Annotated in this window: 55 protein-coding genes (2 of these 55 running past the window's edge); 22 read left to right on the top strand and 33 right to left on the bottom strand. The window is 42.6% G+C overall.

The window, feature by feature from the left end; genetic code table 11:
- The 3 genes from F0361_RS05830 to F0361_RS05840 form a co-directional block, all read left to right on the top strand.
- Positions 1 to 935, top strand: partial view of a T9SS type A sorting domain-containing protein gene (locus F0361_RS05830; protein WP_161598210.1) — the 3' end only. The gene continues 4471 nt to the left of window position 1, outside the view; the window shows 935 of its 5406 coding nt (coding positions 4472-5406); its start codon lies beyond the left edge, outside the window; it ends in the stop codon at positions 933 to 935.
- Positions 932 to 1618, top strand: a complete 687-nt coding sequence (locus F0361_RS05835; RefSeq protein WP_154917606.1) for a hypothetical protein — start codon at positions 932 to 934, stop codon at positions 1616 to 1618. Before F0361_RS05830 ends, F0361_RS05835 begins: the two co-directional genes overlap by 4 nt.
- Positions 1619 to 1996: 378 nt before the next feature.
- On the top strand, positions 1997 to 2758 hold the full coding sequence (locus tag F0361_RS05840; protein WP_154917607.1) for a hypothetical protein: 762 nt from the start codon (positions 1997 to 1999) through the stop codon (positions 2756 to 2758).
- A 7-nt stretch (positions 2759 to 2765) separates the two neighbouring features.
- Here F0361_RS05840 and F0361_RS05845 read toward each other — a convergent pair whose 3' ends face one another.
- The 8 genes from F0361_RS05845 to hemH all read right to left on the bottom strand — a co-directional run bounded on the left by F0361_RS05845 (position 2766) and on the right by hemH (position 11335).
- Positions 2766 to 3962 (bottom strand): CHASE2 domain-containing protein, encoded by a 1197-nt coding sequence (locus F0361_RS05845; protein ID WP_154917608.1) that lies wholly within the window; start codon positions 3960 to 3962, stop codon positions 2766 to 2768.
- Positions 3963 to 3974: 12 nt separating this feature from the next.
- The gene (locus tag F0361_RS05850) at positions 3975 to 4766 is read right to left on the bottom strand and encodes a hypothetical protein (RefSeq protein WP_154917609.1); all 792 of its coding nucleotides are present in this window, start codon (positions 4764 to 4766) and stop codon (positions 3975 to 3977) included.
- Positions 4739 to 5914, bottom strand: coding sequence for a CHASE2 domain-containing protein (locus tag F0361_RS05855; RefSeq protein ID WP_161598211.1), 1176 nt, complete (start codon positions 5912 to 5914; stop codon positions 4739 to 4741). Before F0361_RS05855 ends, F0361_RS05850 begins: the two co-directional genes overlap by 28 nt.
- Positions 5915 to 5997: 83 nt before the next feature.
- Positions 5998 to 6492, bottom strand: a complete 495-nt coding sequence (locus F0361_RS05860; RefSeq protein ID WP_154917611.1) for a hypothetical protein — start codon at positions 6490 to 6492, stop codon at positions 5998 to 6000.
- A 1-nt stretch (position 6493) separates the two neighbouring features.
- Positions 6494 to 7939 (bottom strand): C1 family peptidase, encoded by a 1446-nt coding sequence (locus F0361_RS05865; protein ID WP_154917612.1) that lies wholly within the window; start codon positions 7937 to 7939, stop codon positions 6494 to 6496.
- A gap of 143 nt (positions 7940 to 8082) precedes the next feature.
- Positions 8083 to 9459 carry an MATE family efflux transporter gene (locus F0361_RS05870; protein WP_154917613.1) on the bottom strand — a complete coding sequence of 459 codons (1377 nt, stop codon included), beginning with the start codon at positions 9457 to 9459 and terminating at the stop codon, positions 8083 to 8085.
- A 30-nt stretch (positions 9460 to 9489) separates the two neighbouring features.
- Positions 9490 to 10284: a DUF3050 domain-containing protein gene (locus F0361_RS05875; RefSeq protein ID WP_154917614.1), complete on the bottom strand. Its 795-nt coding sequence runs from the start codon at positions 10282 to 10284 to the stop codon at positions 9490 to 9492.
- A 16-nt stretch (positions 10285 to 10300) separates the two neighbouring features.
- The gene (hemH, locus tag F0361_RS05880; RefSeq protein WP_154917615.1) at positions 10301 to 11335 is read right to left on the bottom strand and encodes a ferrochelatase; all 1035 of its coding nucleotides are present in this window, start codon (positions 11333 to 11335) and stop codon (positions 10301 to 10303) included.
- Between the two features lie 161 nt (positions 11336 to 11496).
- Between hemH and F0361_RS05885 the strand changes: the two genes are divergently transcribed.
- Together F0361_RS05885 and F0361_RS05890 are read left to right on the top strand one after the other, a co-directional pair.
- Positions 11497 to 12564, top strand: a complete 1068-nt coding sequence (locus F0361_RS05885; protein WP_154917616.1) for a mechanosensitive ion channel family protein — start codon at positions 11497 to 11499, stop codon at positions 12562 to 12564.
- Positions 12565 to 12575: 11 nt separating this feature from the next.
- On the top strand, positions 12576 to 13415 hold the full coding sequence (locus F0361_RS05890; RefSeq protein ID WP_154917617.1) for an N-acetylmuramoyl-L-alanine amidase-like domain-containing protein: 840 nt from the start codon (positions 12576 to 12578) through the stop codon (positions 13413 to 13415).
- Between the two features lie 183 nt (positions 13416 to 13598).
- On the opposite strand, the gene F0361_RS05895 is transcribed toward F0361_RS05890, so the two are convergent.
- A complete protein-coding gene (locus F0361_RS05895; RefSeq protein ID WP_154917618.1) occupies positions 13599 to 14492 on the bottom strand; it encodes a helix-turn-helix transcriptional regulator in 894 nt (297 codons plus the stop codon).
- A 195-nt stretch (positions 14493 to 14687) separates the two neighbouring features.
- Here F0361_RS05895 and hemA point away from each other — a divergent pair, with 195 nt between their 5' ends.
- The 11 genes from hemA to F0361_RS05950 all read left to right on the top strand — a co-directional run bounded on the left by hemA (position 14688) and on the right by F0361_RS05950 (position 26092).
- Positions 14688 to 15944: a glutamyl-tRNA reductase gene (hemA, locus tag F0361_RS05900; RefSeq protein WP_154917619.1), complete on the top strand. Its 1257-nt coding sequence runs from the start codon at positions 14688 to 14690 to the stop codon at positions 15942 to 15944.
- Positions 15941 to 17521, top strand: coding sequence for a hydroxymethylbilane synthase (gene hemC, locus F0361_RS05905; protein WP_154917620.1), 1581 nt, complete (start codon positions 15941 to 15943; stop codon positions 17519 to 17521). Before hemA ends, hemC begins: the two co-directional genes overlap by 4 nt.
- A gap of 164 nt (positions 17522 to 17685) precedes the next feature.
- Positions 17686 to 18717, top strand: a complete 1032-nt coding sequence (gene hemE, locus F0361_RS05910; protein ID WP_154917621.1) for a uroporphyrinogen decarboxylase — start codon at positions 17686 to 17688, stop codon at positions 18715 to 18717.
- A gap of 68 nt (positions 18718 to 18785) precedes the next feature.
- Positions 18786 to 19328: a GNAT family N-acetyltransferase gene (locus tag F0361_RS05915; RefSeq protein WP_154917622.1), complete on the top strand. Its 543-nt coding sequence runs from the start codon at positions 18786 to 18788 to the stop codon at positions 19326 to 19328.
- Positions 19318 to 20223, top strand: a complete 906-nt coding sequence (hemF, locus tag F0361_RS05920) for an oxygen-dependent coproporphyrinogen oxidase (protein WP_154917623.1) — start codon at positions 19318 to 19320, stop codon at positions 20221 to 20223. Before F0361_RS05915 ends, hemF begins: the two co-directional genes overlap by 11 nt.
- Before the next feature lie 13 nt (positions 20224 to 20236).
- Positions 20237 to 21025, top strand: coding sequence for a PhzF family phenazine biosynthesis protein (locus F0361_RS05925; RefSeq protein WP_154917624.1), 789 nt, complete (start codon positions 20237 to 20239; stop codon positions 21023 to 21025).
- A gap of 29 nt (positions 21026 to 21054) precedes the next feature.
- Positions 21055 to 22047: a porphobilinogen synthase gene (gene hemB / locus F0361_RS05930; RefSeq protein WP_154917625.1), complete on the top strand. Its 993-nt coding sequence runs from the start codon at positions 21055 to 21057 to the stop codon at positions 22045 to 22047.
- An 87-nt stretch (positions 22048 to 22134) separates the two neighbouring features.
- Positions 22135 to 23430 carry a serine hydrolase domain-containing protein gene (locus F0361_RS05935; RefSeq protein ID WP_154917626.1) on the top strand — a complete coding sequence of 432 codons (1296 nt, stop codon included), beginning with the start codon at positions 22135 to 22137 and terminating at the stop codon, positions 23428 to 23430.
- An 87-nt stretch (positions 23431 to 23517) separates the two neighbouring features.
- On the top strand, positions 23518 to 24663 hold the full coding sequence (locus F0361_RS05940) for a CNNM domain-containing protein (RefSeq protein WP_154917627.1): 1146 nt from the start codon (positions 23518 to 23520) through the stop codon (positions 24661 to 24663).
- A 6-nt stretch (positions 24664 to 24669) separates the two neighbouring features.
- Positions 24670 to 25143: a methylated-DNA--[protein]-cysteine S-methyltransferase gene (locus F0361_RS05945; RefSeq protein ID WP_154917628.1), complete on the top strand. Its 474-nt coding sequence runs from the start codon at positions 24670 to 24672 to the stop codon at positions 25141 to 25143.
- A 235-nt stretch (positions 25144 to 25378) separates the two neighbouring features.
- Positions 25379 to 26092, top strand: a complete 714-nt coding sequence (locus F0361_RS05950; protein ID WP_154917629.1) for a 3'-5' exonuclease — start codon at positions 25379 to 25381, stop codon at positions 26090 to 26092.
- Positions 26093 to 26329: 237 nt separating this feature from the next.
- Here F0361_RS05950 and katG read toward each other — a convergent pair whose 3' ends face one another.
- The 3 genes from katG to F0361_RS05965 form a co-directional block, all read right to left on the bottom strand.
- Positions 26330 to 28579, bottom strand: coding sequence for a catalase/peroxidase HPI (gene katG, locus F0361_RS05955; protein WP_154917630.1), 2250 nt, complete (start codon positions 28577 to 28579; stop codon positions 26330 to 26332).
- 219 nt (positions 28580 to 28798) lie between these two features.
- A complete protein-coding gene (locus tag F0361_RS05960) occupies positions 28799 to 31009 on the bottom strand; it encodes a S8 family serine peptidase (protein ID WP_154917631.1) in 2211 nt (736 codons plus the stop codon).
- Between the two features lie 158 nt (positions 31010 to 31167).
- On the bottom strand, positions 31168 to 32145 hold the full coding sequence (locus F0361_RS05965; RefSeq protein ID WP_138256538.1) for an endonuclease/exonuclease/phosphatase family protein: 978 nt from the start codon (positions 32143 to 32145) through the stop codon (positions 31168 to 31170).
- A 75-nt stretch (positions 32146 to 32220) separates the two neighbouring features.
- On the opposite strand from F0361_RS05965, the gene hflX reads away from it, so the two are divergent.
- Positions 32221 to 33435 carry a GTPase HflX gene (gene hflX, locus F0361_RS05970; protein WP_138256539.1) on the top strand — a complete coding sequence of 405 codons (1215 nt, stop codon included), beginning with the start codon at positions 32221 to 32223 and terminating at the stop codon, positions 33433 to 33435.
- Positions 33436 to 33700: 265 nt separating this feature from the next.
- Here hflX and F0361_RS05975 read toward each other — a convergent pair whose 3' ends face one another.
- From F0361_RS05975 to F0361_RS06035, 13 genes are all read right to left on the bottom strand, one after another.
- Positions 33701 to 34627 carry a DUF3078 domain-containing protein gene (locus F0361_RS05975; RefSeq protein WP_138256540.1) on the bottom strand — a complete coding sequence of 309 codons (927 nt, stop codon included), beginning with the start codon at positions 34625 to 34627 and terminating at the stop codon, positions 33701 to 33703.
- 70 nt (positions 34628 to 34697) lie between these two features.
- Positions 34698 to 35204 carry a DUF2480 family protein gene (locus F0361_RS05980; protein WP_154917632.1) on the bottom strand — a complete coding sequence of 169 codons (507 nt, stop codon included), beginning with the start codon at positions 35202 to 35204 and terminating at the stop codon, positions 34698 to 34700.
- 23 nt (positions 35205 to 35227) lie between these two features.
- Positions 35228 to 35560: an SUF system Fe-S cluster assembly protein gene (locus F0361_RS05985; protein ID WP_154917633.1), complete on the bottom strand. Its 333-nt coding sequence runs from the start codon at positions 35558 to 35560 to the stop codon at positions 35228 to 35230.
- Positions 35561 to 35565: 5 nt separating this feature from the next.
- A complete protein-coding gene (locus F0361_RS05990; RefSeq protein WP_154917634.1) occupies positions 35566 to 35988 on the bottom strand; it encodes a SufE family protein in 423 nt (140 codons plus the stop codon).
- A gap of 72 nt (positions 35989 to 36060) precedes the next feature.
- The gene (locus F0361_RS05995) at positions 36061 to 37275 is read right to left on the bottom strand and encodes an aminotransferase class V-fold PLP-dependent enzyme (RefSeq protein WP_154918507.1); all 1215 of its coding nucleotides are present in this window, start codon (positions 37273 to 37275) and stop codon (positions 36061 to 36063) included.
- A 212-nt stretch (positions 37276 to 37487) separates the two neighbouring features.
- Positions 37488 to 38144, bottom strand: coding sequence for a porin family protein (locus tag F0361_RS06000; RefSeq protein ID WP_154917635.1), 657 nt, complete (start codon positions 38142 to 38144; stop codon positions 37488 to 37490).
- A 7-nt stretch (positions 38145 to 38151) separates the two neighbouring features.
- A complete protein-coding gene (gene sufD / locus F0361_RS06005) occupies positions 38152 to 39468 on the bottom strand; it encodes a Fe-S cluster assembly protein SufD (RefSeq protein WP_138256545.1) in 1317 nt (438 codons plus the stop codon).
- Between the two features lie 83 nt (positions 39469 to 39551).
- The gene (gene sufC, locus F0361_RS06010; RefSeq protein WP_154917636.1) at positions 39552 to 40304 is read right to left on the bottom strand and encodes a Fe-S cluster assembly ATPase SufC; all 753 of its coding nucleotides are present in this window, start codon (positions 40302 to 40304) and stop codon (positions 39552 to 39554) included.
- 6 nt (positions 40305 to 40310) lie between these two features.
- Complete coding sequence (locus F0361_RS06015; RefSeq protein WP_138256547.1) at positions 40311 to 41177, bottom strand: N-acyl homoserine lactonase family protein; 867 nt, start codon at positions 41175 to 41177, stop codon at positions 40311 to 40313.
- A 121-nt stretch (positions 41178 to 41298) separates the two neighbouring features.
- The gene (sufB, locus tag F0361_RS06020) at positions 41299 to 42744 is read right to left on the bottom strand and encodes a Fe-S cluster assembly protein SufB (RefSeq protein WP_138256548.1); all 1446 of its coding nucleotides are present in this window, start codon (positions 42742 to 42744) and stop codon (positions 41299 to 41301) included.
- 59 nt (positions 42745 to 42803) lie between these two features.
- On the bottom strand, positions 42804 to 43133 hold the full coding sequence (locus tag F0361_RS06025; RefSeq protein WP_138256549.1) for a HesB/IscA family protein: 330 nt from the start codon (positions 43131 to 43133) through the stop codon (positions 42804 to 42806).
- A gap of 125 nt (positions 43134 to 43258) precedes the next feature.
- Positions 43259 to 44602 (bottom strand): hypothetical protein, encoded by a 1344-nt coding sequence (locus F0361_RS06030; RefSeq protein WP_154917637.1) that lies wholly within the window; start codon positions 44600 to 44602, stop codon positions 43259 to 43261.
- A gap of 3 nt (positions 44603 to 44605) precedes the next feature.
- Complete coding sequence (locus tag F0361_RS06035) at positions 44606 to 45835, bottom strand: choice-of-anchor B family protein (RefSeq protein WP_154917638.1); 1230 nt, start codon at positions 45833 to 45835, stop codon at positions 44606 to 44608.
- A gap of 61 nt (positions 45836 to 45896) precedes the next feature.
- On the opposite strand from F0361_RS06035, the gene thiL reads away from it, so the two are divergent.
- The gene (gene thiL / locus F0361_RS06040) at positions 45897 to 46946 is read left to right on the top strand and encodes a thiamine-phosphate kinase (protein WP_154917639.1); all 1050 of its coding nucleotides are present in this window, start codon (positions 45897 to 45899) and stop codon (positions 46944 to 46946) included.
- Between the two features lie 147 nt (positions 46947 to 47093).
- On the opposite strand, the gene F0361_RS06045 is transcribed toward thiL, so the two are convergent.
- A complete protein-coding gene (locus F0361_RS06045; RefSeq protein WP_154917640.1) occupies positions 47094 to 47309 on the bottom strand; it encodes a hypothetical protein in 216 nt (71 codons plus the stop codon).
- A 248-nt stretch (positions 47310 to 47557) separates the two neighbouring features.
- Between F0361_RS06045 and brnQ the strand changes: the two genes are divergently transcribed.
- The gene (brnQ, locus tag F0361_RS06050) at positions 47558 to 48862 is read left to right on the top strand and encodes a branched-chain amino acid transport system II carrier protein (protein WP_154917641.1); all 1305 of its coding nucleotides are present in this window, start codon (positions 47558 to 47560) and stop codon (positions 48860 to 48862) included.
- Between the two features lie 80 nt (positions 48863 to 48942).
- Complete coding sequence (locus tag F0361_RS06055; protein ID WP_154917642.1) at positions 48943 to 49596, top strand: hypothetical protein; 654 nt, start codon at positions 48943 to 48945, stop codon at positions 49594 to 49596.
- A 99-nt stretch (positions 49597 to 49695) separates the two neighbouring features.
- Here the strand turns inward: F0361_RS06055 and F0361_RS06060 are convergent, their stop codons facing one another.
- Positions 49696 to 50211 (bottom strand): acyl-CoA thioesterase, encoded by a 516-nt coding sequence (locus F0361_RS06060; RefSeq protein ID WP_154917643.1) that lies wholly within the window; start codon positions 50209 to 50211, stop codon positions 49696 to 49698.
- Between the two features lie 58 nt (positions 50212 to 50269).
- The gene (locus F0361_RS06065) at positions 50270 to 51232 is read right to left on the bottom strand and encodes an HU domain-containing protein (protein ID WP_154917644.1); all 963 of its coding nucleotides are present in this window, start codon (positions 51230 to 51232) and stop codon (positions 50270 to 50272) included.
- Between the two features lie 91 nt (positions 51233 to 51323).
- On the opposite strand from F0361_RS06065, the gene dprA reads away from it, so the two are divergent.
- Positions 51324 to 52442, top strand: coding sequence for a DNA-processing protein DprA (gene dprA, locus F0361_RS06070; protein ID WP_154917645.1), 1119 nt, complete (start codon positions 51324 to 51326; stop codon positions 52440 to 52442).
- A 271-nt stretch (positions 52443 to 52713) separates the two neighbouring features.
- On the opposite strand, the gene trpS is transcribed toward dprA, so the two are convergent.
- Positions 52714 to 53682, bottom strand: coding sequence for a tryptophan--tRNA ligase (gene trpS / locus F0361_RS06075; RefSeq protein ID WP_154917646.1), 969 nt, complete (start codon positions 53680 to 53682; stop codon positions 52714 to 52716).
- Between the two features lie 73 nt (positions 53683 to 53755).
- Here trpS and F0361_RS06080 point away from each other — a divergent pair, with 73 nt between their 5' ends.
- The gene (locus F0361_RS06080) at positions 53756 to 54496 is read left to right on the top strand and encodes a lysophospholipid acyltransferase family protein (protein WP_154917647.1); all 741 of its coding nucleotides are present in this window, start codon (positions 53756 to 53758) and stop codon (positions 54494 to 54496) included.
- Positions 54497 to 54507: 11 nt separating this feature from the next.
- Here F0361_RS06080 and F0361_RS06085 read toward each other — a convergent pair whose 3' ends face one another.
- The 4 genes from F0361_RS06085 to recA form a co-directional block, all read right to left on the bottom strand.
- Positions 54508 to 56013 carry an outer membrane beta-barrel protein gene (locus F0361_RS06085; RefSeq protein WP_154917648.1) on the bottom strand — a complete coding sequence of 502 codons (1506 nt, stop codon included), beginning with the start codon at positions 56011 to 56013 and terminating at the stop codon, positions 54508 to 54510.
- Between the two features lie 36 nt (positions 56014 to 56049).
- The gene (locus tag F0361_RS06090; RefSeq protein WP_154917649.1) at positions 56050 to 56613 is read right to left on the bottom strand and encodes an RNA polymerase sigma factor; all 564 of its coding nucleotides are present in this window, start codon (positions 56611 to 56613) and stop codon (positions 56050 to 56052) included.
- Between the two features lie 70 nt (positions 56614 to 56683).
- Positions 56684 to 57100 (bottom strand): hypothetical protein, encoded by a 417-nt coding sequence (locus tag F0361_RS06095; RefSeq protein WP_138256563.1) that lies wholly within the window; start codon positions 57098 to 57100, stop codon positions 56684 to 56686.
- 204 nt (positions 57101 to 57304) lie between these two features.
- A protein-coding gene (gene recA / locus F0361_RS06100) for a recombinase RecA (RefSeq protein WP_138256564.1) crosses the window boundary here: on the bottom strand, positions 57305 to 57671 show its final stretch. It continues 641 nt past the right edge of the window; only the last 367 of its 1008 coding nucleotides appear in the window; its start codon lies off the right edge, out of view; its stop codon occupies positions 57305 to 57307.

Raw genomic sequence — 57671 nt, forward strand, 5'->3', positions numbered from 1 at the left:
CAAACGGCGAAAACCGCAAAAGTATTTTTGTAAAGGCATTATTGGACGACCTTGAAGAAGATAATGAATCCTTATTTTTAGAATTGGATGACGGTGTTAATTATAGGGCGGGAATACCTAATGAGGCACAAGTAATACTCCAAAGTGCTACTACGGACCTAACTTCATTTAAACCCGCAAGTATATCCGTTGTTTCCAAAAAGCCTAGATGTCCCGGTGATAACCAAGAGGGATTTATTGAAATCTCCAATGCATCCGGATTTGAATTCGATATTGTTATTTATAACGATACGGAAAATGAAGTTGATCGATTCTTATTGGGAACAAATAGCTCTGATGACAGGCTCAAGAATAGCAAACCGCTTACGATAGGCAGGTATGAAGTTATACTTGAATTTAAAGGCGAGAAACCGGAGAATGCCATAGCTCCAAGATACGTTGTACAAATTGAAAAATTGGAAGATATGTCAGTTGAGGAACAAGGTGTTGACCTCAAAAGTAAGACCGGGAGTTTTCTTGTGTCAGGAAGTCAAAGCTATACCCTAAGTACCGAAATTGGAGTGTACAATTTTGACTTTGAGGACACCGGTGAACATTTGATAACCTTGCCTTTAGAACAAGGATTAAATTCAATAAAAATAAAAGGGGATGCAATTTGTCAAGGGACTATAAAGAAAGAGATTTTAATGGAAGATATTTATATTTTCCCAAATCCATCTTATGAAATTGTTTCCATAATGGGGGAATCATTAAAGGATTTTAAGAGTTTGGTTCTTTTCGATATGCAGGGGAAATTGGTCTTTGAGAAAACTACTTCTGATAGGAAAATTAGCAAAATGGAAATTAATATTTCTAGCTTACAGAGAGGTATGTATTTAGGTAAAATACTTAAAGGCAACAATCAAACCGTAGAATTTAAACTTATCAAGAGATGAAAAAAAAATATAGCATCATTCTTACACTCATACTCATTGTAATACAGTTAAGTTGTCAAAAAGGTGAATTTGATCCTGCGGAATTTGCCATAAATCTGGTTTATCCTGAACCAAACTCAAAATGCGAAAAAGGCGAAGAAGTGGCAAACTCCATTATTATTCCGTTTGAATGGAGCCCTCAAGGTAATATTCAAACATATACTTTGATATTGGATGAGGTAGAAGTTTCGATTGATCCGGAAAACATCGAAGAAAAAGAAGGTGGGAATCTTGTGTTTAAATATCCAGTGGAATATAACAAGGATTATACATGGCAAATTAAAAGTAATGTTGCAGAAAGTGACGAAGACAAGTTTACAACTCCGTTACCCGATCAGGAAGAAAACCAAGTACCCTTGGCTGTCAATTTTGAACAACCAGAAATCGACGGGAATACAATTAATTTTAAATGGACAGGAGGCGATAGTGACAATAATGATAGTTTTTTACGCTATGATGCCTATATAGGGGACTCATCAGATGTTGGGATCTCAAATAATATTGATTTTGATACCAACTTAACCATTGGGGAAGTATCCTTCACTATTCCAAATTTTGACCCCAACAGGGACTATTTTCTTTTGGTTGTTGCAAAAGACGGTGTAAATGAAGCCTATAGTATCTTAAAATTTAGTCAGTTTTAACTTGTAAATTCTATCGCCATTTTCAAGAATCAAAGGAAAATTCTGTTCATATTTCTAATTCATTTTGTTATTCTAAATGCTCAAAATGAACCAAATAGAAATGATTTATTCCAAACAAAATCAATTCTCCCCCTCCAACTCTCCTATACCAACAAACAAATTAAAAAGGAGACGAATAAGGAAAAGGGCATTCATACCAATTTACTATACAAGCAAGTAGAAAACTGGGATACCGTTCCAATTTCTTTAAGGGCACGGGGAAACTTTAGAAAGAACACCTGCTATTTTACGCCTTTAAAAGTCTACTTTAAACGGGGCGGCACCCAAAACACGCCTTTTGAAGACCACAAAAACGTTAAAATAGTACTGCCCTGCCTTTTGGAAGACCGTAGTAACGATGACGTACTCAAGGAGTATCTGGCCTATAAAATGTATGAATTGCTATCGCCTATCCACTTTAAAACCCGCCTGGCAACCTTGGAATATACGGATACACGTGGTGAAAAAGATGAGTTACACCCCTTAGCTATTTTTTTAAATGACTCAAAAAACAGTCTTTACAACGATGAGGGAGCGTGGGCCGCTCGAAAACCAAAAAACCATACCTTGCTAACCATTCTTATCGAGGATGATAAGGTGGTGGCCAGGCGCCATGATGCCAAAGTGCTTAAACGTTTTGTGCACCCCTTAAACCAAGAGGAAACTGTCTCTATCACCAATGCCTTCTTTCAGTTTATGATTGGGAATACAGATTTCTCCACAGCCTACAGTCACAACCAAAAACTGATTTTTAAAGAGGGAAAAAGTTATCCCATTCCCTATGATTTTGATATGAGCGGTCTGGTAAATGCTTCCTATTCCGTTGTATCCAACATAAACAACACTTCTTTGGACATTGATAAAGTAACGGAACGCCAGTACAGAGGTTTTAAACGAAATCCTGCACTTTTTGAAGATACCCGCAGGCATTTTCTTTCGAAAGAGTCGGAAATCCTAAAAATACTGGAAGCACATAAATCCCTATTCAAAGAAGCCAGGAGCTATGAAATGGCACACAATTACGTATCCGACTTCTTTGCGATTTTGAAAAATGACCTTCGGTTTCAAAAAGAGATTTTGAAAGTAGCAAGGGAGAAATAATCCAACTTTACCTGTAATAAGAGTTGAATACCGTCTTAGTATTGATATACTTTACCAAATGCTTATAAAACTTTACAAATCCGGCACTAAAAAGGGTCACGGCAATAATGGGAGCGGACTTGATGACAATCCCATTTTTAAACAGGGCGATGGTGAGCCAAACAAAGAGTACGGTAAACACGAATAAAATGGCTTTACGTACGGTCCTATAACTAATCTTTAATTTCGTGTCCAGCCAAATGAAGTAGGCACTTGCCAGAAAGCTGAGGAAAAAGGTCAGTATAACCATCCAAAACAAAGGAACTTCATATAAAAAAGTATTGTATAGGATCATGGAAATAATATTGGCGTGTATGACCATACCATACATATCCGGAATGCTTTTACCGGCCGTTACCTTGTTCAAAGGGGTAAAGTGTTTGTCTTCCACATCAAAGGGATTTCCGGTAGGGCTGCCCAAATAACCGAACAAAACAATTTTGTCCTTCACCATTTTTTTATCGGGAAACGATAGAAAATCCTTTAGCGGAAAATGGACAAATCCCAAGTAATCACTCTTATAGTTTATCAATATGGGTTTCGACAATTTTTTGGGATATCCTCTGGCATACCATTCGTCGGTACTCATATACGACTTGGCTACGGCCACGGGAAATGCCTCAAAAGTATTTTCCTGAAATACATAGGTGGGGGTAAATTCACGAACTACGGCATCCTGGTAGCCAAAATTGTAGTTGACATAGCCCTGTTTTCCATCACGCACGAAAAACGGATGATTTAAAAAGAACTGACTTTTCTTTAAAATATAGCTCGATATTACTTTTTTATCATTGAGTACTCGGGCCAAAAGGGTATCGGTCTTTGATTTATCTAAATGTTGCAACATTACATCAAAACCAATGACTGCTGGATTTTCTTCGAGCACATTTTGCAACCCTTCCAAAATAGTCTCCCGGTTTTCGTGCTCGATATTGATTAAAACAATATTAGAATCCATCTCCAAATAGGGATGCATTTGCTCACTATAGTAAATATCCAAAAAACTAAAATCCTCCAAGGCCTTTTTAAGGGGATTAAAAAAGTTTAGGTTTACAAAGAGTAGTGATAACAAAATACAGGTTATCAAGGAAAGAAGGGTGCTTAAAAAGGCATCCCTCCATAATAATTTTCTTTTAGAACGTTTCGGTACAAGTTCGGAATCCATGTAGGCCTTTGTTTAATAGGGGCAAAATTTATAATCCGCACAGATAGCTTCCTTAATCTTGGCCTCTGGATATCCCAATAAAGTAAACGTTTTAATCAAGACATCCATTTCCTTTTTCAATTCCTGAAAAGTCTCATCATCCAACAAAGTAAGTGTGTTGTATTTTATGTCCTTCAAACTGGGAAATGGCTCCAGACTAATGGCCCATTCATATTGTCTTCCCTTTTTCAAAAGATTATTGTCCACATAAAGTAGCATAGAATCTGAAGCGGTTCCTATTTTGGTAATATGGTCGCCATCACGCTGTTTTAGAAAAAGATAAACCAAATCGGCTTCTGAATTGTTCTCCCACCGGAAAAATATACTGGGCTGATATAATTTGGCACTATCCACTGGAAAATGTTTGATGATCGTTCTATCTTCCCTATACACTACCCCGGCTTCCTGCTTACTTTTTCGGCGGTTTGTGAACTGCGTCCACACATACGTAAAATACTTTCTTGTAAACGAAGTTTGGTTTAATTGCACCTTGTTTTTCGAAATATCCTGAAAAACATACGCATTTGGGCCTGACAAAGCAAAAATCTCCCCTGTTTGGTTTACAAGGGTAACCTTTTCATCATCCGAAAGTCTCAAGGTATCCAAAGTCTCAAAATATACGCCCCTAATGGCCTTTTTATCCGAAGAAAACAAAGGTTCTCCCGTTTTTTGATATATATAATAGCTTTCCTGCCCAAAGCCTTCGGCAGTATATACTACGCAAAAAATGATGAAAATCAATCGTGAAAAAAGAATCCTTGCCATTTAAATCGTTTATATAAATAATGTGCCAACTTTTTGTAAAATCCTATCAGACCAATACTAAAAACAATGACCGCGGTTATGGAAGCTGTTTTAAATAGTAGTTTTTGCCTGAAAAGCAACAAGGCCACCCAGACAAAAAATACGATAAAAAATAGTTGAACTATATTCAACCTAAGTATATAACTGGCCAACTGTCTTTTATTCAGCCAAATAAAGTAACAAAGGGCCATGTACGTCAATAGGACCGTTAACAGGATACGTATCCAATTGGGAACTACTTTTATAAAATTACCTTCAATAATCATTTGGACAATATTCGCGTGAATGACCAGCCCAAAGGTATCTGGAGGACTTTTCCCCACAAATCTGGGATTCATCGGGGTAAAATGTTTGTCCTCCAAATCAAATCGATGTTGAATGGGATTACCCAAGTATCCTACCATAACTATTTTGTCCTTCATCAAATGAGAAAACTCATCGTTCATTATTTCATCATATTCCAATACGAGAAAGAAATCCCTGTTTCCGGTATAATTGATGGGCCTGTCGATTGAGAGAAAGTTATCCATCCCCATGTCCCAATCAGACGCCCTAAATTTCTTCGATACCGCCGTTCCAAAAGCTTCCAAGATGGTATCGTTTTTTTTATAGACACCCCTAAAATTTCTTATTACTGCGGATTCATCATCAAAATTGAAATTCGAGTATCCTGATGCAACTCCTTCTTCAAGTATGTTTTTATTTGAGACTATTCTTTTATCATCATTTAGAACATAGGCTGCGACTATGTTTTCACTTTTAAGAAATTCCGAAAGAAAACGATCCCATACGGGATCTTCCAAATCTTTGAATATGACGTCGACACCGATTACTTTTGGTTGGGATTCCTGTATCTTTTGTAGCATCCCTGCCAGCTCCTTTCTATTGCGCCTATCAACATTGACCAAAATGATGTTCTCATTTATATTTGGATCATTCGTTTCTAGCTTTTCAGCATAGTACATATCCAAATAACTAAAATCCTTAAACGCATTTTTAAATGGACTAAAAAAATTAAGGCTAACACCTATCCAAGAGACTATGCCCAACACGGTAAAGGCGAAAATCATACACAAAAATGCCTCTTTGAACAAACTCTTGTTCCTCATAAAAAAGTTATAGAAATACCTTTTTTTATTTGAATCCTGCATGTAGAAAACAATTAAGAGGTTTGTTTATGGACTCCTTTGATCTATTTTTTATCCGATAAATTTTTACGAAAAAAAGGAAAACCCGAGGTAACGCTGATTACCTTTCTTCCAAAAAGGTCCATAAAGGCGATTTTATTTTCATTTTCATCAAGCAGTATGGTCAACTGTTCATCATTGTTTTTTAATATGAACTGCTGCTGAGGATCAAAAGATGAATTTGAATTCTGTAGGTCCCAAACATAGTTGGTATCGTCAATGAGCACTTGTTTTAATTCCTGAGCACTGTTGACATTCAAAGTGTCCAGTACTTTTAGCTGATTGTAATATTCATTTTCAGTTCCTTCGATAAGCGTTTTGACCAAATCAATTCTAATGACTGTATTGGCATTTTCAATTTTACCGAATCTTTCCGGGTTGATCAAGCCCTTTATTTTTGTACTTTCTATCGTACCGGAGCCCTTGCTTTTCTCCGACTTCTGCGAAGACATACAAGAGTACATCAATAGAACGACCATCAAAAGAGCTAGTTTTTGCATTCTAGGACCTTTTAATATCCAATATCATCATCGCCAATGAACCTTTATCGAATTCCGCTTTAAAACTCATTTTATCCTTACTCAACTTCATCGCTTCTTTTTTGATTAGCTTGTCATCAAAAATCACGTACAATCGATCTAATAACGTACCATCCAATTCTTGAAGTTTGGATTGCACCTCCTTCATGTCTATTTTTTCCAAAGAAAAAACAACTATGGTAAATTCCTTTTCCACATCCTTGCTTAATCTCGCATAGGCCTTAGCTCCTTTTGGCGCCGCAGGCAATATAACTTCGGACTTATCGGAATTTATAAAGGGGCTTATTGAATCCTTATGGGGAAATAAAGGGGAAAACTCATTATCTGAATCCATCCCAAAAACATATACATAAGCGGGTTGATTTACTTTAGTTACCATACGATACCTAGTTCCGGTACTATAAACATCTTCCGTAATATAATCTCCAATACTTTCATCCTCTTTTTCAATGACCACATCCTGAGCACCAAATACGGATCCTGTATATTCGCCCTTTTCATTGCGTACGTTCATAGGTTCGTTACTTCTAAGGATAAAGTCGACCTCTCCCGCCAAAATCTGTTTTTCCTCTTTTTTGACCTTTAAGGGTATCATTTCAAAGGCATATCTTGTATACTCGGCAAAATCTGAATACCTGATCCACATGAATCCATCATTTCCCCATGTAGGCCCCCAACTATTCACGATTTCAAAAGAACCGCCGTACTTATCATCGTCATATCCAATTACACACATGGCATGCCCCCCGGTTGTCCCCAAATTATCAGGGACATAAACATTCTTGGCACTTTGAAATGCATTATCTACCATAAACCCGATAACCACGGGATTTCCATTTAGAAGTGAACGTTTTACACCATCTACTTTAAACTCCTCCGACTCATCGGAACCAAATATTCTTGCAAAATCCTTTATCTTGAATCGCTCGGCAGAGCCATACAGATTTTCCGGTATCTCCGTATCACACATAACACTATAATCCTCGTAGTACGGCACACCCTTTTCCACCATGGCTTCCATGGCTTTACCTATATAGGCACCTCCCTGACAGTTATAATCATTTTCCACATTTGAATGTAGGTAGGTGAATACTGGTGCAAAAGTACCTTTGGCAATTGTAAGCGAATCTTGTACATCATACAATCGAGATTCCAAGATTGTCCGTCCATAGTATGCTGTCGCCCACCCTACACAAGTACTATATCCCCCCTGGTTTTTTATGGGAGGGACAAAGCTTTTTAAAGTAGAGGAAGTGAATTCAGTTACCACATCTTGGAAAGCAACATTTTTTGCTTTTACCGGGGTATTTTCATAGGCTTCATCATCAAATAAGAGTCCTGTACTACGTTGGGTTTGTGAGTACCCTAATACAGAAATAAAAAATAAGAGCAAGGTGAGATTTCTCATTTCAATATCTAATTGGTTATGAGGACAATATACTATTTTTTTAAGAAGCCCTAAGTACCGTTTATTGGGTATTTATAGATAAATTGGGTAGTTTGAACGCCTTTGTAGTATAATTCTTTAGTATACTGGTGTAAAGACATCACCTACACCAAGGTCCTCTTGATTTCCCTTCTCAAAAAATAACCGGTAACGATGGTCGCCAGCACATCGGCGATGGGAAAAGAAATCCAAACGCCTAGTTCGCCATACAATTTTGGAAGAACCAGAATCAAGGGAATGAAGAAAAAACCTTGTCTGGAAAGTGTCAATAATAAGGCGGGAACGGCCTTGCCTATAGCCTGAAAATAGGCTGCACCAATAAGCTGCAAGGCTATGATCGGGGTTGCCGCAAATACCCAACGCATGGCATTTGGGGCATTTTCCAAAACAAAGGCATTGGTTTCCAAATCTTGGGCGGACATGTCCGGGTTATCGCTCAGGAAAAGTGCCGTAATTGCTTCGGGAAAAATCATGAGCCCTATGAAAACTACGGTCGCTAATAGAGAGGCGTAGGTGATTGCCGTATTGATGGTCTTTCGTACCCTATGGTATTTTCGGGCCCCATAATTAAATCCGGCAATGGGCAAAAATGCTTGGGTAACCCCAAATACCGGAAATAAGGCAAACATCAACATTCTGCCAATAATGGCATACACCGCCACCATCGCCTCACCGCCCAATGCGAACAATATATTGTTCATTATCAGATAAATAATACTCACCACCGCCTGCCTTGCCAAGGTTACAAAGCCTAACGATCCTATTTCGCTTACCACCGGTACATCCAATCCCAAATGTTTCCATTGGATTTTCATTTCGGAATGCCGGGAAAAGAAAAAGTAGCCAACATATAGAAAGCACAGTATGTAGCCGACCGTAGTGGCCCAGGCAGCGCCTGCCATCCCCCAATCAAAAACATAGATAAAGACATAGTCCATCAAGAGGTTACCTACGGAAGGAATAATCATGGCGATCATGGCAAATTTGGGTTTGCCTTCGGCCCTAATAACGGTATTCCCCATCATGCAAAGTGCCAAAAAAGGAACTCCGTACAGCACAATGGTATAATACACCTTGGCCGGATCGTATATTGCTCCTTTTCCCCCAAAAGCGGGAATGATGGACTCAATAAAAGTGAGGCCGACAATGACCATGGTAATGGTTATAATCAGGGTAAGGGTGATTTGGTTTCCGAAAGTCGTAAAGGCCTTTTCCTTATTTTCGGCACCAAGGGCCCTAGAGATGATGCTAGACCCTCCAACCCCAATGGCCATTCCCAAGGCCCCTATAAAGAACGAGACAGGAAGTACGACGTTAATGGCCGCAATGGCAATGGAGCCGATCCAGTTGCCAACGAAAATGGAATCGACCAAAACGTTCAAGGACATCACAAGAATTCCTATACTAGCCGGCACCGCCTGCCCTACCAATAGCTTTCCAATAGGCTGCTTGCCCAATTCTTCCGATGTGAATTTGGCCATAGGCCGATGTCTTTTGAATTAAAAATGGTATTAAACCACCGTAGCTGTGGAGGTCCTTTCGCTCAGAATTCCATCCGTTATGCCATCCCATAACTGAATTCTTCGCTCCAGGGCCCTTTGGGAAACTTCCAGTACCTCATCCCATTTATGAGGGTCGTTCCCGCAAAGTTCTATGATCATCTTCAACGAAAGGGGACCGTGTTCATCGCCATCCAGTTCTATATGTCTCCGTAGATAATACTCCAACTTGGGGTATAGAGGTGCCTTTTCGTTAGACTCGATGATCTTTAGAAACATATCTGGTATAAGTTCCTCCCTTCCAAAGGTGAAGGCCGCCGCAATTTTGTGGGCTTTGCCTTCCGCTATTACAGCGAAGGTAAATTGCATAAATTCCTTTACGGCATCCGGCAATTCTGATTGAAAGATACTTGTTTGGATATCGCCCGATTTTTTAACCGTATCAATAAAGGCTTCAACAGTGTTCGTATCGGCATCCACTTCCTGCATGGCTTCCAGGTACATCTCAAAATGGCTCTTGTAATTTCCGGCCTGGTCCCTATCAGTCTCTTCCTCCAAGACGATTTCGTTGATAAACCGGGCCGTATTCGTATTCTTTGATGGAATCCAAGGAGTGGTCACGCACGTTAGGTTTATCTGTAAGGCCTTTAGTAGGGACATGAAATCCCATACTGCATACACATGCCCTTCCATGAAAATCCGTACGTCCATTATGGTAGTCAACTCATTATATAACTGATGATTTTTTAAGGCAGTCCTTAAAGGTTCCAAGGCCTTTTCTATTTTCTCTATGTTTACTTTGCTCATACCTTTTTCAACTAGTTTAATGATGTGGGAGTACGCCAACCTTTTCCCAGGTTTCAATCCATTGCGCCATTAAGGTAACCCAGGCATCGCTATCATTTAAGCATGGGATGTGCTTGTAGCTTTCTCCCCCGGCTTCCATAAATTGATGCTTACCTTCCATGGCTATTTCCTCCAAGGTTTCCAAACAATCCGCCACAAAGGCAGGGGTTACCACGGCTAGCTTCTTCTTGCCTTCCTTTGCAAATCGTTCAAACTCGAAATCCGTATAGGGTTTTAACCAAGGATCGTTGGGCAAACGCGATTGGAAGGATACGCTCACCTTTTCCTCCGGTAGGTTCATTTGGGTACGTACCAGTTCCGTCATTTTATAACACTGATGCCTATAACAGGTATGATGGGCCACGGAATTGGTATGGCAGCAAGAACCGTCAATTTTACAATGATACTTTGTCGGGTCTGATTTTCGGATGTGGCGCTCCGGTATCCCATGGTAGGAAAACAGGATATGGTCGTACTCAAAATCCTTCAAACCTTCCTTAATGGAATCCGAAAGGACTCGGATATAGTCGGTATTTTTATAAAATGCCGGTAAGGTGGTAATTTTTAGTTCAGGAAAAAAAGCATCCTTCACTTCCAACGCCTTTACTACCACGGTTTCATAGGAAGACATGGCATAATGTGGGTATAAGGGCACCAACAAAACCTCGTCCACACCCTTATTCTTAAGCTCTTGAAGCGCATTTTTAATGGTCATGCTTCCATAGCGCATCCCCAGGGCTACGGGTATCTGGGATTGTTGACGCACTTTTTCCGTAAAGCGTTCCGAGAGTACGATCAAAGGGGAGCCCTCCTCCCACCAAATTTTTGAATAGGCCTCGGCCGATTTCTTAGGTCGGGTTTGCAAAATGATTCCCCGCACGATGATGTTCCGCAATACTTTTGGAACATCTATGACGCGTTCGTCCATAAGAAACTCGTCCAAATAGGGTTTTACATCCTTTGGGGTTGGACTATCTGGAGAACCCAGATTAACCAATAATACTCCTTTCATGCTCCTCATTAATTTTTGAATTGCAAAAATAAGACTTGGAAATAGATGATATTTTAATTTAGGCCATTAGTTTTCTATACTACCATAAACCCAATCAATTTCCATTCAATTAATTTCATAGCCCATCAAAATTTAGTATGTTGAAAATAAATAAAGAACGAATGGATTTACTTTTTAAGGATATTCCTAGGGAGTCACTAATGTATTTGGGCCTTACGGTTGCCACATTCGTAATACTTTATTGGAGTACACTTTTCGTGCTTCGAAGGTTAGGAAAAGACCCCAAATATCTATTGCCCGAAGGTGTTATGAAGCGTGTGGCCCTTCCTATTTTCCTCATATTTATCTCCATTATCATTCGGATGCATTCCTTCCGACAGCTTTTTGGTTTGACCGATGAAGCATATTGGTTCAAAAAGGCCAGTACCCTGTTGTTCATCTTTGCCATGACCTGGTTGATCATTGGGATATTAAAAGTGATGAAACAACTCATCATCCACAGGTATGATGTAAACACCACCGATAATCTAAAGGCCCGAAAAATCTATACCCAATTCAATATTCTGGAGCGCATCGTCATTTTCATAGTCATCATTCTGGCCGTTGGCGCGGCCCTTATGAGTTTTCAGGAAATCAGGGAATTGGGGCTTAGTATTTTTGCCTCCGCAGGGGTTGCCGGTATCATAATTGGATTTTCCGCCCAAAAATTGATAGGTACCGTCCTGGCAGGGATTCAGATAGCTATAGCACAACCTATAAAATTGGACGATGTGGTCATTGTGGAAGGCGAATGGGGTCGTATAGAGGAAATAACCCTAACCTATGTAGTGGTGAAAATCTGGGATAAACGTCGACTTATAGTTCCCACCCCCTATTTCATTGAAAAACCTTTCCAAAACTGGACCAAAACTTCTTCCGATATTTTGGGAACCGTTTTTTTATACACGGATTACAAGGTCCCTTTTGATGCATTGAGGGCAGAGCTAACGCGCATTTTGGAAAATACCGATTTATGGGATAAGGAAGTAAACGTACTACAGGTTACAGACAGCAAGGCCAATTATGTAGAGATAAGGGCGCTGATGAGCGCCAAGGATTCGCCAACGGCATGGGATTTGAGGGTACATGTACGGGAAAAATTAATAACTTTCCTTCAGGAGAAGTATCCCAAGAGCATTGTTCACAATAGGGTTCTGATGGGCAATCTTGAGACGGATTCTTCAAAGTAAAATAAAGGAACATGAGACGCATCTTTTTTTTAAGTTTACTTTTTATTTGCTACCATACCAAGGCACAAACCGTTACCTGTTCCCCATTGGACAAAGAGGCCGTGGTTTCCAAGATTGAACAGGTTCAAGATTTGGAAAAACCTGATTTTGGACAGACCATGGTAGCCATAGGCAAAACCTTCCTCAAAACTCCCTATGTGGCCAAAACCCTTGAAATTGGGGAAACGGAAACCTTGGTGGTCAACTTACAAGGGCTGGATTGCACCACGTTTGTGGAAAATGTGCTCGCATTTTCGTTGATGATGAAAGAGGACAAAACCTCATTCGAGAATTTCATAGAAACCCTAGAAACCATTCGGTATAAAGATGGCTATTTGGACGGCTACGCTTCCCGACTCCACTATTTTTCCGAATGGATCGCCAACAATGCCAAAAAAGGCCTGCTACAAGATATCACCGAGGAAATTGGAGGTGCCGAAATTACCAAGGACATCAACTTTATGAGCGAACATCGCGATCTCTATCCTTTTCTTTCGGACGATAGCAATTTCGAAAAGATAAAAGCTTCCGAAACGTATTTGAACAGTCGGCCCATTTGTGTCCTGGCCCAAGATCGGATTGCGGAAAACGAGCATTTGATCCAATCCGGGGATATCATTGCCCTTGCAACCTCCATCAATGGCCTGGACGTTACCCATACCGGAATTGCCACGCGGGAAGCGGATGGCAGAATCCATCTTCTCCACGCCTCTACAGGTTCTATGGAAGTGGAAGTTTCGGAAAAGCCGTTGGTAGAATATTTAAAAAAAGTCAAAGGGAATACAGGTATTATGGTGGCGAGGCCGCTTTAGCTTTCTCATAAATACCTTTCGGTTTAAAATTCAGTAATTCTATACCAAGTTAATACTAAGTTTCTATAGATCTACCCTGAAAATTACCGGCACAACAACTAGTCATGCTGAGTAAAAGGAAACATCCGATTCTAGAAGAGATTCTTCCCCAGTACTACGTACTTCGTCAGAATGACAAAAAAACTATGAACTACTCGCCAACGCCATCACATATTTCTTGGGTGTGGTGCCATACTTTTTCTTAAAAGCGGCAATAAAATGACTTGAGGTACTGTACCCAATTTTTAGCCCGATTTCGTTTACATTGTACTGACCGGATTCCAGAAGTTTTCGGGCATGTTCCATTTTATAATCAAATAGAAAACTGTATACGGAATCCCCATATATTTGTTTAAATCCTTCCTTCAATCGTTTTAGGCTCAATCCTATTTCCTTGGAAAGTTCATTCAAGGTAGGAGGTTCGGCCATGTTGGAGATGATGATTTCCTTCGCCTTTCTAATGCGTTTTACGTTGTCCTCGTCTATCAGGAATGGACACTGTTCTACATCGGCATCGGTATTCTTATTGAAGTACAAGGCTATCAACTCGTAAATTTTTCCTTTCAGATACAGGTTTTTAATAGTAGGGTGCAGATTGTAGTTAATTATCTGACTTAGAACCACGGCAATAGGGGGCGATACCGGCTCTTGGGCGTAATATTTTTTTTCCTGGTTCTCCTCACTAAGGAAGGGAATGTAACTCGCCTCATCGGAAAAAAGGGAGTGGAACTTTCGTATGCTCATCACCACAGAAACCATCCAGGAATTTGGTGCCAACATAAGGTTCAAAGGCAAATCCAATTGGGTATTGTACAACAATAACGAGTTCTCTTCTGATACCTCCAAAGCATAGTTCCCTTGATTGAAAACGAACTTACCGCCGCCCTTCAAACAGAAATGGAACTGAATATAACTCCTATTTATTTCCCGCGTAACTTGCTTACTTTCAGAAGTATTATTCTGGATTTTAAGTACGTAAAAGCTATTCTCTATCAACAGTTCCTCAAATGAACCTTTGGCGATGTTTTTACTTTCCATAGTACGGCTTATCAATTTACTTTATTTAGAATCTATCTAAACAATATCGTCGTAGGGTTTCCGCTAGACGTTGTAAAATTAAGGGTTTTGGGCCGATTTATGTTGTATTTTACCTAAAATCACTTCTGCCGATGCTTATAGTTCCTCTAGCGTTATTTTTATTTATCCTATGGTTCTATTTTTGTCCCCGCAACTATGAAGGCATACCATATTTCTAAACATAGCTCATTCTATACCATTGGCCTAAACTACAAAAAGGCCGATGCCGAGGTTAGGGGAAAATTCAGTTTGGACGATGCATCCATGACCGCGCTATTGGTAAAGGCGAAGGAAGAAGGCATTGATGGCCTGTTGGTAACTTCTACCTGCAATAGGACGGAACTTCACGGTTTCGCCCAGCACCCCTACCAATTGATAAAATTGTTGTGCGGTTTTTCCAAGGGAAGTGTGGAGGAATTTCAAGAAGTAGCCTATGTCTATAAGAACAAGGAGGCCATTTCCCATCTTTTTCGTGTAGGTACGGGACTGGACAGCCAGATTTTAGGGGATTTTGAGATAATTAGCCAATTAAAGCAAAGTTTTAACCGCTCCAAAAAAGTGGATATTGCCAATCCGTTCCTGGAACGGTTGGTCAACTCGGTCATCCAAGCCAGTAAGCGTATAAAAAACGAAACGGAAATATCGTCCGGGGCGACTTCGGTGGCGTTTGCATCGGTACAATATATTTTGAACAACGTTGAGAATATTTCGGAAAAGAACATCCTACTTTTCGGCACTGGCAAAATTGGTAGGAATACCTGCGAAAACCTCATCAAGCATACCAAAAATCCGCATATTACCTTGATCAACAGAACCAAGGAAACAGCGGATAAAGTAGGTGGGAAATTCAACCTCACGGTAAAGGATTATGGCGAACTGCAGGCCGAAATCAGAAAAACAGACGTCCTTGTAGTTGCTACGGGAGCCCAAAAACCCACCGTTTGCAAGGAACTCATCTATACCAAAAATCCATTATTGATCCTTGACCTATCCGTTCCCAAAAACGTGGATGACAATGTCATGGAACTGGATAACGTCTCCTTGGTGCATTTGGACCAGCTTTCACAAATAACGGACGAAACCTTGGAAAAGCGTAAACTTTTTATACCAGAGGCCGAAGCAATCATTGAGGATGTTAAGGAGGATTTCATCCAATGGCTGGAGACCCGTAAATTTGCGCCGGTCATAAAGGCCCTAAAAATGAAACTAAAGACCATGAAGGATGAGGAACTGGACTATCAATCCAAAAAGACATCGAATTTTGATGCCGTACAGGCGGATATCATATCCAATAGGATAATCCAAAAAATCACAAAGCAATTCGCAAACCACCTTAAGGACGACACTATCGATTCCGATTCTAGCCTAGCCCTTATCCAAAAAGTGTTTCAATTAGAGCTGGAAACAGAATGAGTAGAACAATCCGCATAGGCACACGCGATAGTGAATTGGCACTATGGCAAGCCACTACCGTAAAAGATCAATTGGAAGCTTTAGGGCATACCATAAAACTAGTCCCCGTAAAATCCACGGGCGACCTTGTTCTGGATAAGCCATTATATGAATTAGGGATCACAGGAATTTTTACCAAGACCTTGGACGTGGCCATGTTGAACGGTGAAATCGACATTGCGGTACATTCCATGAAGGATGTACCTACTATGCTCCCAAAAGGCATCGTCCAGGCTGCCGTTCTTAAAAGAGCCAACTATATGGACATTTTGGCCTTTAAGAACAATGAGGAATTTTTGGGTTCTCCCGATGGTATTATCGCAACCGGAAGTTTGCGAAGAAAGGCGCAATGGTTGAACCAATACCCAACCCATACGGTAGTGGATTTACGGGGAAATGTCAACAGCCGTTTGGAAAAGCTGAACAAAAACGATTGGAACGGAGCCATTTTTGCCGCCGCGGGATTGGAACGCATCGGCTTGGAACCTGAAAACACGATCGGACTCACATGGATGGTGCCAGCCCCGGCACAGGGTGCCATTATGGTCGTAGCCATGGAAAACGATTTGGAAATTCGTGAAATATGTGCCGAACTCAACCATAGGGAAACCGAAATCTGTACGAAATTGGAACGCGATTTCCTCAGGGAATTGGAAGGTGGCTGTTCAGCACCCATCGGGGCCCTGGCCTATATCGACAAGGAGGAAAAAGTAAACCTCAAAGGGGTCCTACTGACCATTGATGGCTCCCAAAAATTGGAAGCTGCCTTAACGGCCCCACTCGGAAAGCATGAGAATTTGGGAATTGATGCAGCCAAAAGTATTTTGAGCCGCGGAGGAAGGCGTTTAATGAACGAATTGCAGGGAGCCGACCTAAAAACCAACGTGTTTTCTACCAAAAAATTTACTGAAGCGCAACTGCAGAAATTCAGTTCGGGCATACGGGTAGATTCTGAGGATTTTATCAAAATAAGCCCCAACAGAATATCTCCGATTATTCTAAAAAAGAGCCTTGGGAACATCGTCTTCACTAGTAAGAATGCCGTGGAGAGCCTACTTACAAATTGTAGTCCGGCAGAACTTCAGTTTAAAAACATATACTGTGTAGGTAGAAAGACCAAAAGGTTGATCCAGAAAAAAATAGGACCTGTGGCCCATGTGGAGAACAGCGCCACCGATTTGGCCAACTACCTTGTTGAATATATGGATGGCACCCAAGTGACCTATTTTCATGGAAATCTTAGCTTGGAGGACCTCCCTACTATTTTAGAGGGGAACAATATCAATGTAAACAAAGTGGAGGCCTATAAGACCAAACTTTCAGGCAAGGCTATCCCTGAATCCGTTGAGGGAATTCTTTTTTACAGTCCTTCCACCATAGAAAGCTATCTCTTGAAAAACAAACCACATCAAGTTGCTTATTGTATCGGGGAAACTACGGCAACCGAAGCCCGGAAACATTTCAAGGAAGTGAAAGTTGCCAATATCCCGGATGTAGAAAGTGTTATTGAGTTGGTGAATTCCAATTATAGCCAATAGCTGATAGTAGTTAGAAAATACAAGTTCAAGAGCAAGAATCAAGCTCAAAAAAATGTTTAGCAATAACGAACAACCATCAACCAACAACGAAAAACGAGCAACCAAAAACCAACAACTAACAGCCAATAGCCAATAGCCAATAGCCAATAGCCAATAGCCAAAATATGATAAAGAACGATTTATTCCTTAGGGCCCTAAAAGGGGAAACGGTAGAAAGACCACCGGTCTGGATGATGCGCCAAGCGGGAAGGTACTTACCGGAATTTATGGAAATCAAGGAGAAATACGATTTTTTCACCCGATGCCAGACCCCAGAACTGGCTTCCGAAATTACCGTGCAACCCATACGAAGGTTTGGGATGGATGCCGCCATTCTCTTCAGCGATATTTTGGTGATTCCACAGGCGATGAACATCGAGGTACAGATGAAGCCCAATTTTGGACCCTATCTGCCAAATCCCGTACGAAACCGAAAGGATGTAAGCGAGGTAATCGTGCCAGATGTGGAAGAGGCATTGGATTATGTGATGCAGGCCATTACGGCCACCAAGGAGAAATTGAACGACGAAGTACCCCTAATCGGTTTTGCCGGTTCTCCTTGGACCATACTTTGTTACTGTGTGCAGGGCCAAGGAAGTAAGACCTTTGACAAGGCCAAGGAGTTCTGTTTTACGCAACCTGTGGCCGCCCATGAATTGCTTCAAAAGATAACGGATACTACCATTGCCTATTTAAAAGCTAAGGTAAAGGCCGGTGTAAATGCCGTACAGGTGTTCGACTCTTGGGGCGGTATGCTTTCCCCCACGGACTATCAGGAATTTTCATGGAAATACATCCAACAAATTGTAGATGCGCTTAAAGAAGAGACTCCCGTGATCGTTTTTGGTAAAGGATGCTGGTTCGCACTTAAGGAAATGTCCCAATCGGGTGCATCGGCTCTTGGTGTGGATTGGACATGTTCCGCGCAAAATGCCCGATATCTTACGGGAGGAAAAATAACCCTTCAAGGGAATTTCGACCCTGCCAGATTGTTATCCCCACCATCGGAAATCAAAAAAATGGTCACGCAAATGATCAATGAATTTGGCAAGGACAGGTATGTTGTGAATTTAGGACACGGAATCCTTCCAAACGTTCCGGTGGAAAATGCAAAGGCATTCATAGATGCCGTAAAAGAATATAAATTGGCGCACTGAACCATTTAATTTTTCCAAACCTTGCGCTTTACCTTTTCAAAGGGCCAAAGACTTCGTACTTTTAAGGAATGATTCCCATTGCGAACGGTACTTTTGAAATAACGCCTATCCATGAAAAATATGCATGGCGAATCTGTGATTTTGTAACGGTCAACACCTCAAGGCTTAAAACCTATTTCCCTCAAACCCTGACCGAAAATCTGACCCCGGAGCTCTCCAAATTATTCATCGACCAAAAAATTAAGGCCTTTAATAACAAAACCGAATTTGTGTTCGTGATAAAAAATACCATCGATAGAAGCGTAGCGGGTTTGCTCTTTGTGAAAAATCTTGATTTTGATAAAAAGGAGGCCGAAATTGCCTATTGTATCGGGTATCAGCACGAAGGTATTGGAATAACCACCATGGCCGTCAAAGAGATAACGGCTTGGGCATTCAAGGAACACGGCCTAAGAACATTACGCATCATTGTACATAAGTCGAATCCCGCAAGTATACGCATCGCAGAAAAGTGTGGGTATACGTGGAAGGAAACCTTGCCCAAAGAACATCAGCCACCAGCCATGCAACCTATGGATATGGAATTATATGTGAAAGCTTATGAAGGATAAATTTTTTGAGTATATACACCATCTACAGGATATCATAACCGATGCCTTGGAATCCATTGACGGGAAGGCCAAGTTTCATGAAGATAACTGGGAACGGCCCGAAGGCGGAGGCGGACGGACACGTGTCATCGAAAATGGGGATGTCTTCGAAAAAGGCGGCGTCAATATTTCGGGCGTTCATGGCGAATTACCCAAAAGCATGCAAGCGTATTTTGGGGTACAGGAGGCCGATTTCTTCGCCTGTGGACTTAGCCTCGTACTACACCCCAAAAACCCAATGGTGCCCACCGTTCATGCCAATTGGCGCTACTTTGAAATGTACGACAAAGACGGTAAGATTGTGGACCAGTGGTTTGGTGGGGGACAAGATTTGACCCCCTATTATGTATTCGAAGAGGATGCGGAACACTTTCATAAGGTTTGTAAAGCGGCATGCGACAAACACGACCCTTCGTTCTATCCAACCTATAAAAAGAAATGCGACGAATATTTCTGGAATTCCCACAGGGATGAAGCCCGAGGTATAGGAGGATTGTTTTTTGACTATTGTAAGAAGACCGAAAGTAGGTCCATGGAAGACTGGTACAATTTCGTCACCGAAGTAGGAAACAGTTTTTTGGACGGTTATATACCGATTGTTACAAAACGAAAAGACCTTCCTTACACCAAAGAACAAAGGGATTGGCAGGAAATTAGACGGGGCCGTTATGTGGAATTCAATTTGGTTCATGACAAAGGAACCTTGTTTGGATTACGCACCAACGGTCGTATAGAAAGTATCTTGATGAGTCTTCCACCACATGTGCAATGGAGGTACGATCATCATCCGGAAGCTGGGAGTGAAGAAGAAAAGTTGATTAACGTTTTGAAGCAACCAAGAGACTGGGTTTCCTAAAAAAGAATAGACCATGAAACAGAAGTTATATCAAATCGATGCCTTTACCAATAAACTGTTTGGTGGTAATCCTGCGGCCGTTTGCATTTTGGAAAAATGGTTGCCGGATGAAACCATGCAAAATATTGCAGCGGAAAACAATCTGGCAGAAACGGCTTTTGCCGTTCCCATCGAAAAAGGATATGAATTGCGCTGGTTTACCCCAGAATTGGAAGTGGACCTTTGCGGACACGCCACGTTGGCGACCGCTTTTGTGCTTTTTAATTTTTATAATCATAAAGAAAATATCATTCGGTTTTTGTCGCCAAGAAGTGGCGAGCTAACCGTCACTAAAGACCTTGATGGATGGATGACGATGGACTTTCCAACGGATGCCTTGAATCCAGTATCCAACATTCAGGCTATAAATAAAGCTATTGGAAGGGTACCCCTAGAAACCTATAAAGGCAAGACGGACTATTTATTGATTTATGAAACTCAGGAGGACATCGAAGATTTAAAACCAAACTTCCATTTATTGGACCAATTGGATTGCCGGGGTGTCATTGCGTCGGCCAAAGGAGATTCGGTCGATTTTGTATCACGTTTCTTTGCTCCTCAATGTGGTATACCGGAAGATCCCGTCACCGGATCGGCGCATACAACGCTTACGCCTTATTGGTCCCCTCGTCTCGGAAAAACATTGATGACGGCGAAACAGCTTTCTGCCCGCGGTGGCGATTTAACCTGCGAATATTTAGAAGACCGGGTGAAAATTTCGGGACAGGCGGTGTGTTATCTAATCGGTGAAATCACCTTTTAATTTATATTTATCACAACAAAAAATAGACCATGTACCCACTCATTAGAAACAGAAGATTACGCACGAATGAAGCCATACGAAGATTGGTCAGGGAGACTATTATTAGTCCGGATGATTTTTTGGTCCCGCTATTCGTAGTGGAAGGAAAAGGGATTAAAGAGGAAATTCCATCAATGCCCAATTACTTTCGGTTGAGTTTGGACAATCTTGAAAAAGAGGTAAAGGAACTTTGGAATCTAGGACTTTGTTCCGTGCTGTTGTTCGTAAAAGTGCCTGACAATCTCAAGGACAATGCCGGGTCTGAAGCGGTAAACGACAACGGCCTTATGCAGTTGGCCATCAAAACAGTCAAAAGTGCCTGTCCGGACATGTTGGTCATGACCGATGTGGCCCTTGATCCGTACTCCGCCTATGGGCATGACGGAATTGTCGCCATCGGGCAGATTTTGAACGATGAAACCGTGGAAGTGCTTGCCGAAATGAGTGTTTCCCATGCCAAAGCAGGTGCGGACTTTGTCGCTCCCAGTGATATGATGGATGGCAGGATTCTAAGCATCCGGGAAGCCTTGGATGACGAGGGCTACATCAACACGGGCATTATGAGCTACAGCGCCAAATACGCCAGTGCCTTTTACGGTCCGTTCAGGGATGCCTTGGATTCCGCGCCCGTCGACATCCAGAATGTACCCAAGGATAAAAAGACCTATCAGATGGATTATGCCAATCGGTTTGAAGCCATCAAGGAAACCCAACAGGATATTGATGAAGGTGCGGATATCGTTATGGTAAAACCCGGACTTTGCTATTTGGACATTGTCCGTGAAATAAAAAATGAAGTGGAGGTGCCCGTAGCCGTGTATCAGGTCTCGGGAGAATACGCTATGGTAAAGGCCGCCGCAGAAAAAGGCTGGCTGGACCATGATGCCGTGATGATGGAGCAACTAACGGCCATCAAACGGGCCGGTGCCAATATCGTTGCATCCTATTTCGCTAAAGATGTAGTCAAATTGCTCAATAGCTAAAAATGGTATTGTCTTTACTGTTGTTGTGGCATCAGGATGCTATCGGTGATTTCAATAAGTTATATTTGAAATACGCACAAACCTGTCATGCCTAAAATTATTTTCTTTCTTTTTATTGCTATTTGCCCGGAGCTGGTTTTTGGACAAAACCAAGGCGTTGGCACAATCCAAGAGTCCACTTATCCTTTTGATTATGAATTGGTTTACAAGCAGGTCGATTCGATTATAATCAACGGTATTAAAAATAATGCCTTTCCGGGAGCTCAAGTCTTGGTTGCCAAAAATGACTCCATCCTATTTCATGAAGCCTTTGGATTTCATACCTATGATAGCGTACAACCCGTGGCTTTGGACGATTTGTACGATCTCGCTTCGGTAACAAAAATTACGGGGCCATTACCGGCCATCATGAAATTGGTGGGCGAGGGCAAATTGGATTTGGATGTCCCTTTTAGTACCTATTGGAAACCTTGGAAGCGACGGAAAGATAAGAAGGATATCACCCTCAGGGAGATATTGGCACATCAGGCAGGACTGGAACCCTATATCGTCTTTTTGAACGAAACATTGAAAAAGAACGGTCGGTTTAAAAGTAGGTTCCTACGAAAATCCAGAAGTCACCGATTTGACAAACAAGCCTTTGAGGATATCTATGTAAAAAGTAAGTTCAACCGAAAAATGTATCAGATGATAAACCGCTCCAAGGTGTCGGAAGAAAAAAGGTATCGGTATTCTGGACTGACCTTCCTTATTTTTCCGAAAATAATCACAGACTTGACCGGTGTTCCCTATGATAAATATATCGAGTATAATTTCTATAGACCCATTGGGGCCAGCACCTTGGGCTTTTTGCCTTCCACTAAAAATTTTCCGAATCGTATCGTTCCTACAGAAATGGACACCCTATACCGACACACTTTGACCCAAGGATGGGTGCATGATGAAAACGCATCTTTATTGGGAGGCATTTCAGGAAACGCCGGATTGTTTGGAACTGCAGAGGATTTGGCCAAAATAATGCAGCTTTATACGCGGTATGGCGAATACCGAGGAAACCAAATTTTACCCGAAGCCGTGGTCAAGGAATTTATCAAAGTGCAATATAAGGAAAACGATAACCGTAGAGGTTTGGGGTTTGACAAACCCTTGTTAGGAAACGATACCTTGGCCCTGAAGGATGCCTACCCTGCCCCAGAAGTAAGTGCGGAAAGCTTTGGACATAGTGGATTTACAGGAACATTTGTCTGGGCGGACCCTGAAAACCAACTGGTATATATTTTTCTTTCAAACAGGGTATACCCTACCAGGGAACATAGGGCACTGTACGACATGAATATAAGATCGGCCGTTCAACAGGTTTTCTACAAGGCCTTACAACTATAACAGCCCTAACTTTAAAACAATGTTCCTTTCCTTTTGAGCTATGTGCAACAGGATTAAATTGGTATCTTAGGCTCTCAAAACTATTGTATGGGATTGCTCATTTTTTACGCTGTTATATCCATTTTTTTCTCATTTCTGTGCTCCATTCTGGAAGCTGTACTGTTGAGTATCACCCCAACTTTTGTGAACGTTAAAAAAAGGGAAGGAAAAACCTATGCGATATCGCTAGAAGAACTAAAACAGGATGTGGACAAACCCCTCATTGCCATACTTACCCTAAATACCGTTGCCCATACGGTGGGAGCTATTTTGGTGGGAGTACAGGCAAAAGTAGCCTATACGGAAATGTATGGAAGTACCACCCGTTCCATAGCTGGGATTGAATTTACCGAGGATCTTATGGTAGGTGTAGTCTCTACGATTATGACCATTTTGATATTGGTCGCCTCAGAAATTATACCTAAGACGATTGGTGCTACCTATTGGAAGCAACTCGCCAATTTTACCGCAAAGGCGCTAAAGGCCATGGTGCTTGTTCTAAAATACACCGGTTTGCTTTGGTTGTTACAACTCTTCACCAAATTGGTCGGGGGCAAGGGCCATCATGGCAGTGTGCTGAGCAGGGAGGATTTTACAGCTATGACAGATATGGCCCATGAGGAAGGTGTTTTTCAAAAGTCGGAATCGACCATCATTAAAAACCTGTTACGTTTTGAAGAAGTTCAAGTGAAGGATATTATGACACCCAGGGCCGTAATGAAAATTGCTTCCTCCGATCAAACCATCCAGTCCTTTTTTGAGGAAAATCCAAAGTTGCGCTTTTCCCGGATTCCGATTTTTGAGGAAAAGGTGGACAACATTACCGGTTTCGTCCTTAAGGACAATGTCTATGAGGAAATCATCCATAAAAACGGGGAATTGCCCTTGGTAGAGATAAAGCGTGACATTCTATTGACAAAGCGTGATACACCCATTCCAAAACTCTTCGATACGTTCGTAAACAAGCGGGAGCACATTGCATTGGTAATGGACGAATACGGTTCCGTAAGTGGACTAGTGACCATGGAAGATGTTATTGAGACCCTTCTAGGGCTTGAAATCATGGACGAGAGCGATAATGTGGCAGACCTACAATTGCTGGCCCGTAAAAACTGGGAAAATAGGGCCAAACAAAGTGGTGTCATTGAAAAGAATCCAGTTGTGGAGGATGCTACAAAAGAAAAAGAAGAATAACCATACATGGAAACTGCCTTTATCCAAACACCTTTGGGAATTGCAAAGTTGGAAGGAGATGCAAACGGACTCAACTCCATCACTGTTTTGAATACCGATGAAACACTTACCGATATCATTCCTCCAGACCTGGAAGAAGCCGCCTATCAATTAAAGGAATACTTTGAAGGCTCAAGAACACAATTCGATTTGTCCCTAAACCCATCCGGAACCGATTTTCAAAAATCCGTTTGGAAGGCCTTGCAGGATATTCCCTATGGTAAGACGGTTACCTACTTGGACTTGAGCAAAACCTTGGGCGATGTAAAGGCCATTAGGGCCGTGGCCTCAGCAAATGGAAAAAATCCCTTGTGGATCGTGGTTCCATGTCATAGGGTCATTGGTAGTGATGGTTCCCTTACGGGCTACGCCGGCGGCCTACACCGTAAAAAATGGCTACTGGAACATGAAAACCCTGTTAAACAGCAGACACTTTTTTAAATTTTACAAACCAATCGGTCTATTAGCTATTTTCATTCAAGTAATAATTTCTATTTCAAGGTAAAACACCGATTGAATTGGATGTAAATCTATTTTTACCATATCGTATTAATTTTTTCTAAACCTAAAAAAGACTACTTGGTCGGTTCCCTAAATTTTACCTCTTTGATAAGATTAATCTTATTGAAATTAAAATATTATCCTAACTTGGAAGGCCTAACCATTATGCCTGAGTATGTTACACAAACTGAATTTGGAACACATCCTATTTTTGGATATCGAAACCGTCCCGGAAAAAGAACAGTTCCAAGAATTGGACGACGCGAAACAAGAACTCTGGGAGCAAAAATCCAAATACCAACGAAAGGAAGAGTTTACCGCCGAGGAATTTTATGATCGGGCCGGTATTTGGGCAGAGTTTGGCAAAGTCATCTGTATTTCCGTAGGGTATTTTAAAATGCAGGGCGAAACCCTCCAATTTAGGGTTACCACGTTTCACGGGGATGAATCCAAACTTTTAAAGGATTTCAAAAACCTTTTGAACGGGCATTTCAGCGAAGCCAAACACCTCCTCTGCGCCCACAATGGTAAGGAGTTCGATTTTCCCTATATCGCCCGCCGGATGATCATTAATGGTATCTCCCTACCTTGGAAACTGGACCTTTTTGGAAAGAAACCCTGGGAAGTGCCCCATTTGGATACCATGGACCTTTGGAAATTTGGGGATTACAAACATTATACCTCCTTAAAACTAATGGCCAATATTTTAGGAATCTCCTCACCTAAGGAAGACATTGATGGCAGTATGGTGCGGGACGTCTTCTACGAAGAGAAAAACCTGGACCGCATCATTAAATATTGTGAGTTGGATGTGGTTACCACCGCCCAAGTCTTCTTAAGATTACGAAACGAGCCGCTGTTGGAGGATTATCAGATAAGGAAGGTGTAAGGCCCCCTAACCCCCAAAGAGGGAAGTTGCTTGTTGGTATTTGGTGGTTTGCTTATTTTTTAAATCCTTCTCAATGTCAAAATAAGACACCGTAATCTGGCTTACGAACGATATTTAAATCAGTAAACATCGGTTGGATTGATATGGGTGTAATTTATTAAATTCTAACTTTTGCAAATAAAACAGGGCAGCCCAATGAGCTGCCCTATAAAATAAATATTCGAGTTAGTATGGTTACTATTTCAAATCAAACCTGTCCAAGTTCATCACTTTAGTCCACACCTTAACAAAGTCCTTTACAAACTTCTCCTTGGAATCAGAAGTAGCATATACCTCAGCTAGGGCCCTCAATTCCGAGTTAGATCCAAAAATCAAATCCACACGCGTACCTGTCCACTTCTTGGCACCCGTTTTACGGTCGGTTCCTTCAAACAGGGAATCATCATCCGAAATAGATTTCCAAGTTGTTCCCATATTCAATAGGTTTACAAAGAAATCATTGGTCAATTGATCCTTCTTATCGGTAAAAATACCGTGATTGGAACCATCCGCATTGGCACCCAAGGCACGCATACCTCCTACCAATACCGTCATTTCAGGTGGCGTCAAGGTCAATAGATTCGCCCTGTCCACCAACAATTCCTCACCTTTAACAGAATACTTTCCTTTGGTAAAGTTCCTGAATCCGTCCGCCAATGGTTCCAAAGCTTCGAATGCCTCGGCATCGGTATTCTCTTGGGTGGCATCGGTTCTTCCTGGTGAAAATGGCACGGTTACTTCATGACCGGCATTATGCGCGGCCTTTTCTACGGCAGCGGTTCCAGCTAAGACTACCAAATCCGCAAAAGAAACTTTTTTGTTTCCAGATTGGCCATCGTTGAATTCTTTTTGGATACGTTCCAAAGTATCAATGACTTCTGCCAGTTGGGTTGGATTGTTGGCTTTCCAGTTCTTCTGTGGAGCCAAACGGATACGTCCGCCATTGGCACCACCTCTTTTATCAGAATCCCTGTAAATAGAAGCTGCTCCCCACGCGGCTGAAACCATACTGGACAATGACAATCCAGAAGCCAAAATGTTTTTCTTCAATTCAGCGATATCGGAATCATTTACCAACTCATGGTCTACCGCAGGAACGGGATCTTGCCATAAAAGAACTTCTTCTGGAACTTCGGGCCCTAAATATCTATCCAATGGCCCCATGTCCCTGTGCGTTAATTTAAACCACGCTCTTGCATAGGCATCCGCAAACTCATCCGGATTTTCCAAAAAGTGTCTGGATATCTTTTCGTAAGCGGGGTCCATACGTAATGACATATCGGTTACCAACATAAAAGGTTGATGTGTTTTCCCTTCAATATGCGCATCCGGAACGGTACCTGCTCCAGCATCCCCTACGGGCTTGTACTGCCATGCCCCTGCGGGACTTTTTGTCAATTCCCACTCAAACCCAAATAGGTTTTTAAAGTAATTATGGCTCCACTTTGTAGGAGTCTGGCTCCAAGCACCTTCCAGTCCACTAGTAATCGTATCTGCACCTACACCACTATTGAAGTTGTTTTTCCATCCCATACTCTGCATGGTGATGTCCGCACCAGCTGGTTCTGACTCCAAAAATTCGGAATCCTTGGCAGCACCGTGCGTTTTACCAAATGTATGTCCCCCGGCAATCAAGGCTACAGTCTCATAATCGTCCATCGCCATTCTACCAAAGGTTTCACGGATATAATGTGCCGCTTCCATCGGATCTGGATTGGCATTGTGCCCTTCCGGATTCACATAAATAAGCCCCATGTGGGCAGCTCCCAAGGGATTTTCCAGTTTGTTGCCATCAGAATCATAACGCTCCTTATTGCCCAACCATTCGGTCTCGGAACCCCAATAAATGTCCTCTTCAGGCTGCCAGATATCCTCACGGCCACCGCCAAAACCGAACATCTTAAGTCCCATGGACTCGTGGGCCACGTTTCCGGCCAATATCAACAAATCTGCCCAGGAAATCTGTTTCCCGTATTTTTGTTTGATGGGCCATAATAACAATCTGGCCTTGTCCAAGTTTGCGTTATCCGGCCAACTGTTCAAAGGTGCAAAACGTTGATTACCGGTACTTCCGCCCCCTCGTCCATCGGATATTCTGTAAGTTCCCGCGGCATGCCAGGTCATCCTAATGAAGAAGGGGCCATAGTGTCCATAATCCGCTGGCCACCAATCCTGACTGTCGGTCATTAGATCGGTCAAATCCTTTTTGATGGCCGCCAAATCCAATTTTTTGAATTCCTCGGCATAGTTGAAGTCAGGATCCATGGGGTCCGACTTGGAAGAATGCAACCTCAAAATGTTCAGGTTCAACATATTGGGCCACCAATCCCTGTTAGTGGTTCCTCCGCCTGCAGATTGGTTCATTTGCCCGTTCAAAAATGGGCAAGCGGCGGCTTCTGAATCGTTCACGTCCCATGCTTCTCCATGGGGATTTTTACTAGTATCCATTGTCTCTAAGTTTTTAAGTTCCAGTAACCGTAAAGGTACCAAATTAGGGCCTGAAATGAATAGCTATTTTCTTGTTTTGACTTATTTCAATATCGATTTTGTCTATGCAGGAGGTCCTCCAGATATCTAGAAAAAAGACCCGACGTGCATTTGGCATGTCGGGTCCTAATAATAGGAAAAATGAATTGGTTCCGGGGGAATACGGGACGAATTAAAAACTTAATTTTTATAGAATTTGGTGCTTTTATAGGTTTCGCCATCCTTAACTTGAAGGATGTACATTCCGGTGGCGAGATCGGCCACCTGAATAGGCCCATTGTTTACCTGACCTATTTTTAATTCAATTCCGGCAGAAGAGATAATTCGATACATTGCTGAATCACTTAATTCGGTCAGAAGGCTTATTTGGTTTATTGCAGGATTGGGATATACGGAAAAGTTGATGCCTTGGTCCGTACTTAGAGTCTGGAATACATCCAAGGGCCCTACCATGGTGTTGGTTCCTTCGAAGGTAAACCTGTATTCCATACCAAATTCCGAGGCCATATTTTGAGAGCAAAAGGTCCTAACCCGCACTATGTAGGCTTCGTTCTGAACCAAACCTGATAGGGCCTTTGAATGAGTCGTGGTAAAGTCTGAAATCCACGTATCATCCTTTTCGTTTCTGTACTGGATTTCATAGAGACCATCCGCCATTTCGTCCCATTCCAAGGAAATTTCTTTTTCAAGCGCGTTTGCCAGTGCCAATCCCATGGGTGCCTCCAAACTACATTCCGTAAAGGAAGCTCCCGAAACGATCAAGGAAAAATCCTGTTCATCCTGCAATAACCCTCCTTTATGGGAAACAATGATAGTATACGTGCCTTGGGCATTAGGTATTTCAATTTTCTCAAATGGATCTACCACATTATCGCCTTGTTCAGCTGGAGCATTTGGGTTTTTGGGATTCAGTTTCCAGGGAAGAAAGGTTCTTCCGTTTTGGGTTATTCTGATGTCCAAATCGTTTACGAGTGCGGGTGTACCATCGTTCAACGTTCCCCGATTTATATATTCCGATGCAGGATCGGTCCATGAAATGGAAGCCGTAAGTGTCTCGCCAGCTGTTGCCTTAATCGTAAATTCAAATGTTTCTCCCGATGCCAAGGTACTTTCCGAAACATACGTACTAAAATCCTTTTGAAACAATAGCTCTGCAGCCTTTTTTGCATTCATCACGCCCCATCCCATCTTATAATCCGGACCCGGAGCATCCACGTCATCCGCGGTATGCAAAGCCAAGCCTTTTAGGGTGGCGGCCTTTAAATAAGAGCCATAAAGTTGTTCGTTATACTGTTGCAGTAACAATAGGGCACCTGTGACGCCTGGTGTTGCCATGGAAGTACCCGAGGATACATCATAGCTGGTATCTCCTTTCGCATCTGTTGAAATAATGGAGGATCCGTCTCCGGCCAAATCGGGTTTTATTCTTCCATCGTCCACAGGGCCATAACTGCTATAGGACGATACCGATGCTTCTTTTAAGTTTCCCCTTATATCGATTCTAGTATTGGATCCCGCCACAGTAATCCCGTTTTTGGCCACGGTAAACCCCAGGAGCAAATCGAAACCATCTTCACTATTTCCAAAAATAGGGAATTCGTTATCCCCACTATGCCGTGCATTCCCCGCCGCCGTTACCATAAGATAGTAGGGGGCGTTGAACATGATATTGTCCCAGTCCTGGGCTACCTTGATATAGGAACCAAAATACCAATCCGGTACTCGGTCCGATTTTATGCCGTAGGAATGATTGGATAACAATAGACCGTTTGCAGCGGCAGACGCAACCTCAATCTTGTCCCGAGTCCAGTCATGGGAAAGCACATGGGCCCTATAGGCAACTCCCTGGGCATCCCTTTTTATCCCTGAGGAAATCAAACTTCCCGTGACCATGGTGGCATGCGCATCGATTTCGGTGCTTTCGTCATAAATAATTGCCCGATCATCAAATTCTTGGTGGGAGGTCAGCGCAACTCCCGCATCCCAAACCCCTACCTGCATTCCCAAACCGTCCAGATCCAAATTTAATAGTCCATTGCTATGCAGTGCAGAAGCCCTGGAAGCTTGGCTGGCATTATCTGCATAAGTTTCATAATAAATGGGGCTTCCATCCTGACCAATTTCCTGTAATTCCACCTTTTTACCGTCGGGCAAAACCTCTTTTATTTTCAGTTTATTCGCTTTGGCCATAGCCAAAATCTTGGACCTATTGGCTTCATAATCGAATTCAAGGTCAACTTGCATGGAACCAAATTTGGAAAAATCATATTCCTGCTTAATTAAGGACTTAAATTCCTTTGATTGCGCAGCCATTCGTAGGCTTCCAAAAACAAGAAAAAAGAGAAGCGAAATCTTTACGCCCCTATGGAAAAAATAATATCTATAGTCCATAACATAAATAAATTATGTAAGATTTGGACTACAATATTATTGAATGACTCGAATCGGGAAATTCGGTACATCCATAAATTCGATGAACTACATAGTAGTTTTAAAAAGGGTGTTGTGAAAGTATCTTTTTTTGATGTTTGTAAGGTTATTCCTTCTTTTTATTTGTTCAACTTTAAAACGATATATACGGGAAAATGATCGCTATAACCGCCCAGGTATTTCCTTCCTACAAAGGTCCTAAAAGGATTACCCTTATATTTTCCCTTTAGTTCCTTTAGAAAATCCTGGTCAAAGATATTGGCGGTGTCAAAACTATGGCTTCCCTTTTCATATTTATAGAATCTATGGGAGAGTAGTATTTGGTCAAAAAGACTCCAGGTTTTTTTATAACTGGCGCTACCCCGGGATTTGGGTATATGAAGGCTTTCCATCGGGTTGTGCAACCCCGTATTTTGTAAAAGGGACTGGATGCTACTGGACGAGGGGTCGTCATTGAAATCGCCCATTACGATATACTTAGGGTCGGTTTCATCCCTTTGAATAGCGACCATCTTTCTTTTTATAACCTCGGCTGCGGCAATTCTCTTATATTCGGTGCTTTCCACACCCTCCCTTCTTGAAGGCCAATGGTTTACGAACAGGTGTATTTTCTCGCCATTCAGTAGTCCGCAGACATAGAGTATATCTCTGGTAGTATCACGTTCTCCATCTGGATTGCTGATTATAAGTGGAATTGCTCCGGAGGTGAGCACCTTAAAATATTTTTTGCGGTAAATGAGCCCTGTGTCGATTCCCCGTTCATCGGGAGATTCATAGTGTACAAAATCATAATCCACATCCTCTAGAGGCTCCGTTTCAATCAGGTCCTTTAAGACAGAGCGATTCTCAACTTCGGCAACGCCTACTATTACGGGTGGATATGGATTTGCGAATTGTCCTATGCCAAATATGGTCTTGGCTAGACCGGATAATTTCTTGCGATACTTCTTCTGGGTCCAGTTCTTATATCCGTCCGGGGTAAAATCTTCATCCAACGTACGGACATTGTTCTTAGGGTCAAAAAGATTCTCCAAATTGTAGAAGGCAATGGTATATAAATGTTTGGAAGTTTTCTTTTTGAAGAATGGAAATCGCATGTCCTTTTTTTAAGGGGCCATAAAATTACTAAAATAGCATAGGCGGTTTTCCGTAATTTTGCACTTTACATATATATGTTAGAGAAGAAGACCATAGAGTACGAAAAGGCAGTCCTTATTGGAATCATCAATAGGGAACAAAACGAAGAGAAAGTAACGGAGTATCTAGATGAATTGGAGTTCCTTACCTACACGGCGGGTGGGGAGGTCATAAAACGTTTTGTCCAAAAAGTGGACGTCCCCAATCCAAAAACACTTATTGGCAGCGGGAAAATGGAAGAGGTAGAACGTTTTGTGGAAGAAAACGAAATTGGTTCCGTCATTTTTGACGATGAGCTTAGCCCTGCCCAACAGCGGAACATAGAAAAACAATTGCGGTGCAAAATTATAGACCGTACCAGCCTTATTTTGGACATCTTTGCCCAACGAGCTCAAACCAGTTATGCCAGAACGCAGGTAGAGTTGGCACAGTATGAATATCTATTGCCCCGCCTCACCGGTCTGTGGACCCACTTGGAAAGGCAAAAAGGGGGTATCGGGATGCGAGGTCCGGGTGAAACGGAAATTGAGACGGATAGACGTATCGTCCGCGACCGAATCACCTTGCTCAAAAAGAAACTCGAAAAGATTGACCGACAAATGGAGACCCAACGAGGGAACCGAGGCTCCTTGGTGCGTGTCGCTTTGGTAGGATATACCAATGTGGGCAAATCCACCCTAATGAACGTCATCAGCAAAAGCGAGGTTTTTGCGGAAAATAAACTTTTTGCCACGTTGGATACCACAGTTAGAAAAGTGGTATTGGGCAATCTTCCCTTTTTACTAAGCGACACCGTAGGGTTCATTCGCAAACTCCCTACCCAACTGGTAGAAAGCTTTAAAAGTACTTTGGACGAAGTACGTGAGGCCGACCTTCTACTGCATATCGTTGACATTTCCCATCCCCAATTTGAGGAACATATCCATTCGGTCAACGAAATCCTTACGGATATCAAAAGCTCCGAGAAAAAGACCATTATGGTCTTTAATAAAATTGATCAATATACGAATGAGGTTATTGCCGAAGATGATCTCATGACCGAGAAAACCTCCAGACATTTTACCATTGAGGAATGGAAACGCACTTGGATGGAAAAAGTGGGCGATAGGGCCTTGTTCATTTCCGCTTTAAATAAAGAAAATCTGGATGAATTCAGAAAACGGGTGTACCAGGAGGTCAGGGACATACATGTGACACGTTTTCCCTACAATAATTTCCTTTATCCGGAGAATTTGGACGAATACCAATAGCCATTTAAAGACTTTGGTGTCGTTCATCGATCAAATCAAACCTCTCATATTTTACACCACATTTTGGATTGGGTTCACAACATAAATGCGGTACAAATTGAATCTAGGCCGTACCTTTACTCTGTGTTTAAGTGATAGTGTTGACCCCAAATCAGTATTTAACTTCTTAAGCTAAAAGTAAAAACCCCAAGTTTTACGATACCTACTTAACCAAAAAGCCCTCCTAAAAAGGAGGGCTTTTTATTCTAATAATACTAGTCTTTTCCTAGAAAGCGTAGTTAAGACCAAACAGCACATACGTCTGTAGATCGTTCTCCACGTCATCAAAGGAAGTAGCCGTTGCCGGTGTTTGGTTCAAGGCATAGTTTAGGGCCTCTTGCTTGTTATTCCTTAGACCGAACTCAAAACCGAGTCCAATGCCATTCCAAAGCGTATAGCCAAAGGAATTGATCCACGTGTAATTGGACAAGTCACCGCTTTTATAGCTTTGGAACATAGAAAGATTGGTCTTAAAGTTAACGGCACCTATTTTTCTGGTGTAATCCGCCACGATCTTGGCTCCCAAAGAAGACTCAAAAACAGCGTCGTTCTTGCTAAACACAAAGTTGTAGTTCAAGGGATGGATGACCACTACCAAATCCGTAATTGGGGTCCACGTAGCACCAACTCCCAAATCCAAATAACCAGGATCGTTGAAATTGCTCAATAAGGTGGTTCTGTACTCGCCCAAACCGGATATGGCGAATTTTTCGCTCAATTTTTGACCGTACAAGGAGGAAATAGTAAATACGTCCGATGCCTGTCTGAAGCTGTCATCATCGCTAGGGTCATCCTTGTCATCGAACTTAACCCAGGCAAGATTTACGTTCATGGAGTTTCTCCAAAAAAACTTCTCCTGCTTTAGGTTTGCGAATCCGTTTACGGTAACACCAATATTTCCGGAAGAGTTGTTGGGAGAACCTTGGGCATACCAGTTGTTGAAATTGGTCAAGTTGGCTCCTATGGTACCAAAAGCACCTTTTTTCCAGCCCGGAAGTGCGTCAATTTTTGCCTGAATGGCGTCTACCCTACCCTGAATAGCGGCAATGGAATCCTTTTTAGGGGCCATCTCCGCTTTTAATTCCGCTTCGGTCTGTGCAAATCCAAAAGCGCATCCCAAAAGAAGGAATGTAACTAAGAAAGTGTTTTTCATGATTTAGTGTTTATTTCAATTAGACACCAAATTTACGAATAGTCACTTTTTAGATATAGAAATTGACTGATTATTTACGCTTGAAAAGGGGTACAGAAGAACAGGCTTCCCCGTACATGATGGACTTGGCCACTTTCTGCAGTTTTTGTGTCAAAAAAATGTAGGCGTTCGGGGGAACCGGTCTTTTACTACAACCCTTTACAATTATAGGGATATCTTGGTATGGGGAAAGGTCCAAAGTATTTATGACATCGTAGTAAAGTGCGGTCTCCAAATCCTCCAGTGAACCCTGTACAATTCTTTTGGCGATAGGTTGTAATTTGGTCGTAATCAACATAAACGCCCATCCGGGCACAATGGCATCACTGGAACAAGTTAGCGCCACATAACAGTCCTGATATTGGCTCCAATCATACTCCTCCAGAGCTGTCCTGAACTCTTTTTCCCTCAGAATAATGCCTTCGTACAACCAGTACTTTATGTCCAAAAGTTTCCGTTCACCGGTAGGATAATGGTCTTCCAGGTTGAAAGTGAACAGTTTGCTGTTAGCGACCCGATTGATGATTTCCTCTGCCATACCATTCCTTATTTGGCCGAAATTTATAACAATCCCAGTTCCAACTTAGCCTCCTCGCTCATCAAATCTTGGGTCCATGGAGGGTCGAAGGTAATCTCTACCTCGGCGTCCTTGATGGCATCCAAGGATTTTACCTTTTCCTCCACCTCCACTGGAAGTGTTTCGGCAACCGGACAGTTGGGGGAAGTCAAGGTCATCAATATTTTAACCTCCTTGTCCTCATTGACCAGTACATCATAAATTAGTCCCAATTCATATATATCCACAGGAATCTCAGGATCGTAAATGGTCTTGAGCACCTTTACGATTTTCTCCCCCAATTCTGAGGTATCCGTTCCTACTACTTCTTCGTTCATATCTATTACTTTATTTGGGTTTGATAGGCCACTGCATAGAGTTTCAACTGCTTGATCATACTCACCAGTCCGTTGGCCCTTGTGGGCGATAAATGTTCCTTAAGTCCTATTTTATCTATAAAATCGGTGTCAGCCTCAATGATATCCTTAGGTTTTTGGTTGCTGAATGCACGTATCAAAATGGCGATGATTCCTTTGGTGATAATGGCATCGCTGTCCGCTGTGAACACCAATTTATCATCCTGCAATTCTGCATGCACCCACACCTTACTCTGGCAACCTTTGATGATATTGTCATCGGTCTTATAGGCATCTTCAATCAAAGGTAACGACTTGCCCAATTCTATCATATATTCATAACGCTGCATCCAGTCATCAAACATGGAAAACTCGTCTATAATTTCTTCCTGTATTTCTTTTATCTGCATGTATTGTTTTCTACAAAAATACAATAGGAATTCTTGGTAATCAAAAGTTTAGTCTTACTCTAACAAATTGCCTTACAACAACATGTTTCGAGCCCTTTGTACACCTTCGACCAAAGTATCTACTTCGGCCATAGTATTATAAAAACTAAAGCTGGCCCTTACCGTACCCGGAATTTTATAAAAATCCATGATGGGTTGGGCACAATGATGGCCGGTTCGTACGGCGATGCCCAATTTGTCCAAAATAGTGCCAATATCATAGGGATGTACCCCCTCGATATTGAAGGAGATGACCGAGGTCTTGCGTTGTGCCGTACCATATATTTTGAGTCCCTCTATTTTCAGAAGCTCACTGGTGGCATAGGCCAGTAAATCGGCCTCATATTCCGCTATATTCTTAAATCCTATTTGGTGCATGTAATCCAGTGCCGCACCAAAAGCGATGCCTCCACAAATATTTGGGGTGCCTGCTTCAAACTTATGGGGGAGATCGGCATAGGTGGTTTTTTCGAAGGTCACTTCAGCAATCATTTCCCCACCCCCTTGATAGGGCGGTAGTTTATTCAACCATTCCTCTTTACCATAAAGCATACCTACTCCGGTAGGGCCGCATATTTTGTGGGCGGAGCAGGTATAGAAATCCACATCCAACGCTTGCATATCGGCGACAATATGGGATGCGGCCTGTGCACCGTCTATCAATACTGCGGCACCCACACCATGGGCCTTCTTAATTATTTCATCTATAGGATTAATGGTTCCCAAGGCATTCGATACATGGTTACAAAAGACCACTTTGGTTTTGTTGGACAACATTTTTTCATATTCCTCCATCATCAAATCCCCTTCCATGTTCATTGGAATAACCTTCAAAATGGTCCCTGTTCGCTCGCACAACATTTGCCATGGCACAATGTTGGAATGATGCTCCATGGCAGAGACTATGATTTCATCGCCGTCTTCCAATAACGCAGCAAACCCGTTAGCGACCAAGTTGATGCTATGCGTTGTTCCCGAGGTAAAAATTATTTCATAGGGTTTGGCCGCATTAAAATGCTTCTGGATTTTTATTCTGGCCTGCTCGTACTTATCCGTTGCCTCCTGTGAAAGGGTGTGAACGCCTCTGTGGATGTTGGCATTGTAGTTTTCATAATAATCCACGATGGCTTCAATGACCTGTTTTGGAGTCTGCGAGGTCGCCGCATTGTCCAAATACACCAAAGGCCTGTCATTGACCTTTCTCTTTAGGATGGGAAAATCTTCGCGTATCTTATTTATATCCAACATATCGATGTATTGATATACAAAGATACCCGATAGCCAAGACATATAGGGTATTTGAAGATTTGAAAGTTTATTAATAAAAAGCTAAAACCCATTCGGACTTATAAATATGTTTATCCCCTTTGCAATCATGCGGATAAAACCTTACATTTTGATTAAAGACTATTTCACATTAACCTTAGATTACTAGAAAAACTCCAATTTTATATTGCAGATCACTTAAATAAATAATTCAACGATAATTGTATGGAAGCGTTATAGTTCTGTGCTCCTTGCAAGGCATTCAACCTATTTCGAAGCCCGATATAAAACCTTGGGGATATGGAGAAATTGTCGTTTAATATAAGTCCTAGTCCCACAGCCGCGCCATAATCCAATTGAAAATCCCCAGAAATCACAGCCCTTCTTTCTGCATTTATATTCTGGTCCAAATCCTTGATTTTTGTTACCTGATTGAGCAAAAATCCAAATTGAGGTCCAAACTCCAGGTCTATACGGTCATTTAGCGCAAACTTTCCCAAAATAGGTATCGTAATGAAGTTTAATTGAACGTTGGTTCTAAAATCGTTCTCTTCGCCAACAGCACCATTTGTCTGGATGGCGGCCAGATCCGTACTATATTGAAATCCCTGGGATGAATACATAAGCTCTGGCTGCAACTTAAATGTATCGGAGAAATCAATTTCCATAAAAATGCCACCGTGACCTGAAAATCTAAACTTTAGCCCATCCGTAAGGTCACCTACAATGGAAGAATAATTGAGTCCCCCTTTTAACCCAAAATGTGCCTCTTGTGCCTTTACACCTAGGTCTGACAATAAAAAAAGGGCCATTGTAATAATGGCCCTTAAATATCTATTATTATGTTTCATAGCACTTCTATAAGTCGAACCCTAGGTTCACCCCTAATTTATTCGCTATTAATTTATTGATCCGTGTTTTGAGTTCCGGAATCCGAACCGTTGCCAATACGTTGTTCGCAAAGGCGTACATCAATAGGGCACGTGCCTCTTTTTGGGGTATTCCACGAGTCTGTAGATAGAACAAGGCATCTTCATCCAATTGCCCAATGGTACATCCGTGGGAGCATTTTACGTCATCGGCAAAAATCTCCAATTGCGGTTTGGTATTGATGGTCGCCTTATCACTGACCAAAATATTGTTGTTCTGTTGGAAAGCATTGGTCTTCTGGGCAATTTTATCCACTATGATCTTACCATTGAAGACCCCAGTGGAACTGTCTCCATAAATCCCTTTATAATCCTGATGGCTTTCGCAATTGGGCTCTATATGGTGTACCAAAGTATGGTGGTCCACATGTTGTTTATCGCCCAAAATGGTAACGCCTTTCATAGTGGAGTCTATGTACTCCCCATTCTGATAGAAATTCAGGTTATTTCGTGTCAATTTCCCTCCGAAAGAAAAGGTATGCACCCTTACCACACTCTTATCCTTTTGGTCGATATAGGTATTATCGATTAAAGAAGCCGTTGGTGCATCGTTCTGAATTTTATAATAGTCCACTATACCGTTTTCCGCTGCAAAAATTTCAGTCACGGAATTGGTCAATACTTCATTGCCGGTTAAGCTTTGGTGCCGTTCAATAATCTGCACTTCGGCATTCTCCTCCACAATGATCAGATTTCTGGGCTGTAACATCAAAGAAGCCTCGTTCCCAGTGGCAAAATGTAGGATTTCTATAGGTTTCCTTGGCATTTTGTTCTTGGGAATGTAAATGTAGGCCCCTTCCCTACTGAATGCCGTGTTCAAGGTTGTCAATGATTCATCCTTGGATGCTACTTTGTTAAAGTAAACATCGATTACGGGCTGGTACATGGGTTTTGTCAACGCTGCGCTCATCAAACAAATGTCCACACCGTCATGGGTGGTCTCCGAAAGGTAGGAACTATAGATTCCGTCGATAAACACGATTTTATAGGTGTCTATCTCGTGCAGAAAATATTTTTTGACATCCTTATACTCCAAGGCATTCTCCTCTTTTGGGAAGATGCTAAAGTCTATTTTCTGAAGACTGTTCAAGGATGTGTATTTCCACGCTTCCTCCTTTTTGGTGGGAAAACCTTTTTTTTCAAAATTCTTTATAGCTTCCGTACGTACGTCGTGAACGGGATGCTCCACATCCACGTTGTTCTCGAACGCCATAAAGGAAGAAATCAATTTATCTTTTAAATCCATATTTTTTAGTATTGAGTAGTTAGTATAAAGTGGTTAGTTTTTGATATTTCCCACCTCGTACTTAATACCTTGTACTTTTTACCTTAAATGGCAGCTTCCTGCTTTAACCAATCGTATCCCTTTTCCTCCAGTTCCAGGGCCAATTCCTTGCCTCCGGACTTTACGATTTTACCATCGTGCAAAACATGGACAAAATCGGGCACGATGTAATCCAACAATCTTTGATAATGGGTGATAACCAATACCGCGTTGTCCTTACTTTTTAATTTGTTAACCCCGTTTGCCACTATTCGCAACGCATCAATGTCCAATCCGGAATCGGTTTCGTCCAAAATTGCCACTTTTGGCTCCAACATGGCCATTTGAAAAATCTCATTTCGTTTCTTCTCCCCTCCTGAAAATCCTTCGTTCAAGGAGCGGGACAAAAACTTGCGGTCTATTTCCAACAATTCCGATTTCTCACGGATCAATTTCAGCATCTCGTTCGCTGGCATATCTTCCAAGCCCTTTGCCTTTCTGGATTCGTTGATAGCAGTCTTCATGAAATTGGTAACCGATACGCCAGGAATTTCCACGGGATATTGAAAGGAAAGAAAGATTCCCTTATGCGCCCTTTCCTCCGGAGCCACATCCTCCAAATCCTCACCGTCCAATTCCACGGATCCTTCAGTGACCTCAAACTCTTCCTTACCGGCTATTACTTCTGCCAAGGTACTTTTCCCAGAACCATTGGGCCCCATGATCGCATGGACCTCACCGGCCTTTATTTCCAGGTTTATTCCCTTTAATATCTCCTTGTCATCTACCTGCGCATGCAGGTTTTTAATTTTCAACATAGTCTGTTACTTTAAAAATTCAGGTGCCTTTGGCATTTTATTAAAATCGTCCTTTTGATGTTGTACGTACACCTTAGCGCCCATTTCCTTTACAAATGTTTCAAAATCTTCCATGCTTGCCAGTGTTTCTTCCACATCATAGTTAAAGCTAGGGACTCGTCTGTGCTCCCTATTTTCGTATAGATGATATAAATCTCCAGACAATAGTGTGGGTCCGTTTTCCGGCAGGTCCAGAAACAGGACCTGATGCCCTGGTGTATGGCCGGGCATGGATTTTATAATGACACTTCCATCGCCGAAAACATCATAATCACCTTCTAGTTTCTTAATCTTATCCAATTGCTGTATCGCCTCATAGATGCCTTCACCACTATTCTTGACATCTTCGCTGGTGACAAAATCATATTCCGGACCTTGTACCAACCATGTGGCATTTTTAATGGCATTGGCATGACCGCTATGATCAAAATGGGTATGGGAAAGTGCTATATAATCGATGTCATCTGGTGTTAATCCAATTTTCTTCAATTGGTTTACCACACTATCCTGTCTAGATACGGTAAATGCCCCGGCATCGTCTGTATAAGCAGGTTGTCCTACCAACATTTCCGGAAGGCCGGCATCCCACATCAAGGTTCCTTTGGGATGTACCACAACATAGAAGGGATCCGCGAACTCCTTTGTTTGGCCCTGGTAGGTAGTATCCTGTGAAAATAATTGAAGATTGTTTACCATGATGGTACCTCCATCCAAAGTATACAGCTTTATTTCTGGGGCTACTTCTTCAACAACCTCCGTTTTTTCTTCCTTTTTTATCTCCTTGCATGAAAATGCCACCATGGCGACCAAGGAAAGAAGTATGTATCTCTTCATTTTAATGTAATTTGATTAGTGTATTTCTATTGTTCAATTCGATTTCAAATAAACTGTACACATCTATTAAATAGACTTATTCCATCGCAGAAAAGTCGGAATGGATGGAATGCGTACGATTCTAACCAACGGAACCTTCCAAACTTATTTCCAATAATTTTTGTGCCTCTACCGCAAACTCCATAGGTAATTTGTTAAGAACTTCCTTACTGAATCCGTTTACAATCAGGGCAATTGCCTTTTCCGTATCGATTCCCCTTTGGTTACAATAAAAAATCTGGTCTTCCCCAATTTTACTAGTGGTTGCCTCATGCTCAATTTGGGCCGACTTGTTCTTCGCCTCGATGTAGGGGAACGTATGTGCCCCACACTCGTTGCCCATCAACAGGGAATCGCACTGCGAAAAATTCCGAGCATTGTCCGCACGGCTGTTGATCTGTACCAGACCTCTATAACTATTCTGTGATTTACCTGCGGAAATCCCTTTGGAAATGATGGTACTCTTAGTATTCTTGCCCAAATGGACCATTTTGGTACCTGTATCCGCCTGTTGAAAGTTGTTGGTGACCGCAATGGAATAAAATTCCCCTATGGAGTTATCCCCTTTCAATACACAGGATGGATATTTCCAAGTAACTGCCGACCCCGTTTCCACTTGGGTCCAGGAAATCTTGGCATTCTTCTCGCAAAGTCCTCGTTTTGTAACGAAGTTGAAAACACCCCCCTTACCTTCCTTATCACCAGGGAACCAGTTTTGTACCGTTGAGTATTTAATTTCGGCGTTGTCCAAAGCGATAAGCTCCACCACGGCCGCGTGCAATTGATTTTCATCCCGTGATGGCGCGGTACAACCTTCCAGATAACTAACATAACTTCCCTCATCGGCGATGACCAAAGTTCTTTCGAACTGACCCGTACCGGCTTGATTGATCCTGAAATAGGTGGAAAGTTCCATGGGGCATTTAACCCCTTTCGGGATGTAACAAAAGCTACCATCCGAAAACACGGCAGAATTCAAAGCGGCGTAGAAATTATCTTTCTTTGGAACCACGGTTCCCATGTACTTCTTGACCAATTCTGGATGCTCTTGTATCGCTTCTGAAATGGAGCAAAAAATTATACCTTTTTCGGCCAAGGTCTTTTTGAAGGTTGTCGCTACGGATACGGAATCCATCACGATATCCACAGCCACACCGGCCAATTTCTTCTGTTCGTCAATGGAAATCCCCAACTTTTTGAAGGTTTCCAACAACTCTGGATCTACCTCGTCCAAACTATTGTATTTAGGCTTTTTGTTGGGGGCCGAATAGTAGGAAATAGCTTGGAAATCCGGTTTTTTATAACGGACGTTCGCCCATTCCGGCTCCTCCATCTCTAGCCATGCCCTATAGGCGTCCAAACGCCATTGGGTCATCCAGTCCGGCTCGTCCTTCTTTTTGGAAATCGCAATAATAATTTCCTCATTAAGACCCACAGGAAGGGTATCCGATTCTATATCCGTATAGAAACCATATTCGTATTCCTTGGTTTCCAGTTCCTTTTTTAATTCTTCTTCAGTATATGCCATATCCTTTCAATTTGCCAATTTGAAAATTCATTCAATTGGCTAATTATCAAATTTTCAAATCACAGTGAAAAGCTTTCGCCACAACCACAGGTACGTTGCGCATTGGGGTTGTTAAAGACGAAGCCCTTACCATTGAGACCCCCGGAGTATTCCAAGGTTGTACCCACTAAATATAGGAAACTCTTTTTGTCCACAATGATACGGACATCGTTATCCTCAAAAACCTTGTCCGTTTCATCCATTTTGTTGTCAAAATTGAGCTCGTAGGACAGTCCACTGCAGCCACCACTCTTCACACCCACCCTAACAAAATCCTTAGAAGCGTCAAAACCCTCTTCTTCCATGAGGGTAATCACCTTCTTTTTTGCCGTTTCCGATACCTGTATCATATCTTAAAATGGATTAATTATAAATAGTCTACAAATATACTTCATTGCCACCTATTTACAATAGGACATAACATTATTATAACGTATAAAACCATAGGAATTCTCTATGTGTTCAGGGCCCTGGATTACCGAAGTTTGATAAGGACCAAATCCGATTTTCCCTTGTTGGATATTCCGGGCAAATCCGCACTGATGGTCTCCCCTACCAACACAATGCTCCCGTCTGCACTTTCTACCAGATCGAACCCAAAATCGATATTGGATCCTCCAAAGGATTTTTGCCAAACCAAATTACCGGACCCATCGGTCTTAATTAACCAAATATCATTCTCCCCTGCGTTTACCGTCGCGTCCTGATCGGTGCTTTTGGAGTTGCCCAATACATAATAACCTCCATCCGTACTGGCAATTACGGCCTGTGCCGCATCAAAACCGCTGCCGCCATACGTCCGTTCCCAAACCAGTTTTCCGGAAGCATCGACCTTGACCAACCAAATATCTGATTCGCCTTTATTCTCTCCAATGTCGCCATCGGTACTAAAGGTATTCCCGGCAACTACATAGCCACCATCCAAGGTATTGGCAATGTCATAGGAAATTTCTATACCCGTTCCCCCAAAAGAGCGTTCCCAAACAAAATTCCCCAAAGCGTCCACCTTCACCAGCCAAAAATCATAACTCCCCCGGGTACTGCTGATGTCAAAATCGTCACTTTCAGAAAAACCGGCCATTACAAATCCACCATCCTCCGAAGGCACAACCGCGTGGGACCTATCATTGTTGGTGCCCCCAAAGTATCCCCGCCATTGCAACGAGCCTTTATCATCAATTTTGGTGCCCCAGAACTCGCCCACACCATGACGGGTAAGGGTATTGAACTTTTCGGTATTTCCATCCGCCCGGGCGGAAGTGATATCCAAAAAACCGGTAAAAAAGAAGCCTCCATCGGCGGTTTGTAGAATATCGTAGGAATGGTCATGCCCCGAAAATCCGAAACTTTTTTCCCATTCAACTTCACCCGAAGCATTGAGCTTCAAAATCCAATTATCATGAAAACCCTTGTTTACGGAACCGTCCCCGTCATCGCTCATGGCGTATCCGGTGAGGGCAAAGCCTCCATCAAAAGTCTGGACCAAGCTTTGGCCCCGGTCATCCTTGGAACCGCCATAGGTCTTGTTCCATTGCAGGTTTCCATTGGCATCCAACTTCAAAAGCCAATAATCGTTTACCTCCAATTCCTTGTCCAAAATACCGCCATCCACGCTATTGGTAAAGCCCAAAATGGCATAACCACCATCGGAAGTCTGTATGATGGCCTGACCGGTATCCTCGCCACTTCCGCCAAAATTTTTAATGTATTCCACTTTCCCCTCAAAATTGCTTTCAGATACGGACAACGGTTCGTTGCCCAGATCCGTGGAACAGGAAAAAATCAAAAGGGCACCTATGTACCAAAGGTATCTGGACATAGACTACTCGGATTTTTTGATAACGAAAAAGCCATTACTGATATCGCTTACCACAATTTTACCGCTTTCAAAGTAGGGGTATACACTCCAAACCCCGTCAAATTTAGTTTCATCGTCCAGAGGATAAGTGTCAAAGAAACCCACCTCTGAAATATTTCTGGCATCCACATCTGAAATATCCAAAACCCGCACCCCGGCCGTGTAGTTGGCCAAAAAGAATTCATCCCCCATCACATAACCGTTATGGTCAATGGCACTTGTTGGTCCCAGATATGTATCATGCAACACGGGATTGTCCAGGTCCGACATGTCAAAAATCAAGGTGCGGGATCTAAAACCCGAATTGATCTCATCCAGCTCATCGCCCAAAATAAAATAACGCTGGTCTTCCGTAAACCAGCCCTGGTGGGTATAGCCGATATTCGGATAGGGCAGCGTTGCAATTTCCACGGGATTCCCCTTGTCCGTAATGTCCACCAGCACGATCTGTGTCTCGTTGGCACCTACAAATAGCTCGGTCCCAAAGTAGTCGGTATCCGGACCATTATAGGTAACCACTTGGGCATCATGGGTATAGCCATTCGTCCCCCAGCCACCGGCAGCCAAGGGCTCTGTTGGGTTGGCAAGATCCAGAAAGTGGACACCTCCGTTAAAGGCATCGTTTCTATCCGTACCCACGGGGTAGGCAAATCCTGAATTTTCATTGATGACGATATTATGGGCGTTGCCAATACCAGTGTACCGGCCATCGGCTTCAAACTCCTTGGGAATTCCTTCCGTATCCCGCAATTTGGTAAGGTCAAAAACCTGTACGCCGTGCCCCGATGCTTCCGCCACAATGTAGGCGAAATGCCCCATGACTTTGATATCCCTCCAAGGACTTGCAATGGTAGCTGTGGGCAACTTGCCCAAATAAACCAGGTTTTCGGTATCGGTAATATCGATAAAAGCGGTTCCATTGTCCAGACCCATCAAGGCGTATTCCTTACCTGTGGAAGCATCCGACCAGCCCCAAATATCGTTGGCTTCCTGAGCGTTAAAATCGGCCACGGCCATGTGACCCAACAAATCGTACCCCTTGCAAGGATACTCCCCGGCCAATCCGTTTTCGCAAGGTGTTAAAGAGGTTACCACAGGCTGCTGGATGTTTCCTTGTCCGTCCGCGGGCCCGTCGTCCTCCTTGGAACAGGCGGTCAAAACCGTAATCGCAATGATCAATAGTGCAAACCTCATAGGTATAAAATTATCCCATTCGTAAATATACGATATAAAATATCCTGTTTACTTTTGCAAAATGCTAGAAGACAAGAACAAAGAAAGAACCTCCTTGGAGAAATTGGGCGAGTTTGGCCTGATCGATCACCTGACCCAACATTTTACAATAAAACATCCTTCAACGATCAAAGGCGTTGGTGACGATGCAGCGGTACTCGATTTTAAGGATAAAAAAGTGGTGCTTTCTACGGATTTGCTAGTGGAAGGCGTTCACTTTGACCTTAGCTACATGCCCTTGAAACATTTGGGATATAAATCGGTCATGGTAAACTTGTCCGATATCTATGCCATGAACGCCAAAGCCACCCAGATTACGGTTTCCCTAGCGGTCTCCAACAGATTTCCCTTGGAAGCCTTGGAAGAATTGTACGCTGGCATCCAATTGGCCTGTGAGACCTATGGCGTGGATATGATCGGCGGCGATACCACTTCGTCCAAAACCGGCATGTTGATCAGCGTGACGGCCCTTGGCGAAGCATCTGAAGAAAGCATAGCCTACCGCTCCGGGGCCAAGGAAAACGACCTATTGGTGGTTACCGGCGATCTGGGCGGTGCCTACATGGGACTGCAAGTTTTGGAACGCGAGAAGGAAGTCTTTAAGGTAAACCCCAACAACCAGCCAGATTTGGAGCCGTATTCCTATATCGTGGAGCGCCAACTAAAACCAGAGGCCCGAAAGGATATCGTGGAACTATTGGCCAAATTGGAGGTAAGACCTACCTCCATGATCGATATTAGCGATGGGCTTTCCTCGGAAATATTGCATTTATGTAAAAATAGTGACGTAGGATGTGCCCTCTACGAAAATAAAATTCCACTGGACCCTACGGTCATTTCTACCTGTGAGGAATTTAAGATGGACGGTACCATGATCGCCTTGAGTGGGGGTGAGGACTACGAATTGTTGTTTACCATTGACCAGGCCGATTTTCTAAAAATCAAGGGAAATCCCAACCTAACTGTCATTGGCCATATGACGGACAAATCGCAAGGAGCGAATCTCGTAACCCGTGCGGAAACGTTGATTCCTTTGAAGGCACAGGGTTGGAATTCGTTTCAATCTGAATAAAAAAATCCTGAAAAAAAAGCGCTGTTCTTTACTTAACCGTTGTGGGGCATACGACAGGTAAGATTAAAAATGCGTACTTAATTTCCAGGAATTCTGTGGGGTTTTGAAAACTAAGGTTCCAAAACCGGGTATATTTTCGCTTCAGGATTAGGCTACCTGATGCTCGCTGTGTCTATATTGGTAAATACGTTCCAAGGTTTTATTTATATCCTGCAATTCTGGGGTTAAAATGGATAAGTTACCACTTACGTCCGTGGTGACCTCTTTTTTGCAGTGGATACATTTGTACTCCTTGATATGGGATGTCACTTTTTTGGAAACTGCGTAGTGATGTCCAAAAATGGTGCAGAAAAGTTTTTTCATGCCGTAGGATTTTTAGGTTCACATTTGGTTCGATTTGGGGAATCGTGAAAAAATGCTGGTTTTAAATGTCGTTTTGTTTGTTGCCTTAAGAAAACGTCCTGTTTTCAATAATTATTGTCAAGGTATGACTTTTTAATCGCCTGAACCATAATTTGTTGTGAGCCTGCCCAAAAATGTGGTCAACCTTAAAATTTTATAGGTCTTGTTTTTTGGAAAGGTGATTCCCGTTTTTGGCCTATCTTCCCATCATGATTCCAAAAACATTTCGAACAAAGGCAACTTGGGTCACGGCCTTTGCCCTGTTCTCCCTATTTTTTGGTGCGGGCAACCTTATTTTGCCTCCGCAATTGGGTTTTAAATCTGGGGATTTATGGGGGTTGGTAACACTGGGGTTTTGTGCTTCGGCCGTGCTAATTCCCTTATTGGGAATTTTGGCCCATGCCAGATTGCAGGGCACTATTTTCGACTTTGGCAAAAAGGTATCGCCCGCCTTTAGCCTGGGTTATTCCTTGGTGGTCTATGCGATATCCATCAGCCTACCCTCTCCCAGAACGGCCTCCGTGACCCATGAAATGGCCATTGCCCCGTTCTTTGAGACTCCACCCTTGCTTACCAGCATCCTGTATTTTGCCTTGGTGTTCGTTTTTGTGATGAACCGATCCAAAATATTGGACATCGTGGGAAAATTACTGACCCCAGCTATCCTATTGATCCTCATCGCCATTATTGGCGTTATTACCTTTTCATTTGAATACCAATTCCCGCATACCGCTTTTGGGAACCCTTTCACGAACGGCATCTTAGAAGGCTACCAGACCTTTGATGCTATTGGGGCCGTGGTGGTGGGAGGGGTTATTATCGTATCCACCAATATCAACCAAAAGCAGGCTTCCTATGTGGAAAAAAAAGCCCTAATTGGCAGCGCCGGTTGGCTGGCAGGGCTTGGGTTGTTTTTGATATACACAGGCCTTATCCTTTCAGGGGCCCTAGTAAAGAATGCTTTTGAGGACGATATCTCCCGCACCGGACTTTTATCCGGGATGGCCACCTTGTCCTTAGGTTCCATAGGCAATCTTTTTCTCAGTATCCTTGTGGCCTTGGCATGTTTCACTACGGCCGTGGGCATCGTTACGGGAACCTCGGATTTTATCCGCTCCCGATTTCAAAATTCCCAAAAAGCCTACCTCATAACCGCCATTACCGGGTGCCTGTTGGGAGTCATCATGGGGCAGTTCAACGTTTCCTATATCATTGCAGTGGCCTTACCGGCCTTGATGATCATCTACCCCATTACCATTGTACTCATTTTACTGAACGTCCTCCCCCAAAATTATGCCACCTCAAAGGTCTTTAAAGCCGTAGTTGCTACCACCATCCTATTCAGTATCCCAGATTTTCTTGCCACAATGGGAAGCCCCCTAGTCTCCAAAGGGGGAATACTCGAATGGATACCCCTACGACAGTACAGTTTAGGATGGGTATTGCCGGCATTAGTGGTTTTTATGATCGTAAATGCTATTGGGTTTTGGGAGTGGTCAAAATCAGAAAGATAATAAGTATTTGAGTTCCGTTTATACTAGATTTATAAACCGTTAATAGTCTGTATTAATAAATTGTACACCTTCAAAAGCCTGTGGAAATAATTCTCTATATTTTTGTTATTATATTTTTCCTACTCCTCGTTGGTCTTGCCCATACCTTCGTAAAAGATTTTAAGGAAATTGTATTAGGTTTGGTTAGTATGTGCCAACCTCGACTGTTTAGACCAATTACTTGGGTTACAAGCCCGATTTGGTTTGTTGGTTATGGGTTGGAGAAAGCCTTTGGTTGGAATATAATCGAAAAGTACGATGGTTGCGATGGACTTGAAAAATACCCTTCAACTGGAAATTTGAAATTGGATTTTTCAAATGGGGACAAAATAATTCTTACCCAAGCTTCTAAAAGAAAAGCGGAATCTGTAATAAGGGTTTTTCTGGAATTTTATGATGGAGATTTAAAATTTGAGAATTTCAAAATAAGCGGTATTCAAAACTTGAAAATTGATTGTCCAAATCAAATATCTTTTTTTGATTTCAGTATACTTACCCAACACTTTTGCAACGAAGAAATTAAAAGCTGGGGAATTTTTAAATCTAGTCGGGTGACATATTACTCTTATTCCAATAAAAAGACGTTCCACAATATTGTCGGACAAACAACTGACAGGCAGAAGTTCTCGATTTATACTTTGGACGACTTGAACAAAGACCAATATTTACGATTAAATCAGAATTTAGAAGTATAAACTTTTGACTGGAAACTAATAAATAACGGAGGAAAATATCTAAGCTAAAAACCAGTTCTTTTAATTCCTTTCAGCCACAAGTATAATAGCTATTTGATGTTACCCTTGCATAAAAAGAGCCTTTAGTTCCGTAGCCTCGTTGGGCTTCATTTTGCCCGCCAAGACCAAGCTCAACTGTTTTCTACGCAGTGCGCCTGCATAGCGTTCCTTTTCCAGATCGGTTTCCGGTTGTAAAGGCGGTACTTCGGTTGGTTTTCCGGTTTCGTCCACGGCTACAAAAGTATAAATGGCCTCATTGGCCTTGGTTCTTTTTCCGTTATAACGATCCTCGATCCACACGTCCAAATACACCTCCATGGACGTTGTATAGGCCCGTGAAACGGCCGCTTCCACCGTAACAACGCTCCCCAAGGGCACCGCCAAATTAAAGGCGACATGGTTGACCGAGGCGGTTACCGTAATCCTCCTACTATGCCTGCCAGCGGCAATACTTGCCGCACGGTCCATACGTGCCAACAGTTCCCCGCCAAAAAGGTTCTGGAGGGCATTGGTCTCACTGGGCAGGACCATATCGGTCATGGTTGTTCTCGATTCTGAAGGCGTTTTCGGTGTCATAGACGAAATTTTTCCGCAAAGATACGAGCAACAAAAATTCTAAGGGAAAATAAGCCGGTTATTTTTCGGAAAGCAGCCAGGCATCCTTGGACTCGCTACCCTTGATGCGACGTAATTCGGTCAGGGCCTTCTTGGGATCTGTAAATCGGTCATAGGTAACCACGTGAAGTCCATAGGCATTGGTACCGTAATATGCGGCCTTGTACCCTTTGCTCTGTAGGGAAGCGATTTTTCTGTCGGCATTCGCCTTTACCCGAAAGGCTCCGGCCACAATATGGTGTTTGGCGGCCTCTTCTACCTTTACCGAGGCCGTGGAAACGGCATCCACGCTCACCGTGGGAAGTTCCAAAGGAGCGGTGTTGAAAAAAGTAGCTTCCTGTATCTGTCTTTCAACTTCCTTTTTCGCATCTTCCCTAACTACCTGCTGGGATTGTAATCCGTTGTTGAACACCTGATAGCCCGTAAACCCGACGGAAATGGCCAACAACAAAATTGCGGCATATTTCAAATACGGCCTAAAACGGGTCTTCTCTCTTTTTTCAGGGCTAATGATAAAGGGAATCTTTTCTTCAATGGCTTCTACCTCCTCCTTAAGTACTTCCCGTGTCACGGGAATCGACTTAAACGATGACAATCCAAAGGAAGAAGTAAGGTAATTGACTTCGTAAAAAGGTTGAAACTGAATCCTGTTTTCGGCATTGTTCCACAATAGGCCAATGTTCTTAAGACTCAGTTTTTCCCCGGCGTTCAAAGTACTTTTCCACTGTTTGGTAATCGTTTCTATTTTGGACAGAATATCCTCAAAAGAGGATTTTTCAGCTTCGGCGATGTACGAAACCAGCAGACCGTCGTTCGAAATCAATTGCTCGTTGAAAGATATGGACTTGGCGGGGGCAAAAAAGGTATTGGTAATGTCGTTGATACGCGCGGAGGTACGCTGTGTAAGGAAGGCCCCAAAGTTGGGCACCACCACACAATTGTATCGATATAGTAATTCGCTTATATAGTGCTCTACGACCATCGTTGGCAAATATCAAAAAAAATAGGGCTTCACAAAATTACGGACATAACTTTTTATTAACATTATATTTGTAATCCCTGGTGGATAAAAAATGAGCTTTATACAACATACTGCGGATGAGTTGATTGCAATTTTACGCTTGCAGAACGTACCCAATATTGGCGATGTCATTGCCAAAAGATTGATTGCCCATTGCGGAAGTCCGCAGGAAATTTTCAGGCAGAAACAAAACCAGCTATTAAAGATCGATGGTATTGGCACCTACACGCTAAAACACCTGTACGATGCCGCGAACCATTCCGATGCCGAAAAGGAATACCAATTTATCCTGGATAATGAAATAGAGGTCGCCTATTTTGAAGATACCGAATATCCCAGGCATCTGCGCAATTGTATCGATAGCCCGATACTTCTATTCAAGCAGGGAAATATCGATTTGGAAGGCCGAAAAATCATTAGTGTGGTGGGGACGCGGAACATTACCAGTTACGGTACCGCCTTTTGCGAACAGTTCATTGCCGATTTGATGCCGCTAAATCCCGTAATCGTAAGCGGGTTCGCCTACGGTGTGGACATCTGCATTCAGCGCGAAGCCATTAATCAAGGCTTGCAGACCATAGGCTGTTTGGCACATGGCCTAAACCAGATTTACCCTAAAGTGCACAAGAAATATCAATCCGATGTCCTGCATAATGGCGGGTTCTTTACGGAATTCTGGAGCACCAGCAGTCCGGAACGGGAGAATTTCCTAAAACGCAACAGGATTATCGCCGGGATGAGCGAAGCGACCGTTGTGGTGGAATCTGCCGAAAAAGGAGGAAGTCTGGTCACAGCAGATATCGCGAACAGTTATAACCGCGACGTGTTCGCCCTTCCGGGAAGAAGTACGGATAAATACAGCGTTGGCTGCAACAACCTCATCAAGCAACAAAAGGCCCAGATGTTGACCTCAGCGGCAGATCTGATCTATCTTTTGAACTGGGACCTCCAGGAAACCCATGCCAAAGCCGTTCAAAAGCAATTATTCATTGATCTGGACGAAATAGAACAAAGAATTTATTCCTATTTACAACGGGAGGGAAAACAATTGCTGGACAGCATAGCGTTCGATTGCCAATTGCCCATTTTTAAGACCTCTGCAACCTTACTTTCCATGGAAATGAAAGGGGTCATACGGCCCTTGCCGGGTAAATTGTTCGAGGCGGTGTAGGATTTTTACAGACCACACGGTTTGTCTGCATTGGGACCCAAATTAAAATGGACGGGCTTTACGCCATTCACCGATAAAGAACGGAGCCTTACCGTTCCTTTCCAAAAAATTGAATGCAACATAAAACACAAAACCGACCAGCTGGTCGGTTAACTTAAATTTGATGCTTTTATCCTTTGAAAATTCAGGAGGCCCAATTACAAAAAGTAAGGAACAAATTCCCCTCCGCCCGTGGTGAGCGCTGGTAAAGTATCGAAGGGAGTAAGTGGACCTAATACCCCAACTTTTCCCGTACCCTGGACAAAACGCCGTCTGCCACTTTTTTGGCCTTTTCGGCTCCCAGGGCCAAAGCTTCGTCCACTTCGTCCAAATGGTTCATATAGTACTCAAATTTTTCCCGGGGTTCCTCAAACTTGTTCAGAAGCAGTTCGTACAAGGCCTGTTTGGCATGCCCATATCCATAATTGCCTCCCAGATAGTTCGCGGTCATCTCTTCAATTTGAGACTTGGAAGCCATTAATTTATAGAGGGCGAACACATTGTCCCTAGTTGGGTCCTTGGGATCTTCCATAGGGGTACTATCGGTTTGGATGCCCATTATCTGTTTGCGCAGTTTTTTATCGGGCTGAAACAAATTGATAAGATTCCCCCTGCTTTTACTCATTTTGGCACCATCGGTCCCCGGAACGTACATGGTCTCTTCCTGTACTTTTCCTTCGGGAACCACAAAGGTCTCTCCCAATTGCGCGTGAAATCGGTGCGCTACGTCCCGTGTCATTTCAATATGTTGCAATTGGTCCTTTCCAACCGGGACGATGTGGGCATCATACAGCAGAATATCCGCGGCCATAAGCATGGGATAGGTGAATAAACCGGCATTTACATCTTCCAGCCTATCGGCCTTGTCCTTAAAGGAATGTGCCAGCGTAAGTCGCTGATAGGGGAAAAAACAACTCAAGTACCACGAAAGTTCCGTTACCTGGGGAACATCGCTCTGTCTATAAAAAACGGTTTTGTTGATATCTAGGCCAAAAGACAACCAGGCAGCGGCTATGGCATAGGTATTTTCACGCAGGACCTCGGCATTCTTAATCTGGGTAAGGGAATGCATATCTGCAATAAACAAAAACGATTCGTTCTTTGGGTCGCTCGCCATTTCTATGGCCGGTATAATGGCCCCAAGGATATTTCCTAAATGGGGCGTGCCGGTACTTTGGATACCTGTTAAAATTCTTGCCATTTGCTAAATTCTATAAGGCGACAAAGGTAAAACAAATAGAAAAAAACAAGGGTAGAATCGCTATTTTTGATACATGGTACTATTCGTGCGCATTGGTCAAACGCTCTACCGGATTTGGTTTTACGTGCTTGTGGCCGTTCCAATATTTTTGTTTTTCCCTTTCTTGCTTTTGTTCGCCTCCAAGGAGGAATGGTACCCAAAATTCTTTTGGATGGCCAGAAACCTTTGGGCGAAACCCATCTTATATGGCATGGGATGCCCTCCAATGGTCACCTATGACCAAAAAATGAAGCTAGGGAAAAGCTACATGCTGGTTGCCAACCATACCAGTATGTTGGATATCATGCTGATGCTTTACGTGAGCAAAAACCCTTTTGTATTCGTAGGAAAAAAGGAATTGGTAAAAATCCCTGTTTTCGGCTTTTTTTACAAAAGAGTCTGCATTATGGTGGATCGCGACAGTACCCAAAGTAGGACGGGCGTCTACAGAAGGGCACAGCGGCGACTTAATCAAGGCCTTAGTATCTGTATTTTTCCGGAAGGCGGTGTGCCAGATGACGAAAGCATCATCCTGGATACCTTTAAGGACGGGGCCTTTAAAATGGCCATTGCCCATAAAATACCTTTGGTACCCATTACCTTTCATGACAATAAAAAGCGTTTTTCCTTCACCTTTTTTAGTGGAGGGCCGGGCTTAGTAAGGGCCAGGGTTCACGAGTTCTTTGAAACAGGTATTTTATCCGAAGAGGACAAGGGTACCTTGCGTGAGGAGGTCAGGAATGTTATTTATCAAGACCTACTTTCCTCAATGTGATATGTTTTCTTTTAAAACTTAAAACTGATGCCACTATACACTCCAATGGTATACGGGTTAAAGGTGCCATCAACATTGGAAAAAGTGTTTAGCTGATACTTGAACACCGGCTCCACGTTCAATTTCAATCGTTGTGAAAATTGATACCCCAAACCAATTCCTAAATTGGCACTGAAGTTAAGGTCGTTGACATTGTTGGCCTCCCCGATCTGGGTGGTAAGATTACCAGAAGTCAAATCTACGTCGTTGTCCACAAGAAACAGGGAACTCACCCCTCCGATCACATGTACACCGAATTTATTATTTACCAACGCATAGCTTACCTCCACGGGAACTTCCAAATAGCCTAATTGTTGTGCCATGACACCGGATCTATTGGCAGACCTAGCAGATACGTCAAAGGATTTGCTATCCACGTTCAAGGTGGCATTACTAGCCGAGACCACTATGTTTTCAGCGGTTTCCGCATAATTGATGTTGACAATACGGTTTTCATTAAAGGCGGCCGATAGGGAAGATGTGAAAAACACATCATTGGTATTATACCCATAATCCACCTTGTGAACCCCGGAACGTACCGATAGTTTTGGACTGATTTCATACGCTACCGATAGCCCATAACTCATATTGACATTACCGGATTTGGAATTTGTACTGAACATGGGACTTACTGGAGATCCCGTTCCAATAGCATCAAAATACACAGGCGCGATACTAGGTCCCGCAGACCATCTATTGCCCGATGTTCTGGACGCGACTTTTTCTTCCTCCTCCATGGCCTGAATTTCTTCATAAAGGGATTTTTTTTCGTCAACACCCTTGGTTTCAGGGTTCTTATTTTTCTCCGCGGAGACTATAGTTTCATTTCTCAAAACTACTTCACCCGTTCCACTAACAGCATCTTCGCTGGTACCATTTTCTTGAGTATCGTTGGATTGCGTAGTATAAACCGAAGCGACTTCCGTATTTTGCCCGTCCTTTTTAGTCAAAGATTGCTCGGCAATACCTGTATTCTTGGTAATCTGCTGGCCATCCTGTTTTGTGGCTTCACTATAGGATCGGCCGGAGTGAATGTTGGATTGGGCGTCCGCAGAATTAACGACTTTATTGGTTGAGATAGTACCATCCGAGTCAGTATCCGTGTCCGCCACGGAAGTTTCATCTATAGTGTTAGAACCATCTTTGGATTCGGCACTTCTATTCATTTCGGTTTCACGCCCATTTTCGTTTTTTGTCTGTATAGGGTCTTTTGATAATTGAGGGGTTTCATCCGTTTGTTCCGTATCTGTTATAATATGGGTGTCCGGTGAAACCTTGCTATTAAAGGGATTAAATAGTAACAATCCAACGATAAGGACTGCCGCCACTCCGGCCAGTTGCCACCACAAGGGCAATATCCTCTTTTTCCTTTTTTTGTCCAAAGACGCTTCTATGGCAGACCAGACCTTTTCATCAGGTGTTTCCTCAAACCCCTTGAATCTTTCCTGGAACAATTCGTCTAAATGCTTCTTACTCATTTTCAAAACTCATATTTCTACGGATTCCCTATGGAATCAAAAACAATTACCTATAATAATCACCAACCCAATAATGGATTGTGACAGTTTACTTTCTATCTTTTCCTTCAACAACATTCTGGCGCGGGCCAAATTGGACTTGGAGGTGCCCACTGTGGTTCCCAACATCTGACTGATTTCCTTATGGCTATAACCGTCCAGCACATACAAGTTGAAGGTTGTCCTATATTTATTGGGCAGTTCCTGTATATACCCCAATAAAGATGGAAGTCCTATATCCGCATAATTGGGCTCTACGGTTACCTCGTCCGGAATATTCTCATTGACTACGCTTAAATACTCCTGCTGTCTGTATTTCTGTAATACCGTATTTATTGTAATTCGCTTTATCCAACCTTCAAAAGACCCTTTGGATTCGTACTGCCCAATTTTATCATAAATTGTCATAAAACTATCATGCAGGTTGTCCTCTGCTTCCGTTTTATTGCGGGAATACTTCAAACAGATACCAAAGAGTACTCCAGCGTATTGCCTGTACAACAGCTCTTGGGCCTTGCGTTCGCCTTTCTTACATCTATGTACCAGTTCTTCCTGCGACAAATTAGTTGGTTGTATTTTTACTCTAAATCCGAGATTTATTGGCACCTAAGGGTACTCCGAAAATGTTCTTTTAGTTGACGGGTACCTCTACCTCCAAAAACTCAGGTTCGCCATCACTATTCTCCCCCTGATAGAACCTAAAAGTATAGGGTTGGTCATATTTAACTATAAAGTTAAAGGATGCCTCCTCTTGGATAACCGCTTGGGTACAAGATACCAAATCTGTCATTGCAACACCTATGGCAACTACATTTCTTACGGTCGTATCTTCCCTGGTCACATCAAAACCTTCATATTGCGTACAACCATCTGGCAATAAATAGGTTACCTTTATCTGATAGGTTTCGTTCAAATTGAAGGATTCCGGTAATTCCGCACTTTCTATGCGCAATGCCTTAAAATTAAAGTTGGGTTCATCATCTTCTAGGGAACAACTTCCCAACACCAAAGCGAAAAACGCAACCACTAGGGTATATTTTTTAATCATCGTTACAATTTCTTTTATAAGAAAGATGAAAATACCCCCTAAAGGTTGCGTAGTATCCCCCACTAATTAATGAGGGATTTGATTTAATAAGATAATGGGACAAAAGGATTGAACTTGTTGGTTCTGGCAATATTTTTGAAATCCTACAGTAAATCGAGAAACTCTTTTCGGATCTAAAACCCCATAGATACCTTACAACCGAGTTTAGTTGTTGACCGCGTTGAGGGCTTCACGAATTTTGCCGTCCAATTCATCCAGTAATTCAGGATTGTCCATTAAAAGTGTTTTGACTGCATCCCTACCCTGCCCTAGTTTGGTATCGCCGTAACTGAACCAGGAACCACTTTTCTTAATGATTTCGTACTCCACGCCAAGGTCAATGATTTCTCCTACCTTGGAGATTCCCTCGCCGTACATGATGTCGAACTCGGTGGTCCTGAATGGAGGCGCAACCTTGTTCTTGACCACTTTTACCCGGGTCTTGTTACCTTGAATGTTTCCGTCCGTATCTTTTATCTGTGTAGAACGTCTAATGTCCAATCGGACCGAAGCATAGAATTTTAGGGCATTA

This window comes from Maribacter flavus, assembly GCF_008386635.1.
In the GTDB taxonomy this organism is placed as follows: Bacteria; Bacteroidota; Bacteroidia; order Flavobacteriales; family Flavobacteriaceae; genus Maribacter; species Maribacter flavus.

Bases quoted from the DNA above. Each gene is read 5' to 3' on its own strand.
- F0361_RS06030 (WP_154917637.1), bottom strand. From the start codon at position 44,602: ATGTCCAGATACCTTTGGTACATAGGTGCCCTTTTGATTTTTTCCTGT.
- F0361_RS06015 (WP_138256547.1), bottom strand. From the start codon at position 41,177: ATGAAGAGATACATACTTCTTTCCTTGGTCGCCATGGTGGCATTTTCA.
- brnQ (WP_154917641.1), top strand. From the start codon at position 47,558: ATGATTCCAAAAACATTTCGAACAAAGGCAACTTGGGTCACGGCCTTT.
- F0361_RS06060 (WP_154917643.1), bottom strand. From the start codon at position 50,211: ATGACACCGAAAACGCCTTCAGAATCGAGAACAACCATGACCGATATG.
- F0361_RS06095 (WP_138256563.1), bottom strand. From the start codon at position 57,100: ATGATTAAAAAATATACCCTAGTGGTTGCGTTTTTCGCTTTGGTGTTG.
- F0361_RS05940 (WP_154917627.1), top strand. From the start codon at position 23,518: ATGGGATTGCTCATTTTTTACGCTGTTATATCCATTTTTTTCTCATTT.
- F0361_RS05915 (WP_154917622.1), top strand. From the start codon at position 18,786: ATGATTCCCATTGCGAACGGTACTTTTGAAATAACGCCTATCCATGAA.
- F0361_RS05965 (WP_138256538.1), bottom strand. From the start codon at position 32,145: ATGCGATTTCCATTCTTCAAAAAGAAAACTTCCAAACATTTATATACC.
- hemE (WP_154917621.1), top strand. From the start codon at position 17,686: ATGATAAAGAACGATTTATTCCTTAGGGCCCTAAAAGGGGAAACGGTA.
- hemB (WP_154917625.1), top strand. From the start codon at position 21,055: ATGTACCCACTCATTAGAAACAGAAGATTACGCACGAATGAAGCCATA.
- F0361_RS05855 (WP_161598211.1), bottom strand. From the start codon at position 5,914: ATGAGGAACAAGAGTTTGTTCAAAGAGGCATTTTTGTGTATGATTTTC.
- F0361_RS05850 (WP_154917609.1), bottom strand. From the start codon at position 4,766: ATGGCAAGGATTCTTTTTTCACGATTGATTTTCATCATTTTTTGCGTA.
- katG (WP_154917630.1), bottom strand. From the start codon at position 28,579: ATGGATACTAGTAAAAATCCCCATGGAGAAGCATGGGACGTGAACGAT.
- F0361_RS05950 (WP_154917629.1), top strand. From the start codon at position 25,379: ATGTTACACAAACTGAATTTGGAACACATCCTATTTTTGGATATCGAA.
- F0361_RS06035 (WP_154917638.1), bottom strand. From the start codon at position 45,835: ATGAGGTTTGCACTATTGATCATTGCGATTACGGTTTTGACCGCCTGT.
- F0361_RS05995 (WP_154918507.1), bottom strand. From the start codon at position 37,275: ATGTTGGATATAAATAAGATACGCGAAGATTTTCCCATCCTAAAGAGA.
- F0361_RS06065 (WP_154917644.1), bottom strand. From the start codon at position 51,232: ATGGTCGTAGAGCACTATATAAGCGAATTACTATATCGATACAATTGT.
- F0361_RS06045 (WP_154917640.1), bottom strand. From the start codon at position 47,309: ATGAAAAAACTTTTCTGCACCATTTTTGGACATCACTACGCAGTTTCC.
- sufB (WP_138256548.1), bottom strand. From the start codon at position 42,744: ATGGCATATACTGAAGAAGAATTAAAAAAGGAACTGGAAACCAAGGAA.
- hemF (WP_154917623.1), top strand. From the start codon at position 19,318: ATGAAGGATAAATTTTTTGAGTATATACACCATCTACAGGATATCATA.
- F0361_RS05865 (WP_154917612.1), bottom strand. From the start codon at position 7,939: ATGAGAAATCTCACCTTGCTCTTATTTTTTATTTCTGTATTAGGGTAC.
- hemA (WP_154917619.1), top strand. From the start codon at position 14,688: ATGAAGGCATACCATATTTCTAAACATAGCTCATTCTATACCATTGGC.
- F0361_RS05935 (WP_154917626.1), top strand. From the start codon at position 22,135: ATGCCTAAAATTATTTTCTTTCTTTTTATTGCTATTTGCCCGGAGCTG.
- F0361_RS05860 (WP_154917611.1), bottom strand. From the start codon at position 6,492: ATGCAAAAACTAGCTCTTTTGATGGTCGTTCTATTGATGTACTCTTGT.
- dprA (WP_154917645.1), top strand. From the start codon at position 51,324: ATGAGCTTTATACAACATACTGCGGATGAGTTGATTGCAATTTTACGC.
- F0361_RS06000 (WP_154917635.1), bottom strand. From the start codon at position 38,144: ATGAAACATAATAATAGATATTTAAGGGCCATTATTACAATGGCCCTT.
- F0361_RS05875 (WP_154917614.1), bottom strand. From the start codon at position 10,284: ATGAGCAAAGTAAACATAGAGAAAATAGAAAAGGCCTTGGAACCTTTA.
- thiL (WP_154917639.1), top strand. From the start codon at position 45,897: ATGCTAGAAGACAAGAACAAAGAAAGAACCTCCTTGGAGAAATTGGGC.
- F0361_RS06025 (WP_138256549.1), bottom strand. From the start codon at position 43,133: ATGATACAGGTATCGGAAACGGCAAAAAAGAAGGTGATTACCCTCATG.
- F0361_RS05845 (WP_154917608.1), bottom strand. From the start codon at position 3,962: ATGGATTCCGAACTTGTACCGAAACGTTCTAAAAGAAAATTATTATGG.
- F0361_RS06085 (WP_154917648.1), bottom strand. From the start codon at position 56,013: ATGAGTAAGAAGCATTTAGACGAATTGTTCCAGGAAAGATTCAAGGGG.
- F0361_RS05985 (WP_154917633.1), bottom strand. From the start codon at position 35,560: ATGAACGAAGAAGTAGTAGGAACGGATACCTCAGAATTGGGGGAGAAA.
- F0361_RS05980 (WP_154917632.1), bottom strand. From the start codon at position 35,204: ATGGCAGAGGAAATCATCAATCGGGTCGCTAACAGCAAACTGTTCACT.
- F0361_RS05990 (WP_154917634.1), bottom strand. From the start codon at position 35,988: ATGCAGATAAAAGAAATACAGGAAGAAATTATAGACGAGTTTTCCATG.
- F0361_RS05895 (WP_154917618.1), bottom strand. From the start codon at position 14,492: ATGGAAAGTAAAAACATCGCCAAAGGTTCATTTGAGGAACTGTTGATA.
- F0361_RS05975 (WP_138256540.1), bottom strand. From the start codon at position 34,627: ATGAAAAACACTTTCTTAGTTACATTCCTTCTTTTGGGATGCGCTTTT.
- F0361_RS05870 (WP_154917613.1), bottom strand. From the start codon at position 9,459: ATGGCCAAATTCACATCGGAAGAATTGGGCAAGCAGCCTATTGGAAAG.
- hemC (WP_154917620.1), top strand. From the start codon at position 15,941: ATGAGTAGAACAATCCGCATAGGCACACGCGATAGTGAATTGGCACTA.
- F0361_RS05945 (WP_154917628.1), top strand. From the start codon at position 24,670: ATGGAAACTGCCTTTATCCAAACACCTTTGGGAATTGCAAAGTTGGAA.
- F0361_RS05890 (WP_154917617.1), top strand. From the start codon at position 12,576: ATGAGACGCATCTTTTTTTTAAGTTTACTTTTTATTTGCTACCATACC.
- sufC (WP_154917636.1), bottom strand. From the start codon at position 40,304: ATGTTGAAAATTAAAAACCTGCATGCGCAGGTAGATGACAAGGAGATA.
- hemH (WP_154917615.1), bottom strand. From the start codon at position 11,335: ATGAAAGGAGTATTATTGGTTAATCTGGGTTCTCCAGATAGTCCAACC.
- F0361_RS05925 (WP_154917624.1), top strand. From the start codon at position 20,237: ATGAAACAGAAGTTATATCAAATCGATGCCTTTACCAATAAACTGTTT.
- F0361_RS06080 (WP_154917647.1), top strand. From the start codon at position 53,756: ATGGTACTATTCGTGCGCATTGGTCAAACGCTCTACCGGATTTGGTTT.
- hflX (WP_138256539.1), top strand. From the start codon at position 32,221: ATGTTAGAGAAGAAGACCATAGAGTACGAAAAGGCAGTCCTTATTGGA.
- F0361_RS05835 (WP_154917606.1), top strand. From the start codon at position 932: ATGAAAAAAAAATATAGCATCATTCTTACACTCATACTCATTGTAATA.
- F0361_RS05960 (WP_154917631.1), bottom strand. From the start codon at position 31,009: ATGGACTATAGATATTATTTTTTCCATAGGGGCGTAAAGATTTCGCTT.
- sufD (WP_138256545.1), bottom strand. From the start codon at position 39,468: ATGGATTTAAAAGATAAATTGATTTCTTCCTTTATGGCGTTCGAGAAC.
- F0361_RS05885 (WP_154917616.1), top strand. From the start codon at position 11,497: ATGGATTTACTTTTTAAGGATATTCCTAGGGAGTCACTAATGTATTTG.
- trpS (WP_154917646.1), bottom strand. From the start codon at position 53,682: ATGGCAAGAATTTTAACAGGTATCCAAAGTACCGGCACGCCCCATTTA.